This window comes from Priestia endophytica DSM 13796, from assembly GCF_900115845.1.
In the GTDB taxonomy this organism is placed as follows: domain Bacteria; phylum Bacillota; class Bacilli; order Bacillales; family Bacillaceae_H; genus Bacillus_I; species Bacillus_I endophytica.
Window position 1 is genome coordinate 1 of record NZ_FOXX01000022.1, and the last position, 47012, is coordinate 47012.

44 protein-coding genes and 3 pseudogenes are annotated in these 47012 nt (G+C 34.0%); 19 read left to right on the forward strand and 28 right to left on the reverse strand.

Annotated elements, in window-relative coordinates; genetic code table 11:
* Window positions 1-312 (forward strand): recombinase family protein (locus BM012_RS23500; RefSeq protein WP_167360161.1); only part of this gene is annotated, 312 nt, incomplete at its 5' end.
* Window positions 313-396: 84 nt separating this feature from the next.
* Window positions 397-726, forward strand: coding sequence for a monooxygenase (locus BM012_RS23505; protein WP_061803067.1), 330 nt, complete (start codon window positions 397-399; stop codon window positions 724-726).
* A 488-nt stretch (window positions 727-1214) separates the two neighbouring features.
* On the opposite strand, the gene BM012_RS23510 is transcribed toward BM012_RS23505, so the two are convergent.
* A complete protein-coding gene (locus BM012_RS23510) occupies window positions 1215-2255 on the reverse strand; it encodes a DUF3231 family protein (protein ID WP_061803068.1) in 1041 nt (346 codons plus the stop codon).
* Window positions 2256-2842: 587 nt separating this feature from the next.
* Between BM012_RS23510 and BM012_RS23515 the strand changes: the two genes are divergently transcribed.
* Window positions 2843-3070 carry an alpha/beta-type small acid-soluble spore protein gene (locus BM012_RS23515; protein ID WP_061803069.1) on the forward strand — a complete coding sequence of 76 codons (228 nt, stop codon included), beginning with the start codon at window positions 2843-2845 and terminating at the stop codon, window positions 3068-3070.
* Window positions 3071-3794: 724 nt separating this feature from the next.
* Here the strand turns inward: BM012_RS23515 and BM012_RS23520 are convergent.
* The 4 genes from BM012_RS23520 to BM012_RS23535 form a co-directional block, all read right to left on the reverse strand.
* Complete coding sequence (locus tag BM012_RS23520) at window positions 3795-3980, reverse strand: type Z 30S ribosomal protein S14 (protein WP_061803070.1); 186 nt, start codon at window positions 3978-3980, stop codon at window positions 3795-3797.
* Between the two features lie 299 nt (window positions 3981-4279).
* The gene (locus BM012_RS23525; protein ID WP_061803071.1) at window positions 4280-4708 is read right to left on the reverse strand and encodes a YndM family protein; all 429 of its coding nucleotides are present in this window, start codon (window positions 4706-4708) and stop codon (window positions 4280-4282) included.
* Between the two features lie 214 nt (window positions 4709-4922).
* Window positions 4923-5549, reverse strand: a complete 627-nt coding sequence (locus BM012_RS23530; protein WP_061803072.1) for a LysE family transporter — start codon at window positions 5547-5549, stop codon at window positions 4923-4925.
* Window positions 5550-6426: 877 nt separating this feature from the next.
* Complete coding sequence (locus BM012_RS23535; protein ID WP_061803073.1) at window positions 6427-7449, reverse strand: DUF3231 family protein; 1023 nt, start codon at window positions 7447-7449, stop codon at window positions 6427-6429.
* Between the two features lie 1046 nt (window positions 7450-8495).
* On the opposite strand from BM012_RS23535, the gene BM012_RS23540 reads away from it, so the two are divergent.
* On the forward strand, window positions 8496-8747 hold the full coding sequence (locus BM012_RS23540; protein ID WP_061803074.1) for a hypothetical protein: 252 nt from the start codon (window positions 8496-8498) through the stop codon (window positions 8745-8747).
* A gap of 599 nt (window positions 8748-9346) precedes the next feature.
* On the opposite strand, the gene BM012_RS23545 is transcribed toward BM012_RS23540, so the two are convergent.
* The 3 genes and pseudogenes from BM012_RS23545 to BM012_RS23555 all read right to left on the reverse strand — a co-directional run bounded on the left by BM012_RS23545 (window position 9347) and on the right by BM012_RS23555 (window position 12267).
* Window positions 9347-10171 carry an STAS domain-containing protein gene (locus tag BM012_RS23545; RefSeq protein ID WP_061803075.1) on the reverse strand — a complete coding sequence of 275 codons (825 nt, stop codon included), beginning with the start codon at window positions 10169-10171 and terminating at the stop codon, window positions 9347-9349.
* Between the two features lie 468 nt (window positions 10172-10639).
* Window positions 10640-11094, reverse strand: a pseudogene (locus tag BM012_RS27200) (CBO0543 family protein).
* Window positions 11095-11607: 513 nt separating this feature from the next.
* Window positions 11608-12267, reverse strand: coding sequence for a ParB N-terminal domain-containing protein (locus BM012_RS23555; protein WP_061803076.1), 660 nt, complete (start codon window positions 12265-12267; stop codon window positions 11608-11610).
* A gap of 182 nt (window positions 12268-12449) precedes the next feature.
* Here BM012_RS23555 and BM012_RS23560 point away from each other — a divergent pair, with 182 nt between their 5' ends.
* The 3 genes from BM012_RS23560 (at window position 12450) to BM012_RS23570 (ending at window position 14179) form a co-directional block, all read left to right on the forward strand.
* Window positions 12450-12731 (forward strand): AbrB/MazE/SpoVT family DNA-binding domain-containing protein, encoded by a 282-nt coding sequence (locus BM012_RS23560; RefSeq protein ID WP_061803077.1) that lies wholly within the window; start codon window positions 12450-12452, stop codon window positions 12729-12731.
* Between the two features lie 189 nt (window positions 12732-12920).
* Entirely contained in the window at window positions 12921-13508 is a 588-nt protein-coding gene (locus BM012_RS23565) for a CGNR zinc finger domain-containing protein (protein ID WP_061803078.1), read from the forward strand.
* A gap of 182 nt (window positions 13509-13690) precedes the next feature.
* Window positions 13691-14179 carry an HPP family protein gene (locus tag BM012_RS23570; RefSeq protein ID WP_407719614.1) on the forward strand — a complete coding sequence of 163 codons (489 nt, stop codon included), beginning with the start codon at window positions 13691-13693 and terminating at the stop codon, window positions 14177-14179.
* Between the two features lie 179 nt (window positions 14180-14358).
* Here the strand turns inward: BM012_RS23570 and BM012_RS23575 are convergent, their stop codons facing one another.
* Window positions 14359-14913, reverse strand: coding sequence for a L,D-transpeptidase (locus BM012_RS23575; RefSeq protein WP_061803079.1), 555 nt, complete (start codon window positions 14911-14913; stop codon window positions 14359-14361).
* 306 nt (window positions 14914-15219) lie between these two features.
* Between BM012_RS23575 and BM012_RS26980 the strand changes: the two are divergent.
* From BM012_RS26980 to BM012_RS23590, 3 genes and pseudogenes are all read left to right on the forward strand, one after another.
* Window positions 15220-15573: pseudogene (locus tag BM012_RS26980) on the forward strand (recombinase family protein); the annotation flags it as partial.
* Between the two features lie 203 nt (window positions 15574-15776).
* Window positions 15777-16655 (forward strand): aldose 1-epimerase family protein, encoded by an 879-nt coding sequence (locus tag BM012_RS23585; RefSeq protein WP_061803080.1) that lies wholly within the window; start codon window positions 15777-15779, stop codon window positions 16653-16655.
* Window positions 16656-17052: 397 nt separating this feature from the next.
* Window positions 17053-17466: a YbaN family protein gene (locus tag BM012_RS23590; protein ID WP_225985429.1), complete on the forward strand. Its 414-nt coding sequence runs from the start codon at window positions 17053-17055 to the stop codon at window positions 17464-17466.
* 65 nt (window positions 17467-17531) lie between these two features.
* Here BM012_RS23590 and BM012_RS23595 read toward each other — a convergent pair whose 3' ends face one another.
* The 5 genes and pseudogenes from BM012_RS23595 to BM012_RS23620 form a co-directional block, all read right to left on the reverse strand.
* The gene (locus BM012_RS23595; RefSeq protein ID WP_061803082.1) at window positions 17532-17771 is read right to left on the reverse strand and encodes a helix-turn-helix domain-containing protein; all 240 of its coding nucleotides are present in this window, start codon (window positions 17769-17771) and stop codon (window positions 17532-17534) included.
* A gap of 10 nt (window positions 17772-17781) precedes the next feature.
* Window positions 17782-18240, reverse strand: a complete 459-nt coding sequence (locus BM012_RS23600) for a DUF2975 domain-containing protein (protein ID WP_235606120.1) — start codon at window positions 18238-18240, stop codon at window positions 17782-17784.
* Between the two features lie 349 nt (window positions 18241-18589).
* A pseudogene (locus tag BM012_RS27320) lies at window positions 18590-19320 on the reverse strand (Rpn family recombination-promoting nuclease/putative transposase).
* 399 nt (window positions 19321-19719) lie between these two features.
* Complete coding sequence (locus BM012_RS23615; RefSeq protein ID WP_061803083.1) at window positions 19720-20952, reverse strand: MFS transporter; 1233 nt, start codon at window positions 20950-20952, stop codon at window positions 19720-19722.
* A 23-nt stretch (window positions 20953-20975) separates the two neighbouring features.
* On the reverse strand, window positions 20976-22085 hold the full coding sequence (locus BM012_RS23620; protein ID WP_206765102.1) for a HesA/MoeB/ThiF family protein: 1110 nt from the start codon (window positions 22083-22085) through the stop codon (window positions 20976-20978).
* Between the two features lie 550 nt (window positions 22086-22635).
* Here BM012_RS23620 and BM012_RS23625 point away from each other — a divergent pair.
* Window positions 22636-23106: a DinB family protein gene (locus BM012_RS23625; RefSeq protein WP_061803084.1), complete on the forward strand. Its 471-nt coding sequence runs from the start codon at window positions 22636-22638 to the stop codon at window positions 23104-23106.
* Between the two features lie 67 nt (window positions 23107-23173).
* Here the strand turns inward: BM012_RS23625 and BM012_RS23630 are convergent, their stop codons facing one another.
* The 6 genes from BM012_RS23630 to BM012_RS23655 form a co-directional block, all read right to left on the reverse strand.
* The gene (locus BM012_RS23630; RefSeq protein WP_061803085.1) at window positions 23174-24022 is read right to left on the reverse strand and encodes an isocitrate lyase/PEP mutase family protein; all 849 of its coding nucleotides are present in this window, start codon (window positions 24020-24022) and stop codon (window positions 23174-23176) included.
* 310 nt (window positions 24023-24332) lie between these two features.
* Window positions 24333-24488, reverse strand: a complete 156-nt coding sequence (locus BM012_RS23635; protein WP_064504954.1) for a DUF1540 domain-containing protein — start codon at window positions 24486-24488, stop codon at window positions 24333-24335.
* Between the two features lie 72 nt (window positions 24489-24560).
* Window positions 24561-24719, reverse strand: a complete 159-nt coding sequence (locus BM012_RS23640; protein WP_064504955.1) for a DUF1540 domain-containing protein — start codon at window positions 24717-24719, stop codon at window positions 24561-24563.
* 359 nt (window positions 24720-25078) lie between these two features.
* Window positions 25079-25741, reverse strand: coding sequence for a ParB N-terminal domain-containing protein (locus tag BM012_RS23645; protein WP_061803086.1), 663 nt, complete (start codon window positions 25739-25741; stop codon window positions 25079-25081).
* 1150 nt (window positions 25742-26891) lie between these two features.
* A complete protein-coding gene (locus BM012_RS23650) occupies window positions 26892-27296 on the reverse strand; it encodes a hypothetical protein (RefSeq protein WP_061803087.1) in 405 nt (134 codons plus the stop codon).
* Window positions 27297-27300: 4 nt separating this feature from the next.
* Complete coding sequence (locus BM012_RS23655; RefSeq protein WP_061803088.1) at window positions 27301-28485, reverse strand: ParM/StbA family protein; 1185 nt, start codon at window positions 28483-28485, stop codon at window positions 27301-27303.
* 2276 nt (window positions 28486-30761) lie between these two features.
* On the opposite strand from BM012_RS23655, the gene BM012_RS23660 reads away from it, so the two are divergent.
* The gene (locus BM012_RS23660; protein ID WP_061803089.1) at window positions 30762-31316 is read left to right on the forward strand and encodes a MerR family transcriptional regulator; all 555 of its coding nucleotides are present in this window, start codon (window positions 30762-30764) and stop codon (window positions 31314-31316) included.
* A gap of 258 nt (window positions 31317-31574) precedes the next feature.
* Here the strand turns inward: BM012_RS23660 and BM012_RS23665 are convergent, their stop codons facing one another.
* The 5 genes from BM012_RS23665 to BM012_RS26610 form a co-directional block, all read right to left on the reverse strand.
* Complete coding sequence (locus BM012_RS23665; RefSeq protein WP_139210447.1) at window positions 31575-31973, reverse strand: DUF5412 domain-containing protein; 399 nt, start codon at window positions 31971-31973, stop codon at window positions 31575-31577.
* A 56-nt stretch (window positions 31974-32029) separates the two neighbouring features.
* The gene (locus BM012_RS23670) at window positions 32030-33034 is read right to left on the reverse strand and encodes an HTH domain-containing protein (RefSeq protein WP_061803090.1); all 1005 of its coding nucleotides are present in this window, start codon (window positions 33032-33034) and stop codon (window positions 32030-32032) included.
* A gap of 462 nt (window positions 33035-33496) precedes the next feature.
* Entirely contained in the window at window positions 33497-34069 is a 573-nt protein-coding gene (locus BM012_RS23675; protein ID WP_061803091.1) for a replication-relaxation family protein, read from the reverse strand.
* Window positions 34053-35219 (reverse strand): FtsK/SpoIIIE domain-containing protein, encoded by a 1167-nt coding sequence (locus BM012_RS23680; RefSeq protein ID WP_061803092.1) that lies wholly within the window; start codon window positions 35217-35219, stop codon window positions 34053-34055. Before BM012_RS23680 ends, BM012_RS23675 begins: the two co-directional genes overlap by 17 nt.
* A 121-nt stretch (window positions 35220-35340) precedes the next feature.
* Window positions 35341-35517 carry a hypothetical protein gene (locus BM012_RS26610; protein WP_167360162.1) on the reverse strand — a complete coding sequence of 59 codons (177 nt, stop codon included), beginning with the start codon at window positions 35515-35517 and terminating at the stop codon, window positions 35341-35343.
* Window positions 35518-35680: 163 nt separating this feature from the next.
* Between BM012_RS26610 and BM012_RS23685 the strand changes: the two genes are divergently transcribed.
* Window positions 35681-35896, forward strand: coding sequence for a helix-turn-helix transcriptional regulator (locus BM012_RS23685; protein ID WP_061803093.1), 216 nt, complete (start codon window positions 35681-35683; stop codon window positions 35894-35896).
* 414 nt (window positions 35897-36310) lie between these two features.
* A complete protein-coding gene (poxB, locus tag BM012_RS23690) occupies window positions 36311-38035 on the forward strand; it encodes a ubiquinone-dependent pyruvate dehydrogenase (RefSeq protein ID WP_061803094.1) in 1725 nt (574 codons plus the stop codon).
* Window positions 38036-38174: 139 nt separating this feature from the next.
* Here poxB and ilvD read toward each other — a convergent pair whose 3' ends face one another.
* Window positions 38175-39851 carry a dihydroxy-acid dehydratase gene (gene ilvD, locus BM012_RS23695; RefSeq protein ID WP_019392552.1) on the reverse strand — a complete coding sequence of 559 codons (1677 nt, stop codon included), beginning with the start codon at window positions 39849-39851 and terminating at the stop codon, window positions 38175-38177.
* Between the two features lie 666 nt (window positions 39852-40517).
* Between ilvD and BM012_RS23700 the strand changes: the two genes are divergently transcribed.
* The 5 genes from BM012_RS23700 to BM012_RS23720 all read left to right on the forward strand — a co-directional run bounded on the left by BM012_RS23700 (window position 40518) and on the right by BM012_RS23720 (window position 45649).
* Window positions 40518-41612 carry a YsnF/AvaK domain-containing protein gene (locus BM012_RS23700; protein ID WP_061803095.1) on the forward strand — a complete coding sequence of 365 codons (1095 nt, stop codon included), beginning with the start codon at window positions 40518-40520 and terminating at the stop codon, window positions 41610-41612.
* A gap of 969 nt (window positions 41613-42581) precedes the next feature.
* Window positions 42582-43085, forward strand: coding sequence for a GNAT family N-acetyltransferase (locus tag BM012_RS23705; RefSeq protein ID WP_061803096.1), 504 nt, complete (start codon window positions 42582-42584; stop codon window positions 43083-43085).
* A gap of 530 nt (window positions 43086-43615) precedes the next feature.
* Entirely contained in the window at window positions 43616-43951 is a 336-nt protein-coding gene (locus BM012_RS23710) for a LysE family translocator (RefSeq protein WP_235606122.1), read from the forward strand.
* Between the two features lie 413 nt (window positions 43952-44364).
* Complete coding sequence (locus BM012_RS23715) at window positions 44365-44997, forward strand: MOSC domain-containing protein (protein ID WP_061803097.1); 633 nt, start codon at window positions 44365-44367, stop codon at window positions 44995-44997.
* A gap of 322 nt (window positions 44998-45319) precedes the next feature.
* On the forward strand, window positions 45320-45649 hold the full coding sequence (locus tag BM012_RS23720) for a DoxX family protein (protein ID WP_061803098.1): 330 nt from the start codon (window positions 45320-45322) through the stop codon (window positions 45647-45649).
* A gap of 261 nt (window positions 45650-45910) precedes the next feature.
* Here the strand turns inward: BM012_RS23720 and BM012_RS23725 are convergent, their stop codons facing one another.
* Both BM012_RS23725 and BM012_RS26615 read right to left on the reverse strand, forming a co-directional pair.
* Window positions 45911-46483 carry a DUF6036 family nucleotidyltransferase gene (locus BM012_RS23725; RefSeq protein WP_061803099.1) on the reverse strand — a complete coding sequence of 191 codons (573 nt, stop codon included), beginning with the start codon at window positions 46481-46483 and terminating at the stop codon, window positions 45911-45913.
* Between the two features lie 10 nt (window positions 46484-46493).
* Window positions 46494-46670 carry a hypothetical protein gene (locus BM012_RS26615; RefSeq protein WP_161939283.1) on the reverse strand — a complete coding sequence of 59 codons (177 nt, stop codon included), beginning with the start codon at window positions 46668-46670 and terminating at the stop codon, window positions 46494-46496.
* Window positions 46671-47012: the final 342 nt, after the last annotated feature.

Genomic DNA, 47012 nt, shown 5'->3' on the forward strand with positions numbered 1-47012 from the left:
ACTCAATACAAGGATAGTTTGGGAACCTTTATTGCAGATTTAGTTTTGCAGATTCTTTCGTGGATGGCAGAAGAGGAACGAGATCGTATTCGGAAGCGTCAGCGTGAAGGCATTGATGCTGCACTCAAAGGTGGTGTATCTTTTGGGCGGCCTAAAGCTCAGGTTAGTCAAGAATTCATTGAAGCTTATAACCGATGGAGAAATAAGGAGATTACAGCTGTACAAGCGATGAAAGAGGCTAATGTTAAAAAGACAACCTTTTATAAATTGGTGAAAAAACATGAAAGCACTTTTAACGAAGAACCTATATAATAGGAGGAAACTCGTCAAAAAAACTCTTGCTCATTCATGATTTTTTCTAGTTAATGAGATTATTAAATTTAAGGAGTGTATAAAATGACCTACCTACTACAAGTTGATTTTAAATTTGAGGGACCTTTTGGTAATGATCTGACAAATGCTTTTACGGACATAGCAAACAGTATTAATAAGGAAAAGGGGTTCATATGGAAGATATGGACAGAAAATAAAGAAGCTAAAGAAGCCGGGGGAATCTATCTGTTTGAAACAAAAGAAGATGCCGAAAAGTATTTAGATATGCATACGAAAAGATTAAAAGGATTTGGCATTATAGGTATTAAAGGAAAGATTTTTGAGACAAATGAACAGCTTACTACTCTTAATCGTGGACCTTTAAAGCTTACTAAAGAAAAAAGGGATTTTTAATCCACCTTTTTTTCAAGCACACTTGAATTTTATCTCATCACGATGTCTAAATAATACTTACGTTACTTGAACTGATATCTATACATATCCTAATATTTATCATGCTTTATATCTATTTCTTCTGTCTTTTCTTTAGTGACTTTCATTGATGATAAAGATGCTTCTTTTTATTTTTATTTATATAAATCAGACCCTGCTATGTATCAAAAACATTCCTTAATGATACATTGATTTTGAGACGTGTTTTAATATAGAAATAAGATGTAATTAAGAAAAAAAGTCACTTATTCGTGAACCGTCTCAAAAACCATGGTTTTCGAGGCGATAGGTTAATGACTTAAAATAAAGGTAGATACTAAACATAGGCTTTACGGAAACAAAATTCTCTTTTCATCCATTTTAATAATCATGCAAAGTAAAAAAAGAGAGGATCTTCCTCCCTCTCTTTTTTTACGTACATCAACAGTAAAGGCAATATTTTAATTTTGTCACTGATTTGGTTTCCCTTTTAAAGCTAAATTTTCTCTATCCACAGCTTCAGGTGGTACTTCCATCCATCCATTTTTCATCATAAGTTGGGAGGCATCATCTACAAACTTAAATATATTAGTTAATGACTTACCGTATAATAGGGCTAAATCATGTCTTCCATTGACAGCTACGGAATTTCCAAAAGCCCGTATTTTCATGGAAAACATATCTACTTTATGGAACAACATTAATTTATCCGAAAAAGGGGAAACCGTAGAGGTTGTAACTAAATGATCTAGAAAGGAAGGAGCAGGTAAGTGATCCTCATGAAGTTTTGTCATATAGCGTTCTACTGCTCTGGTAGTGAGGTCTTCCCCTTTCTTAAATACTTCGCGAACCTTCTCCATTTTAGCAACTTGACGAAAAGCCATAATCAACGCCTTACTTGTTACATTACTTTCAATATTATCGTATAAATGAGTAATTTCTAAAGCATGTAAGGGCCGAGCTTTTTCGATTAATCCCTTTAAATAATCAGAACGGGCGATTTTTACGCCTTCTGGTATAGGGATGATTGGTGGTTTAATAATCAGCCTTTTATCCATTAAAATGCTGTTGATTTGCTCCATTAATTTCATTGTGGCATCCATACAGTAAAGATAGAAATCCCGTACATCCTCCCTATACATTAAAGGGACTGCTACATTATAGATGCTCATTCCTGCTTTGGCAGCATATTTTAAATAGTGAACATAAAACTCATCTTCAAATAATTTTGGGGCTTTAAGGTTCACATCTTCTTTTGTAAAACCATGAGGAACAGGAATATGCTCTTTAATGAATATTTCTTTTATCATACTTTGGAATTCTTCACTCAAAAATGCAGCATTTTCTACCAATTTTTTAATTTCTGAGTCTTCAACATGTTGAAGAAAGTAACTAAGAATGCAAGTGGACATACTATTCCCCATATACGTTGCCCAAAGTTTTCCGAGCTCTGCAGATGTTAGTCTATCATTAAAAGTTTTTCCTATTTTAGTTGGTTTAATGGTATCCATATCTAATCTCCTTGAGCTGTTTTTTCTTAGAATTTCCTTTTACAGCTTATCTATTCTCTGAAGTTAACATAACCTTTGTTATCAGCAATCACCTGCATCACAATAGATACTGAAGAATAACATAGTGAGCAAATAAAAAGTGAAGTTTTCTTCTCTTTTTACTTTATCTATACATAATAACAGGGAAAAGTGACTTATTATTAAATTCTCTCAAAAACCACAGTTTTTGAGACATTACTCAGTTTAAAATAAAGGGAATAGTAGAAATTTTATTTTGAAAAAAATTTCTACTATTCCCTTACACATTTAAGTATGATCAATCATAATAAGAAACTTGGTGAAATAAAAAAAGGGTTGTGACTAAATGGTTCACATCCCTTTTTTTATTTCACACGGCAAACCTAATTTTGTTTATACAAGATTATCTATACAAGGAGATGAGGGGAAGGGTTCTATGCAACGTTCTTCTTCCCAACACATCTTATTATGTAGGACTTTCCCTTTTATATTCACCCAAAATCTACCTTGTATATGCTAATTATAGAAAGGGATTCTAAGAATATATAAGGTTAAGGAGGTGAAAAAACATGGCAAACAACAATAACAACAACAGCAATCAACTTCTTGTAGCTGGTGCTGAACAAGCACTTGAGCAAATGAAATATGAAATCGCAAGCGAGTTTGGTGTACAACTTGGTGCTGACACTACTTCTCGTGCTAACGGATCTGTAGGTGGAGAAATTACTAAGCGTTTAGTTGCTACAGCTCAATCACAATTAGCAGGTCAAGCAGGAACAACTAATGTATTTCGCTAATTCCTCAACAATTCAATAGCTGTCATAGCTTAGGCTACCTATTTTTATAGGTAGCCTTTCATATGCCATGCATGTTTACAATAGTAGATAGGAAAAACTTTTTCAATAATATTCCATAAGTCTAATTAACATAATCTTAATGATCAGAAACCTTTACTTAAGGTATGAAACAAGTAAAAATGAATAATAACCTTAGGAATATCATATATTCCGAAAGTATTCTCCATTTTATCTCTACATCACAACCGAGAGAGATGTAATAAGATTATAGGCTTAATGAAAAGCAGAGAGGCCCACGAATCGCCTCTCTGCTTTTTTTCCTCACATATCTTTTTACATCGTACTTCCATTACGGAGTACAAGGTTGGAGAATACTTTTGTAGTATGTATTGCTTTCCAGACTATCGTTCTCTTGTTTGTTGCAAAGCTAAAAGAGCACTTTCCCTGCAAGGAAAGTCCCCTATATAAAATAATAATAACAAAGAATACTTATTATAACATGGGTTGCTCTTAGCAGAAAGTTGCCCTACAACATTTAGTTATAAACAATTGTGAAAAGTCATTAGGCATATGTTATCAACTCTAGTCAATATAAAATACATTAGACGACGTAAAAAAAGCACAAACCTGTTTAGTAACTACAAGTTTGTGCTTTTTCTTACTCTATATGTTGCTATTTATATGTTCCTTTATAGATCAATAATTCAAATATGCTCTGCTCTAATTACCAGCTTGCTTTTTTCACGCCAGGAATCTGTCCTGCATAAGCAAGTTCCCGGAAACAAATGCGGCAAAGCTTAAATTTACGCAATACTGAATGAGGGCGTCCGCAACGCTCACAACGAGTATATTCTTGGACCTTAAATTTCGGCTCAACATTCTGTTTTATAATAAGTGCTTTTTTCGCCATATTGTAACCTCCCTTTAATTAAGTTAAAGGTAGAAGAGGTTAACTATTATACATCTATCTTTTTTAGAAGTAAACAGGTTCTATATGGTAATTATTATAAAGAGTAAAGAAATATAACAAGTGTTATATTTCTTTACTCTTTAATTTTAACTCTTACTGATAAGCTTCCATAAGTATAAGGATTCCTACTCATAAAAAAGCCACAAAGAAATTTTCACAAAACTAGAGAGGATTCTGATTTACAGATGTAATATCCTCATTTCCTTCTACTAAGAACTATTTTATTTCAAACCAAAATATCATTTCTTTGTTTTTTTAGGGTCCAGTTCCTCGGAGGCTTCCATTTGGTATTGTAACTGTCCATTAGAACGTTGGCTTGATTTGTCATTGGGAAGAACCCGGTTAGCCATATAACGATGAAAAAGGGCCTCAAAAATAGTCACACCTAGAGCAGAAGTGAATGTTCTCGCAAGGTAGTCATCGTAAGCTAGAGTACTGGTCATGATCCAGATAATGATAAAGGATAAAGCAAAATCAGCGATGGTGGCAAGGGTATTATTAGTTCTAGGAAGAATCAGCAAATCTCCCAAAATATACGATATTCCTCCCAAAATCATGGTCGTCCAAAAAACATCCCCAATAGAAAAACCATTAATTCCACTCAAAATCGCATATAAAAGAATAAAGCTTATAATAAATTTAAATAAAAAAGCTTTTACATGTTTCATAAACTCTACCTCCTTTTCAAGAGTAGATTACTCTTTAACGGGAAGTCTATACACGAAATTCTTTTACATAAATGGTGGTATTTTCAATGAAGTTGTTTTTTATAAGAAGGGGAAAAGAGTTGATCATATGATGTAGATCCTTGTTTTACAGGGAGGTTTTTTTACAGAGTTAACTTGGTAGACAGCTTCGTCTTGTATGAAAAGCATAAAAATTTTAAGTAAATAACAGCAAAAAGGCTTGATACCCAAAGTATAATCCAAATCCTATTAAAGAAAGCCCGGATAAGACTGAGATAATAATAAGTATTTTCGTGCTCAAAAAGTTCCGGAAGCTACTTGCTATAACGGCCATCGTAATATCCCACAAGAGAACACCCAAAATGATAGCTCCACTATATAGTAAAAGTTGACTAAACTCATAAGCTGTTGCAGCATTTGCTAATACTGATCCATAAATCCCTAACCAAAATAAAATGGTTAAGGGATTAGACAAGGACATAAAGAAGCCAGACATGAAGGACTTCGTAAGTGTTTCATTTCCCCGTTTTTGATTTAATTCAAGCTTACCAGCTCCAATCAGACTTTCAATCCCCGTATAGGTTAGTACAAAAAAGCCAAACAACCATAAGAAGGTTTTCATAAAAGGTGCTTCTAAAAACTGAACAACGCCTAAATAAACCAGCATCATATATAACACATCTACTACCATTGCACCTAAACCAACAAACCATGCATGGAGGAAACCACCTTTTATTCCTTTATCTAGTTGAGCTGCATTGACTGGACCGATTGGCGCGGCTAAAGACAAACCTAAAAATATATAACTAAAAAAAACACTCATTAACGAATCCCCCTACATACAATTTTCAGCCTATAGACTTTCCCATACATTCTATTCAGGGAACAACGCTTGTACAACTTAAAATTCAACATGAAAATTGTAATAAAACCGTGATAAAGGATGGCTACAACATCTGTTTTTGTTAGTAAAAGTCCTTTTCCTAAAAGTTTTTATAAAGTAAAAACATAAAATAAATAAAATCCTAACGAGCTTACAAAAGCTTGTACAGGAATTCAATTGTATTGCTATCCCTGACTACAGAAGATATGTAAATTAATTAAAGTTGAAATGAATCATCTCCCATATTTTGAGCAAACTATAAGAGATGTTATGGGTATTCTAGCCATGTAAACTTCACAAACCTATTCCTTAACGTTTTACAACCCAAAAACGACCTTTGCCATAAGAGGTCGTTTTTAAGGTGTAAATGTATATATTTTTAATACCTTGAACAAACTACTGAAGATGTGTAAAATATCGCTCTCAAAAGTTGATGTATAACAGAGAGAACTACTGAATCCAAGCAGTAGTTCTCTCTGTTTTTATGATGTATAAAATATTTATCTTTAGTTTATATACATAATGTATCGTATAAATAAAAATAACAATAATTTTGAGTATAGAGCATATACTAAAAGGAAAAGTCATAACAGACAGAAGTTGGATTGTCACAAAGAGAGAGCTAGAGGTCTCTCTTTTTTTAGTAGTAATGACACTACCTATGAGAAAACGGCGTCATGGCCAAACTATAATATGAATACTCTATAAAAAGTTAGTTAACATAATCTTTGTTATAAGAAGAAAAGCCGTTGGAACCTCATATCCAACGGCTTTTTACATAGGAATCATCATATAAACCATGTTTCTTTTAACCAAATTATTTCATCGTATCTTTTTTATTGGTTAGTTGGTCCTTATCCATTGTCGGAGGTGGTTGCTCCATCCATGCATGATCAATCATGAGCTCGCCTCCATCTTTAGCATATTGAGCAATCTCCATCGCTAATCGTTCATAATTTACAATAAGGTCGTTTCTTTGACTCGCAGCAGCTGCTGTAGCATAATTTCCTGATCCTGCGGCACTCATAAAACTCATATGGAACATGGTTAATTTATCCGAAAAAGGTGGTATTGTTGAATCGGTAATGCCAACATCTGATGAAACAGGAGGCTGTATATCATTTTCAAGCAGAACCTTTGTAAAGATATCCACGTGCTTTTTCGAAATATCCCGTCCTCTTAACATCCATTTTCGGATTTTTTCTCTTGGTGAGGTTTGAGCAAAACTAATGGCTAACTTTGTTCCCATGATGTTGGTTTGGATATTCATGAATAAATATGATATTTCAACAGCATTTAAAGGTCTCTGTTTACTAAAAATAGAAAACCCACTTAGGTATTTTCTAGCGTCTACATAATCGGTTTGAGTGGGATAAGGGATAGAAGGCGCTCGAACAAATAATCCTTTTGAAAGAGCCACTTTTGCACTGCGCTCGTATAATTCGGATGTTTCGTTTAAACCTTCTCTGTAATAAGCTCTCATATCCTCTCTAGCGCTCATAGAAATAAATCCGCCGTATCCGAGTAACCCAACTTTAGCCATATGGTTGATATACGTTAGCATAAAAGGGTCTGTATAGAGAGCAGGGGCATTCAAATTCACATCCTCATCACTAAACCCTGTTGGTATTGGGATTTGTTCCTCTTGAAAAATCGTTGTTAATTTTTCTAAATGGGTAGATGAACTATCATAAGAAAATTGGACAATTGACTTAATTTCTTCATCTTGTACATGTTTTAAGAAATAACCTAACACACATTTGGACATACTATCATTCATATAGCTCGTCCATATCGAAGCTATTTCAGATGAAGTTAATTTTGCTTGATATTCAGTCATAGTGGATGAACCTCCAAAGAATATTTTTTATGGGATGAATATATTCTTTGTTTAAAAACTGTATATTATGACAGAAGCCCGGGAAAGAATTTTCCCTGGCTTCTGTCATATTTTGATTTATAGATAGAAACGATGCTAATTCTAGGTAGAGAGCATATAGTAAAAGCAAATTCCATACAACACCGAAATGGAGTCGTTTTGAAGAGAAAGATACCTCCAAATCTCTCTTTTCTTAAATAGTAATAAAACAAGTCATAAGAAAATAGAAATAACGAACACTTAGTTATGTAACTTGACATAGCACTTATCATTACTTAATTCTCTTAAGATAAGTTGGTTTATCTGTTCTTAAGTTTCTTCTTTTAATTTCATCATAAATGATTTTCTTAAGTTCATCATCAAGTTCTTGTTCAACAACCAAAGCGTAAAATCTTATCAATACATCATTCGGGGTAAGAAACCAGGGGGACATAATTATTTTCCATCACCTTTATATACAGATACCAACTTTTTAATGATATGGTTTTCATTAGTTTTATCATTAAACACCTATTAAATTAATATACAACGCTTTTTATTAAATAAACCCTTTATTGAATAATACGTGATGAATATCATATACAAAGTTAGTTAACATAATGATTGTTATCGGAAACCGACAATAAAAAACGCTTAGATCATTAACTCTAAGCGTATCATTTTATCTTTTTAAAAAAGGTAATTATAGTTTAATTATCTCAAAAACCATGGTTCTTAGGACTTTATTAAACTTATTTCAGGGTAATAATACCAGCATCCCTAGATTGTTACTTCCGGTAAATAATATGAGGTAGTCCTCTTTGGAATCATTATGATGTAACACATTACATAGTTTTATTACCCTTTAAACGGGTAAACAACCTACAAACTAAAAATTATGAAATAAGCCTTTTATTGAGGGGTAAAATTTTCTTATGTGTTTTAATAGCAAATATAAAGTGGAATTATGATGGACTATGAGACTGTACTTAGTCAATTTCTCCATAACACATGAAAGGAGATAAAGGATGATTTCAGAAGATATAAAAACGTTACTAGAAACCTTGCAGGAGTATGGGCACAGTGAAATTACACATTCCGTTTTCCAAAATGGGAGAGCGATTCTATCAATCTGCTATTTAGAACAGGATAAATCCTATAAGATTACCTACTTTAAAAATAAAAATATTGAATTTTTCCAGGGCAAAGAAGTTGAAACGGTAGCCTTAGCTATACATAAAGCTATATATAATAATCAAAAAAACTACTTATCTAAATAAGTAGGTTCTTTTATTGTTCAATTTGCTATTTTTATCCCTTGCACTTGTACCTCCCTTTTTACAATCCAAAGAATGAATCGCTTTTCCTGATTATTTAAAGGCCTTTTAAGTTTCTGACTACATTCTTCTCGCAATGTTACATATCTTTCTAACATATTTGATTTATTAATAGCCTTCTCCCCTTCCTTTAATTCCTGATTTTACATTTTATGATTCGACTCTTTGTTTACAATCACCTGCTTTAAAACCGCCCTATTCATATTATAGGAAACAAACATAACTCCAAAGTATATCAGTTACAACGACCTTGTTTAAGCCTTTTCTCTATATATTTGAATAAAATTCTTGCTCTCCTCAGAAACAGTGATCATGCATGGTATAGCCTGCTCAACCTTTTATTTTAATAGTGGATGAAATTTAAGTTAACATAATCTTTATCCGCCAGAGTGATAAAAGCGCAAACCTGTTAAGCGATAACAAGTTTGCGCTTTTTCTTATGAAATTCATTTGAGGTAAATCATCATAATACATTTTCAAAAGACACAATTTTTTATAAACACCGTGACTTTTATTCAAACTCCACAGTAAATGATTACATGTTATAGCAAATAGTCTTTTAAAGATTGCTGTAGTGTTCCTTTTGTGATGGCCTTTTGATTGAAATTAATGCCAAGGTGAATCATTTCTCTCACTAGTTCTGGTCTCAACCCGGTAATAACCGTTTCACATCCCATCATACTAATCCCCTCTAGTACTTTATGGAAATGATCGATAACAACCTCATCCATATCGGTAATACCTGATAAATCCATAATTAAGGTATGAATACGGGTCCTTGCAATATCCATTAGTACCTTTTCTTCAATGATGTCCATTCGATATGAATCAATATTTCCTATCAAAGGAAGAATGGCAACAGTAGGACTAATAGGGATAATCGGTACAGATAGATGTTCTACGTCTTTTCTTTGTCTATAGATTAATTGGTCTTTAAAATCCGAATAGCTTAGGAAAAAGGTATTGAGAAACTGATCAATGTTATTATTAATTTGTTTCTCTAACTCAAAAAAATCTTCCCTAATGCTAGGTAAGTTGAATTCAGATTGGTATTCATAAATGGTTTTCCATAAGGATCTTCTGATTGCCTGAACCCACTCCAACTTAAAAGCTAAAGTAAGCGAATGCTGAGCCCAAGCAACCCCTTCCTGTTTAGCGAATTCAACAATATCTTGATCATTGTTTTCTAAGATATAAACCACTAATTTTTCAGCATTCTTTAAAAGATCAATATTACCTTGCTTTAGAATATCATGAATAACCTCTGCCACATTTACGGCTTCTGATAACAACTTCTCTTGAAAATCTTCTCTTTTATCCTCAACATAATGAATCATATCGCGAATATCATAACTGCTATTCCCCATCTAACGTGCTCCTTTCAACATAAATCAACCAACTTATGAACTATAATATAAGACTTTATTTTTATAATATAATTAAGGTAGACCATATGACAACTATTTTGAGGAAGTTAGAATAACCTACCATAATTCTCTAATTCGGTATTATAACTCAAATATATAAGATACTCTTAATTCTAATATGCTCCTATTGGAGAAAGGGTCCTGACAAACGAGATTTTCAACCAAACATGATGACAAATTACCCTTACTTTAAATCATCGAACTTTGTTTTAGATAATCAATATTTTTATAGGTCTACAAAAAAATTGTTATACTACTAATATATTACTCCTATGCAAAAGATCTTTGCTGCAGATAAGCAAAGACCTCTTTTTACATAGGAAGTTTAATATTAATTAGCTAACTAACATAATCCATGTTATCGGCTTTGAAGAGGGATCTTCGAAATGAAGATTTTTTATGGAAAACTTAACTCATTATCTTCAATTTTTTCAAGTAAAGATAGTACCAATACACATCCATATATGGGGTAAGGTAGGAGAAGAATATCCAGAGTGTATTCCAACCATTACTATATATAACCTTTCCACTTAAGACTAATGTCATTTCTAGAAGAGTAGTAAGTACGGATATAAGAAAGATCATCAGATAGGGTTTTTTGGTTTTCTTTACAAAGAATATCAAATAACTTGTGCCAAAAGTGGATAAAGTCCCAAATTAAAAGGCAAAACAGATAAGGTTTTTTGACTATAGAAAGGAGCAACCCTCCAAAATCCATAGTAGGATCCGAATTCATTTACAACAAATGCAATAATACAAAAGAATGATCCAATTAAAGGTATAATGTTCTTATCTTTCTTATAAAGATGAAAAACTCCAACAATCCAAGGTAATATGAATGCAATTAAGATATTAAGGATCAATTTTTCCTATTCCTTTTTTGTATTTATCTTCTCCTTATTTCAAGTGGTCTAATCGTTAAAAGAAAGCGTTATGGCAGGATTCTAGTGTACAGGTCATTTAGTTCCTTTATAGAATGTGGTCGTCTTTTGACTTTTGTTTTTTATTTTTCTTATTTCTGAATAATGATCAATACTTCCGAGCAAACTATTCAAGGTATGCAAAACATAGCTCTAAAAGTTGATGATGTGTAGTAGAAAAAGCTACTGACTCCGGGGACTGACCCCATGTACAGTAGTTTTTTCTGTTTTTGTATACTGTCTACACTATACAAAACTAGTTTATATAACCCATCTTAGAAGAAGTTAAAAAAGTCCAGAACCTTTATCTTACAAGGCATCTGGACTTTTCCTTTTTTCTTATTCATACAGTTTTTTATGCATCCTTGAGTTAGCAATCTTTCACGACTTCCCATACACAAACAGGATACATACAAACCAATGAGTTTACGCGCTCCATAAATATAGAAATTCCCTTTAATAATGCACAGGCACACGCTTTAAATTCTTTTTCTTGGCCACAAAATAACGACTATAACTGTCTAGGAGCTCATGGGTTTCCGGATCGATAATAATGGGTTTATCCACCGTTCCATTCTGCTCAATACTTTCTTCTACGGCCTTTTGTTTCGCTATTCCTAGTGTAAATTGAAGAAAGGTTTCTGGAACCTTAATTTCCTCTAAAGACATCCAGTCCCTCGTCCCTTTTGGAACAAGAATCTGCTTTTTCTCTTTCCCTTGTTTATTTTCTTCTTGAGGGTTAGTTTCCTCTTGTTTCCTAGCTCTTGCACCCTTTTTAGGTGTTTGTTTTGATTGTTTCTTCTCTTTTTCTTTTTCCTCAATTTCTTGTATCTGCATGCAAATAACGCCGATCTCACCTGTACATTGCTCAAACGGAATATCCAAACAAGGCCCTTGAACCACGAAACGTCGTTGAGAAAACTCCTCTTGGACTATATTTAATTTGTTAAATTGTTTGAGACTCAGTACAACCGTATAGGTAATTGCATTACTTTTAAACGGGATCCCTTTTGGTGCATTGGGACTTCCCTTCCCCTCCATATTAAAAGCCAGGTACTTACCATAGTCTTGAATTGGGCTAGCCGGACAGCCATTTACAGTGATTTTATGAGCCATCGTTCTCCCTCCTTCTCTCTGTATTCCTAGTATATATACCTTCCTATATGATTGAACAGTGGGCAAGCCCAAAAAACAACGGAAAATCTTTATTATTCCATTATTCCATTAATTAACTATATTACTAATATTGTCTATGTTTGCTACAATAAAGATATTAACGGTAAAGAGGTGTTGATAACGTGAAAAATACAGGGATTGTAAAGAAAGTTGATCAAGTGGGACGTGTAGTCTTACCAAAGGAGCTAAGAGAAAACCTTGCTATTGAAAAGAATGATCCGTTAGAGATTTTTATAGATAAGAATCAAATTATCTTAAGAAAATATCAATACCATAAAGCATGTATGATTACAGGAAAGGTATCCGAAGACAATAAGGTACTAGCAAATGGAAAAGTAGTACTTAGTCGGGAGGGCATGGAGATTCTCTCTAAAGAGGTTGGAAAAATCAACGTTTACATCTAAAGGATGAATCACAAGTATAAATGAATAAGTATAGATGTGACGACAGGCCTAAATTTTGCATGTATCTTTTATTTTGTGAATATTCCCCCATTACATGCAAAATTCAGACTGTCTATATAAGGTTTTAATAATATATAATCTATATGTTATTATTCTTTGTATTAATCCTAGTATGAGGAGGAGAAAATGATGTCTACTAGGAGAATGTTCCCCCTAATTTCTGGTTCTCTCTCCCTCGATTTAGTGAATACAGAAGTTGTAAGTTATGGCCATCGACGTGAGTTATTGATTTCTGAACAAGATTTTCTAGATTGGCTTTATACGATGTGCGAAGCCATTCCTTCTCTTGATAAAAGTATTCTAAACGTTTCTAAAAGCGAACTCACTGATGGTCTAGAAACCATTTATAGGTTTCGACTCCAATTAAGAGAAAACTTCGAATGTATTGCAGATGGAAATAATGTAAATAACAAGTGGATTTCTGTTTTAGAAGAAAACATTGAAAACGCACCTTATATGTATAAAATAGTATCTGGAGAAATAAAACAGATCCCACGGGGCAATTGGTTAAATAAAGTTTTATCACTCGTATCACTAGATGCTTTAAAGCTAATTTCAGAAGGAAAACTAAACAAAATTAGAAGGTGTAGTAATCCGGAATGCGTATTATTATTTATAGATATGACGGGAAGAAGAAAATGGTGTTCAATGAAAATTTGTGGAAATAGAAAGAAAGTAACTCGTTTTCAGAGTAAAGAAGAAATAAAAAAGCCTTAAATCTTTAAAAAGGATTCAAGGCTTTTTTGTTGACCGAATAAACTAACCTCCTAAATTTAATTTGACAGGTTAATTTAACAAATGTAGAATAAATGGTAAATAAAGGAGGAAAGAAAATAAATGAGACCAGTTCTGCTAATATTACGAAGAAACCTTTTAATCCACCACATTTCTTTTCAAAAATGAAGACTTGCGCGAGGAGTCCCTTGAAGATTAATATTAAGGATGTTGCTACGGGATTTATTGGTGGTTTTTTAAGTATCCTAGCTTTAAGCCTGTTAACTACAATGACATCAAATTTATGGTTAATGGCACCATTTGGGGCGAGTTGCGTATTAGCATTTGGAATATGGAATGCACCTTTATCTCAACCAAGAAATATCATAGGAGGACACTCAGTAGCCACATTTGTAGGGTTAGTTATGTACCATTCTTTTGGTAATAACGCTTGGACTTTGGGGATAGGTGTAGGTTTAGCAATAGCTGCCATGATGTTAACCAAAACTACCCATCCACCAGCAGGAGCAGACCCAATAGTCGTTATCTTAGGTGCTTCACCATGGAGTTATATTTTCACTCCTGTGTTAATAGGATCAATACTTATTGTCATCGTAGCTCTTATTGTAAATAACCTAAGAAGCAATAGATCTTATCCGACTTTCTGGCTATAGAAACAGGGAAAGCAAAGCTTGAATTTTTGTATTTTTAGTACATATTCTGTTTACATAATATATTTTTTAGTCTCCCTTTAATTTCCACCTAACAAAGGATAAAGGGAGTCTTTTTTAGTTCCCTATACCTCCTGTATAAACAAAAAAAATCCACTCTTGAAGAGTGGATTTTTTGAACATTACTTCGTATTATATCCTTTAAAGTCATAACCATAGATTTTGGTTAAATCTTGAAAACTTTTATAAGAGTAAGTGATATTAACGGGTGTTCCCACTTGAACTTTATCATAAAGCTTTTCAACATCTGCATTATGCATGCGAACGCATCCTAGACTTACATATTTTCCAATACTGCTTTCATTGTTATTTCCATGGATTCCATACGTATCACCATAGGTTCCATTAGCATTAATTCCCAACCAACGTTTTCCTAATGGATTGCGAGGATCCCCACCTGGAATCTTTCCTGTGTAATATGGTCGATTCTTAATTTTATTCACGACTTTAAAAAATCCAACCGGTGTTTTATCCCATGTCTTCCCTGTTGCTACGGGCGCCACCATTTCAAGGTATCCATTATGATAATAAGCTAATTTATTATAATACTTGTTAATAATGATGAGATCCTGATTCGCCGTGTTACTCGCTGCTTCTGTTTTACCGGTCGCCATTCCACCGATTAGAAATACGAGTAAAGCTAAAACTGTCATGGTTTTAATGAGTATACTTTTCATAGCAACTGTTCCCCTTTTGTATCTATTTTTAAAATAGTCTATAAATTCTAACTATATTATATACCATTACAGGAAATAATTACATTCATTTCACAAATTATACAAATTATCTATAATGTTCTGTAACAATAAAGCACCTTTTATAAAGAGAAGATATTTTCTCATCACCCTTATTTATTTTTTTGCAGCCATTTTCACTTTAATATTGGCTAAATGCAAAAACTTTGCTCCTTCTTTTTATAAAGATTGAGTAGAGATTTTTTTTACCTAGATTTCTTCATCCCATACCCCTAGCTGTTATTAGAAAAGGTGGACATTATAGTTTTAGATATGCGGTTGTTAGATACCACTCAATATAAGGATAGTTTGGGAACCTTTATTGCAGACTTAGTTCTCCAAAGCCTTTCTTGGGTGGCCAAAGAGGAACGAGGTCGTATTTGGAAACTTCAGCGAGAGGGGATGGATGCTGCACTAAAGAGTGGTATATATTTTGGACGTCCTAAGGCACAAGTTAATTGAGAATTTATTGAAGCTTATAATTGATGGAGAAATAAGGAGATTACAGCTATCTAAGCCATTAAAGAGGCAAATGTAAAAAAGACAATCCTTTATAAATTGGTAAAGGAACATGAGGATACTTTTAGCAAAAATCATATATAATAGGAAAAAACTCGTCAGAGAGGCCTTTGTTCCATAATTTCTTGTATAGTTTGCTAATAAGCATCTGCGAAATCTGTTAATATGTAGACATTTAAGGTTAATACGATTTAAGATAAATTATGGACTCTTATCTATTACAGAGGAGTCTTTCAGTGTAATGAGAATAAGACATTCCAGACTAGAGAGATGAGGGGTATAAGACGATGATTGTAATTGAAAATGATTGGTTGAAGGTAGGTATAGAAAGTAAAGGGGCCGAAGTACGTAAAGTTGAACATAAGAAAAATGAGTTAGACTATATGTGGACAGGGGACAGTGCCTACTGGGGACGCGTCTCTCCAGTCTTATTTCCAATAGTAGGACGTTTAAAGGGAGATCAGTATCAAATCGATGGTCAGACTTACGAGATGTCACAGCATGGCTTCCTGCGTGACGTTGAATTCAATATAGATGATCATACAACAGAACAGGTTTCTTTTGTATTTGAGCCTGCTGGACGTTTCCTAGATGTTTATCCTTACGAATTCAAAGCCACTATTTATTATATACTTAACAAGGATTCCCTTATTGTTCGCTGGAAAATAGAAAATGATAGTAAGGAAGAGATGTATTTTTCTATTGGTGCACATCCTGCGTTTAGAATTCCATTGTTGGAGAATGAAACGATTGAGGACTACAGATTAGAGCTCACTCCTGCTACAAATAAGACTGTACTTAATTATGAGTTAAAAGAGTCTCTTATCCATGAGAAGGGAACTGCTAATGATATTGCACCAATTTCGCTTACTGCTTCTCTATTTAAAAATGACGCTGTTATTTATAGTAATATTGATAGCATCATACTGTCATCTAATAAATCGAGTCATGGAGTAGAAGTAGCATTTAATGGTTTCCCATTTGTGGGGATATGGTCAAAATATAACGAGACAGATGGTACTATGGCTCCATTTGTTTGCATTGAGCCTTGGTACGGCATTGCCGACACACATGATACATCGGGAAACATGAAGGATAAATTTGGAGTAAATAGGCTTGAGGTTGGAAAAACATTTCAGGCTGAGTATGAGATGAAGTTTAAATAGGCTTACTGTCACACAGCCATCAAGTTATGATAACAGTTAATAAAATAATCTTAGGTTGATAATGTTTCCATTTGAGTAAGTTTTCTTCTTTCATACTAGTCATGCATGTCCTTTTGAGATTACTTATAGATATGTTGAAGTTTTTATGCCAAAACCAAATACTTGCCCAAAAGGCTATGTTCCGAAAATCACCACTTTCTGAACATGGCTTTTTGGTTAATTTAGTCGCTACTTATATATTAATAACTGTTTGGAACTGCTTCGTAAATTAGTCATTTAAATAAAACTAAACTTCTCTATTTCTCAACTATAATACTTGCATTAGAACCTGTGTCGATACTAATATGAAATTAAGTGTATTTTTATCGGCGAGACCTATAGATTAATAAAAAGTAAGGTGATTATCATCAAAAATATAAAAAGTATCCTATTTTTTCTTCTCGGCTTCATAGCCTTAGGAATCGGGATTGCAGGGATTATTCTTCCTGTTCTACCAGGTGGGCCATTCTTGCTATTCGCTTCTTTTTGTTTTGCTAAAAGTTCCAAACGAATTGAAAATTGGTTTCAAGGAACCTCATTCTATAAAAAATATGTTGAAAGATTTTATAAGAAAACAGGTATGACACGTAAAGAGAAAATTCGTATTAACTTAATTGCCGATGCTTTTATCATATTTTCCGTATTTTATGTGGACATCCTACCGATTCAAATTCTTCTAGTGGTACTTGCCCTCTACAAACATTACTATTTTATCAAGAAAATCAAGACTATTAAATTAAAACAAGATGAAATTGTAAAGGAGTTTGTGTAAGAAGTACAGGAGAGTTTTATAATGCTCTCCTTTTTATTTTAATAAAATAATCTAGTTTCTGAAATTTAAATCATAACGATTTTTATTCTTGGGTGTCCTTCATCACTTTTGTATTCTAAAATATCACCAGGCTGACATTCTAAAGCCTTACAAACCACCTCTAAAGTGGATAATCGAACTGCTTTTGCCTTTCCATTTTTCAATATAGAAAGATTAGCCATCGTGATCCCAATCCTCTCCGAAAGTTCTGTTACGCTCATTTTCCTTTTCGCCAACATCACATCTATATTTATTATAATTGCCATGTTAGCCACCTCAGACTATTAAGTCATTCTCGGATTTTATATCGATAACTCTTTGTAAAAGCCTTTGAAGAACAGCAGCAAAGACGGCAATCACCATTGAAGCAAAAGTGAGCATTAATCCCAAGCTTATAAAACCTGTTATGTCTTCACCTTTACCTGCAATCAATATAAATCCGGAGATTATCCCTACTACAATTAAGGTACTGATAGTGATTGCACAGTATTTTATATACTTCAAAGCTCTAACAGATAATTCTGAGAAGACTTTATTCTGATCAATATAGCTTAAAAGTTTTAAGGACTGATACAAGGCAATAAAAAACGGTGTTACCATTATATACGCACCTATAAAAAAGGGATACTGCAAGTAGGCAGTCTCTGGATGTGCTGCTGCATCTTTAGTGGCTATCCAAGGCAACCAAAATATACACAAAGCAAGAACTGGAATTCCGATAATAAAAACAGCTATCTTTAAAAAGAGGGTTGAACTTTATTTCATAAAAACTCCTCATTCATTTTATTTCTAGTGTGATTCTAACATTTTTTACTGCTTCACAATAAATAGTTATTGCTTATTATTTAATTTTTATTGTTAATGATTATTTATATTAATTTTTCATAAAGATAAAAAGCATCTCTCCTTAAAAAGAAATGCTCTATAATTTGTTCAACTAACCTCCTTGGTTAGCTCAATAAGCCTTCCTCTCTAAGTGGCTCTATACAAAAAGGCAGCGTCTTCAAGACGCTGCCTTTTTGTATTTAAACTTATTGATGACGGAAATTATTAATTTCCTCTTGGGTGAGACCTGTAAGGTCACTTATCGTTTCAGTGCAGATTTTTCATCCAATAAAGCCTTTCTTCTTGCTTCATAAGCTAGTAAAACTTCCGGATCTTGACTAACACGTTCCCATTCATCTATTGCTTTCTTTAATACTTGATCTTCTTGCATCGCAATCTCCTCCAGTACTTGAGTGATTTCTTCATCCTCCGATGCTTCAAGTAATAATAACCATCTTACTAATTGATCTTCTCGTGGATCGACTTCTTTTCTACGTCACTTAATCAAAAGTTTGGGAAGTTCCATAAAATGAATTTCTAACATGTCCGTTAGTAACAATCTTTCTTCACGCTCATATAACTGAAAGATTGAATGATAATGATTGATATGAGACAAATAACGGAAGTTTACAATGTTAATGGTAATGGTTTGGCACAGCTCACCATAGTCCATTCCTTCATCTGACTGCTATACATCTTGGACCAATAGTAAAGCGTTCTTTTTTCCATATCATGTTTATTATTAAGCTGAATTTCAATGTTTATACGAGTTCCATCTTCTAGTTGAGCATGAACATCAAGAATGGATCGTTTATCTTCCTGGTTTTCTTTATTAAAATGTGGATCTAATAAGTGAACGGTCGTAATTTTCTTTTCTTCTTGTAAACGTAGAGCTGCATTTAAAAAAGCAGCCAAAATGGATTCATTTCCATGAGTCCCAAAAAGAGGTTTAAAGGCAAAATCGACACGTAAATCTAATCGCTTTGTCATTATATCCTCCGTGATTTCTTCTTTTCTTTTAGTATAACATGAGTTTTACTTTTTCCTCTTAAGTATACTTTTACGGATGGTTTATTCCACAAACAGGCATTTAAGATATATAGATTTCAAAAATGGTGGTTATTGAGAAATGTCGAGACCAATATAATTGCTTATAAACATCCTTTAATATTTCTGACTTCATGACAACAACTACATGACTATGAAAATTCCTCTATACACATTTCCCTTTTTTGCTTCACCAAAAAGACAAACAGCCAATCATGTTATAGATGACATGACTGGCTGTTTGCTTACTTAATATTCAAACTTCAAGAATTGATACTAATTAATAATATAACAAGTTGGACTAAGTATCAATAAGTGAAAATTCTGCATTAAATATTATAGTCAATCTGTTTTACTAGTTACCTCTCGAGGGACATGTTGTTGCCGTTGAAATAATGCCGTTTTAAGTCCTATTAGCGATAAAATAAAGGTAAGGACCCCAGCGAAAGTAAATATCAAAGCTACATCCATGTATTCAGCAATTATACCTGATACCATTCCTCCGAAAGGAAGGGCTAAGAAAGCCAACATGCGAGTAGAACTAATAACGCGCCCAAGTAGAGATGGTGGGACTACCTCTTGTCGCAAAGTAAACCAATTAATAGATAAAATGGTTACGGAACCAATTATAACTATTCGGCACGTAATAAGGAGAATTACGATTCCTTGAGACATAGTTAAAGCTACCTGTCCTATTCCTATTATCAGCCCTGCTATAATAATAATATTGCCTCTAGGCATCTTATTTAATTTATTAGCTAGATAAATTGCTAAAAATGAGCCTAGTGTCTGTAATGAGAATATTAACCCAACATATTGCGATGATAATTTTAAAGAATCCTTTAAATAAAACATGAATAAAGACTCCATTGCACCATAGCCAAGGTTGACCATAAAAATAAAAATGGTACCTATTAATATCTTCTTCGTTTTAAGGACATAGTTAATTCCTTCTTTAATAGAAGAAATGATCGAAGAATTTGAAGAACTACTTTTATACTTCTCATTTATAAAGCCGATAAATATGGCGGAAAGAAGATAGGTAACAAAATTTAAATATAATAAATTATGTATTCCAATTACAGCTATTAAGACACCAGCTATAGAAGGGCCTATAAACGTGGTGATAGTTTCGGATAGTTTAAATAGTGAATTACCTTGAATTAAGTTTTCCCCTTTTAAAATCTCTGGTACTACAGATTCAAAACTTGGATGATAAAAGGCACTAACTGATGATAAACAAAAAGCTACAACATAAACTATCCATACTTCTAAAGAATTTGCCAGTGATGCAAGTGGTATGATTACTATTAAAACACTAGATATAATCTCCCCTAGAAGTAAAATGTTTCTCTTACTTATTCGATCAGCAAAAGCTCCCCCCATCAAACTAAAGAGAACTTGAGGGGTTATTTCGAGAACAAATGTTAAGGCCATTAAACTAGGAGATCTAGTTAATTCATAAACTAATAAGGGCAAAGCTACTTGAAAAACGGAAGTGCCCAACTTACTAGTTGTGGCACTTAAAAATAACCATAAGAAATTTCTATTCTTTAACACTTGATAAGATTTCATACGTACTCCCTTCTCACACCAGATTACGAAGTGGCTGTTACTGATGTTGAGTTGCAAACTGAACACTCTTCTTGTTTTTCCCATTCAGAAATAGAATAGGTTTGATAAGTGAGGAAATTCAGTTCCATCATCTTTCCTAGAGAAGTAGGATGTTTAATTCCTGTGACAAGTCCTAAAAATTCATTGACCATAGCACCAGCTAACATAGCTACATTAGGACTAATAGCTGCATTATTTCTTTGGAAGTTTACTTGATTCATATTATTAAGCTGATCATTAACTTTCTCGTCACTAGCTATAACTGTGTGTTTATGACATTCTACACAACCTGTTTTCCCTGGAATAATTGAATAAAATCTCCCTCTAGTATTTAGTACTCCCCCAGAAACTAAAGGTTTGCCTAACTTAACTACAGCCTCATTTACCCAATCCTGAATATATAGAGTAGGTTTGTCAGCTACACAAATAACATATTCGCTATCTTGAATATGATTCATAACATCCTCAGCACACTCTATACGCTTGTTTACAATATCTAATTTCACATTAGGATTAAATTTAGATATTCTTTTCTTTGCCATCTCAATTTTCAATTCGTCGATGTTTTCTTCAGAATATAATAACTGACGATTAAAATTACTTAATTCCAAAGTATCAAAATCTAGGGCCGTTATATTATGGAACCCTAATGCTGCTAAGTGATAAAGAATTTGGCTTCCTAATCCACCTACACCTAGTAAAGCAATTTTAGTATTCATAACCTTTTCTTGAATATCAAATTTGCTGTCTTCTAGAGATGTAAACAATGAGAAGAAATTAAGATTTGCTTTATATCGCTCTTTTTCATATTCACCCATTAGAGTTGGAGTGATAGCATTGTCTTCTAAATACTTTTCTTCATTTAATGATTGAATAGCACCCTGTACTTCCTCAGCCGTGATATCAGGGTACTTTAAAATAACTTTTTCAATAATAGTTTCAATAGTATTTTCTCCATCAATTAATGAGATAAGATATTGAATACTGCCATTTGGATCCTCAATGACACCTGCTACTCCGTCTTCTTCACCAATATGTATTTCATTGTTTACAAAAAAGACTGGAATTGTTTCTTTAAACTTAGGTTTAATCATCTTATTGGTATCCTCCATTCTATTATAAACTTAATAAATAAGGAACTATCTGATGATAGTTCCCCATTCTTGAAGTTTGAGTATTAAGTAATTATTAGCCTGGGAAGCTGTAAAGGACAGCAGCTTTTTTGCTAGTTTTTTTAACTTTAACCGACATATGGAACACCTCCGAATTAAGAAGATACATAAAGGTTAAAATTCTAATTATTCTGTAAATTTAGACTAAAAATGACATTAGCCTAGGAAGCTATAAAGGACAGCAGCTTTTTTGCTAGTTTTTTTAACTTTAACTGACATATGTAACACCTCCATATATTTGAAATTAAGTACATTTTATTATGATAAGAAGAAAATTACAATAACTTTTTTTAAAAAACACAAAACTAAAGTGTTAAAATTTGTAATTAACCACTCTGCTATTATAGTATAAATAAATAATTACTCATTTTTTATATAAAGAGTGTCTTCGTAATAATCCACTCCTGTAATTAATTTAAAATTTCTAGTAATATTAATTATGAACATATTATCTAGGAAAGGGAGAAGTATAGTGAATACAATTGATTTTCTAGAGTTTAATCTCAAAGAAACGAGAAGAAGAAGTGAAATTGTGTGGAACTCAATTCCTGAAGACAAACTTAATTGGAAGCCTGATGAAGATGCTATGACATGTATAGAAATGGTACGTCATGTGCTAGAAGCAGAGCATTATTATTGTTTAGCTATTAAAAATAGAGCTAGCATTGAAAACTTTGATTCCCCTTTTGATAAACGTCCTTTTATTTCGATTAAAGACGAATTAGATTTTGCAGAACCTTATCATAGACAATTTATAAATAGTCTTCAATTTTTCTCTAGTGAAGATTTAGAGAATATTAAGATTGACCGTTCTGATGAGGGATACATACGTTCATTAGGCGATATGTTAATGCGTATTGCTTATCATGAAGCTGTTCATACTGGTCAACTACTAGATTACCTCAGAACAATGGGTGTTCCTAGACCTAAAATTTGGGATTGACCAAGAAAATCTCTATAACCTTAGTTATAGAGATTTTCCTATGTCATAACCATTAGATAACTTATATTTAATTTCGGTTAAATTCCATTCTACTAGCTAATTCTTTGTATGATATTGTACCTTTATTCATATATTCAAGGTTACTGTCCTTCATAATGTGTCGACTAATCTTTTTTAACAGGGTTACTGTTGCCCTAAAGGGAGCAGAACCACAGCTTACTCTCTCAATACCAATATTAGATAACTCTTCTAATGATGGAGAACCTGATTCAGCTAGTAAATTAATAGGACATGAGATCTCCTGTCTAAGTGTTCTAATAGAATCTATACATCTCAATCCCGGGATAAATACGCAATCAGCCCCTGCTTCTTGATAAGCTCTTGTCCTATTAATAGTGGTTTTTAATCGTTCATTAAGATTACCAATATTTAGCCAATATAAATCTGTTCGGGCATTAATAAATAATGGCATATCCATAGATTGAGAGATTTCCCTAATTATCGCTATTTTCTCTAACTGTAGGGAAAGATCAGTTATAGGGTGGTGAGGATCTCCCGTTCCATCCTCAATATTAATTGCTACTACCCCTGTTAGAATGATCTGTTTAATTTTCTCCGTTAATTCTTCACCAATTATGCCATATCCTCCTTCTATATCTGCACTTACAGGTAAACTTACGGAGTTAACAATTATCTTGAGAGCACTTAACATCATTTCAAAAGGTAGATTTTCTCCATCCGGATAGCCTAACGAGATTGAAATTCCTGCACTAGTCGTACCGACTGCTTGAAAACCTTCCTCCTGATAAGTTCTCGCACTCATAGCGTCCCATGCGTTGGGTAATACAAAAGTAGAAGATTGCTGATGGAGTTCTTTAAACTTCTGAAACTTTTTAAATCGATTTTGAGTATCCATGAAAAATTTCTCTCCCTTGTTATTGGATGTAGTACCTATTGTTATATTAAGAATTACAAGATGAAATGAAACAATATTAGATTTTTAACATATTGAGTTAAAAATCTGGATTTTATTATAACATTAAAATAAAAAATCACTCTTAGCACAGTTTATTCAAAATAAAACCAGCTAACACAGGGGATAGTTATAGTGACTGTTTCCATCATTCAAAAGGAGATAATATAGAAAGTTAGGAAGCCGAGGATTTAATTTTAAAAATGAAATAATCAATAAGAGCAACCATATGGAAGATAGTTACCCTTATTGATTAAGCTTCTGGTACAAATGTTTTGCAATCCGTTTCTCCACTGTTAGATGCTTGTTTGCCTTTATGACTAACTACATAAATAGCTTCAGCCTGACATTTATTCCCCTGTCCCCAGTACTTACAGTTGTTTACTTCACAAAGAACATCTTGAGCCATAATATCACACCTCCTATTTTGTTATGATTAACAAATTATGGGTTGTTGATACTGATCTTTTATATCGTTTTTTTATGAAGTAGAAGGTTCAAAAGTTTTACAGCCTGTTTCTTCGGCTTCAGATGTTTGTTTTCCATCAAAATTGACAACATAAATGAAATCAGCAGTACATTTGTTTCCATTCTTCCAATTCTTACAGGTATTTACCTCGCACAATACACCAGTTTCCATAGTATTCACCCCCCTTCAAATCTCATATAATTTGTCTATTAAAAATTATTTCTACTCACCTAACAAAAAACCTCTTTAATATAAGAACTTGATTTATATAAATGGAAACTCTGTGGCCTTCTAAGCGAACTACTCAAGATACATAATAGAAAAACTCTCTACCCTCACAGAAAGTTTTTCTGTTTTTTTACTGTACCCTATATAGAAACTTAGTTAACATGATGTTCGTTAGGAGAAGTTGAACATTTCCTAACTTCTTGTTCCCCAAAAAATCTCGTAATCTTTCCTTCATTCTCCAACACAAAAAGAGCGCATAAAAACCAAATGTTTTATGCACTCAATAAATATAAAAACTTCTTCTAATAATGTACAGGAACACGATCTAATTTCTTCTGTTTTGCGACATAATAACGACTATAACTATCGACGAGTTCATGTGTTTCTGGATTAATCATAATCGGTTTATCCACCGTTCCATTCTTCTCAATACTTTCTTCTACTGCCTTTTGTTTCGCAATTCCTGGGGTAAATTGAAGAAAGGTTTCTGGGACCTTAATATCATCTAAAGACATCCAATCCTTCGTCCCCTTTGGAACAAGAAGAGGCTTTTCCTCTTGCTCTTGTTTACTTTCTTCTAGAGGTTTACTTTCCTCTTGTTTTTTAGCCCTTGAACCCTTTTTGGGTATTTGTTTTGTTTGTTTTTTCTCTTTCCCTTTGTCCTCAATTTCTTGTATCTGCATACAGATGACACCGATCTCGCCTGTACATTGCTCAAAAGGAATATCCAAACAAGGCTCTCCTTGGACAAGGAAACGTCGTTGCGAAAATTCCTCTTGGTTTATATTTAATTTATTAAATTGTTTTAGACTAAGCACAATGGTGTATGTAATTGCATTACTCTGAAAAGGAATGCCTTTGGGCGCATTAGGACTTCCCTTCTCCTCCATATCAAAAGCTAGGTACTTACCATAGTCTTGAATTGAGCTAGTCGGACGGCCAGTTAAACTAATTTTTTGAGCCATCGTTCTCCCTCCTTCTCTCTCTATATTTCTAGTATATATACCCTTATGTATACTTGGGTAGGGGTAAAGTCCAAAAAACAACAGAAAAAAGTGATTATCCCATGTTTTTATTAAATTTCTACATTATTAATTTTTTTCACTGTATGTTCTTATCAATGAGCTTTTCTAGATGATGTTTTCGAGTCGTTTGTTTACGAAAAAAAGTCAGAGTTTCAATCTGTATTTTCAAAAATTCTTGTCATTGTATTCCTTTTTCTCTTGCCATTTTCTCAATCTTTTTCACCACAACTGGATTTATATTTCTTACTTTAATCCCCACTTCATTCATCTTCTCTCAAAATTTAGTGCTCTACATTCAAAAAGATAGCAGAGCATAAGGGGTTTTTGCTATCACATAGGGTGATAGACTAGGCAAAGCCTAGTAAAACAGTGATATCAAGGAAAAGCCCGAAGTGCCGACCTACTGTTGATACAATATCGATATCAAAAATCCTTAGTGTCGATATACGGTCGACCTGACTTTTTTCAATTTTAGTGAAAATCTTGCTCTTTTTCTTTAAATTTTTTGAGCATTTCATTCAACATTTTCTTATCTTCTTTTAGCAAAATTTGAGCTTCTGTTTCAGCTTTTTCTGTATCACTTTGATCCTCCCTATCGGCTTTTAACTCCCCTATTTCTTTTCGTAAAGCTCTCTAATTTTTCATCTCAACTATAATGATATTTTCATAGGATTTCATTTTCTTTTGGCTGAATGTCGATCACTAATACTCTGTAAGTTGCCTATTCTAGGATGAATTTTCCGTACTTGTAGGCATTTTTGTTTGACCGGAAGAGGTCGTCTGAACGAGTTTATCTTGTGGCTCTTCCTCCTCTGTTTTCACTTCCCTTCCCGCAACATCCACGCTTTCTTCTTCCATCAGTTTTTGATATAAAACAAGCGCTAAGGCTTCCTAATTTAAAAATAATTGTTTCGCCCTTACCACGTATCTAATATAAGACTTTAATCCGTAAGTCTACCCTTGAATGGACTTTTTCTAGACTTAAAAGTCAATTCTTCTTCATTTTATTCATTCAACTTTTTCATCTTATCTCCTTACAAAAAATAGCCCTCACCTGATGTGAGGGCTGTACTATATTCCTTAAAAGTCATCAAAAAATTGATTTCGGGTTAACCTTTTGATAATTAACTTTACTTTTAGCTTCTGGTTTATTCGGTTCTTCACTTACACGACGTTCATCTTGTACAGAGGCAGACGGCTTCTCAGGCATAAATGAATTTTCACCTGGAGATCCTCCTGAAAGGATACTCTCTTTTACCACTAAGGCCTCTTTTCCTCTAAGGGCTTCTAAAATGAACATATCTCGACTCATTTCTTTATCGACATGATGATTTAAGACGCTCTCCGTCCCATATAGTTCAATCATATGGTACACAATTTTACGTAAAGACAGTGCAATGTTATCTTGATTTTCAAACCATTCATAAAACTCATCGGTTTCGTTGCTTTTAAACTTCCAGTTGTACTGTGTTTTTCTCTTTTTTTCGTTCGTCATACCTTTACATCACCACAGTTTCTTCATATTCTTCTGTAAATAGCATGTTGCGATTTAAAATATCTAATCCTTTCACGTTCATATCTACCGCATATTGTGCTGGGATCCAAAGGACTTTTGCATCCACAGAATCCGCCAATTCTTTCAGGTACTTATACATATCTTCTTTAAACTCAATAGATCCTCCACCATAGCAAGCTAGATATTCCGGTTCACTAGAAAGTGTTGTCGTATATTTACGTTCTACATCTTCTAGGATGAAATCCACTTGATTGATACGAGCCTCACGCAAGTAATGAACAGCTAAGTCATGATCTTTTGGATACTCATCTGGTCGTTCAATGTATTTCGCAAATTGCTGACGATTAATATTAAGGCCTTTACGTTCTTCTTTCATCAATTGAATCGCTTCTTCGACCGCATGCCCTACTCCTCGTCTTTCGCCTGTACATTGTTCTGGTTGTGGATTCACGCCTACAGAATAAATATACTCGGTTGTGCCACTTCCGATATCAATATGCATAATCTTCGAGTTCATAAAATAAGAACCATCAATACCCTTCATTCCATATTCTTTACAAAACTCTTGAAACATATCATTTGGTGCTTCAAAGATAGCGTATAACGCTGGAATCCCTTCTTTCGTCACCTTTACTTGTGAGAAGTTTAGCTCTACCGTTACTTGCTCTTGACCAACATACACAATAACCACATGAGAAGTACCCATGAAACGTTCTTCTAATTGTTTCGCTGTCTCCACATTATGTTGACTCGCTGGAATCGCACTACTCATGCCGACTTCGACTTTTAATGATTGAGGAAGTTCTCCTTCTTCTTCATATTGTTTCTGTACGGCTCTTGCTGCAGCATAACCTAACGTATTAATTAAAGGTAAATCACTACTATGCTTTTCATGAACGGCGATATCCATGTTACTTACGCCTTCTGTGGTTTGAATTGCTCGTTCTCCAATCATATATAGGCCATCACGACGAATGGATGAGCTTGAAATATGTACAAGTAATTGATCGATAAGATTAACTATATTTTTCTTTACATCATTTTCATGAACGGAAGGTTTTCGGTTAATTCGTTTATAAGCACTTGGAATCTTGACGACTTTTTCCATGCCTGGTTCAAGAATCTTCATTTTGTCGTTTCCAATATCATTCGCAAGGATTATTTTCATTATTAAATCCACTCCTTTTTGTTATCCTATATCGATTTTATCACGAATTATATAATAAGTTAATAATAATTATATAATTTGATAACCAAAAAGAAATCTAAAACTAACGATAAAATAAATCAAACTCATTTTATATACGTTTTATATAATAAAGTATGTTTTTATTATATAAATTTAATTAAAATGCGTTATATCTATACATCAAACACTTCTTTTTACATAAAAATAAATCTTCAATATATAATAATTATATAAATTAACTAAAAGAGAAATTAAAATACTAACTTATTATCTAAATAATGCAAAATATGTTATACAAAACTACATAACGTGTATTTTTCCAGAAGCCTATATGAAATAACTATTTTAATCAATTTTAAGTAGCGTTATATCTCTCATAACGCTATAAGAGCTTATAAACATTGATACTAAAGGGTTTTTCATAACACAAAATCTTTTATGACGCTACCCGTTATAGTCTGCCTTACTTGTTTATAACGTTTCCTACAGCGTTATATATAAGCAAGTAAAGTATATCCTAGCTTATAAAATTTAATTATCTTTTATCTATCCATACATTGTGTTTATATTCAAATTTAATTAAAACATTTACAAAAATAACCTTTGATATATTATTTTTATAAATATAGTTCCAAACTTAGACAAAGGTGCTATTTAGATCATCCAGAATTAAAATTGGTAGAAAGTCTTGTTGCATCACAAAACACGTTATACAAAACTATACAACCCATATTTTTCAAAACCCTCTATGAAATAGCTATTTTAAGTGGCGTTATATCTCCCGTAACGCCATAAAAGCTTATAAACATTGATACTAAAGGGTTTCTCATAATACAAAAATCTTTTGTGACGCCACCCGTTATAGTCTGCCTTACTTGTTTATAACGTTTCCTACAGCGTTATAAACAAGTAAGTAAAGTATATCCTAATTTATATAAATTTAATTATCTTCTTCTATTCATACATTGTATCTATGTTCAAGTTTAATTAAAACATTTATAAAAACGAGCTCTGATATATCATTTTTGTAATTATAGCTACAAACTTAGACAAAGGTGTTATTCAGATCGTCCAGAATTAAAATTAATAGAAAGTCTTGTTACATCACAAAACACGTTATACAAAACTATACAACCCATATTTTTCAAAACCCTCTATGAAATAGCTATTTTAATCAATTTTAAATAGCATTATATTTCTCATAACGTTATAAAAGCTTATACACGTTGATACTAAAGAGTTTTCTACAATATATTTTCTTTTGTGACGCTACCCGTTATAACCTTAACCACTTATTTATAACGTTTTCTACAACGTTATAAATAAGTGAAGTATATACTAACTCATATAAATTTAATTATTTTCCATCTATCCATACATTGTGTTTATGTTCAAGTTTAATTAAAACATTTATAAAAATAATCTCTGATCTATTATTTTTATAAGTATAGCTACAAACTTAAACAAAGGTGTTATTTATTTAAAACTTCCATAATTAAAACTGATAAAAAGTATTGTTGCACCATAAAACGCGTTATGCAAAACTACATAACGCGTTTTTTAAAAAAGCCTATATGAAATAACTATTTTAATCAATTTTAAGTAGCGTTATATCTCTCATGACGCCATAAAAGTTTATACACGTTGATACTAAAGGTTTTTTTACAACACAAAATCTTTTATGACGCTACCCGTTCTAGTCTTAACCACTTATTTATAGCGTTTCCTACAGCGTTATACATAAACAAGTAAAGTATGTTTAGGCTTATATAAATTTAATTATCTTTTATCTATCCATACATTGTATTTATGTTCAAATTTAATTAAAACGTTTATAATTATAATCTCTGATCTATTATTTTTGTAAGCATAGTTCCAAACTTAGACAAAGGTGTTATTTAGAGCGTCCATAATTAAAACTGATAGAAAGTATTGTTGTATCATAAAACACGTTATGTAAAAATATATAACGTGTATTTTTCAAAAAGCATCTATAAAATAGTCATTTTGATCATTTTTAAGTAGCGTTATATTTCTTATGACGCTACAAGAGCTTATAAACATTGATATTAAAGGGTTTCTAACAACACAAAAATCCCTTGTGACGCTACACGTTACAACCTTCATCACTTATTTATAACGTTTCCTACAGCGTTATAAATAGAATCATTGAACACATTTCAAACATTAAAAAACTAAGAAAAATAAACTATTTTTGATAATTGAATTACATTATAAAAATGGAGGAATATACTATGGAAAACAGTACACTTGATCAAGAAAAAGCTTACTGGACAAGAGAAGTAGCCGAATTATTAGATATAAAAGAGGGAACAGTACGTAAGTACGCTCGTCTTATGGAGGAAAACGGGTATAATTTTCATAGAAACGAGCATGATCAGCGTGGTTTTTTCGAAAGAGATATTTTGCTTATGAAACGCATCAAAGCTCTTAGCAAAACAAAAGGTGTGACGCTAGAAGATGCTGTAAATACTGTTACAAAAGGAGTTATGGTAGCAGAAAGAGATTCTATTACGCCTGCCGTCATGAATCTTCAAGAGGAATTAGAGCGTTCTATAGAACGTCATAAACAAACTATGGAAGCTTTTATTCAACTAAAAAATGAAAATACAGAGATGAAGGAATTATTAATGAACTTATCAGAACAGATGAAACAGCAACAAACATATATTGAGAATAGTTTAGAGAAACGGGATCAAGTTTTGTTAGAATCTATCCAGAAGACTTTAGAACAGAGAAGAGAAGAAGAGAATACTGGATGGTTTAAAAAATTATTCAAGTCTAAATAAGGATTTACTTTTTCCTTATGGAAACTTATAAAGTATGAGGAGGCTATTTTCGCACTTACATATAATAGTTTAGTCTTTCCTCGATATCTAAATAATATGATTGCTTACTTTAATAGTTTATATAAAAGGCATAGAATTCTTAAAGAAACAATTAAGATTTTTTATGCCTTTTCGCTGCTTTATTAGTATGAGACAAAAAAGGGAATAGGTAGCTAAGCATCCTTATAACTCACTTTTTCATCTTCAACCCAAAGTAAATTATTGATTTATAAAATCAAATTTATCATCAGGAACATTAAGTATATGTCCATTAATGGCTACTATGTTGTTATCTATCCATTTAATATCCGCAGTTTCCTCGCGATAATTCCAGTAAATATTTTTTGTCTTTTTGCCTTTATTGTTAAATACTAATTCACCACGTACAGCAAATGAAGTTGTGGCGCCCCCATTTGTTACATATGCTTTTAAAGTATACACTCCATCAGGAGACTTTTCCTCTGTGAGATAATCTCCTGTGGGCAATCTATCCATATCAAAAAATGCCCAGTATACTCCATATCCTATAAAGCCAATAAACAATAGGAAACCAAAGAAAAATACTTTCAATCTCTTTTTACAGACTTTTCTCTTACTATTTATTAAATCAGTACTCACAGAATCCTCCTTAGGTAAAGCAGGTATGTAGTAGAGGGGATAACCTATTGCTTTAGTTAAGTATAGAACGCTAAAATGGCTTTCATTTGTGCTATTTCATCTTCTGATGACATTTCATACATGTCTTGCGCTTGTGATTCTTTTTCTGCTAAAGCTTCTTTCTTTTGTTGCTCCTGGAACCAATCAGGTAACATTTCTTTACGAACAATCTTACGTGGTAATGTTACAGGATCTAGGTTTTTATTTTGATCTTCTGTTTGTGCTAAATCATTAAACTTATTTAAAGCGATACTATACACTAATTTACATTGTTCCTCAAAACTCATAGAACGCGTTTTTATGTATGTAAAAAGAATTTGAATAGATTCATAAGCTACGGAATGAATATCCTTCTTTGAAAGAGTTATAGATAAAGATTGACATACTTTTTTAGAAGCCAAACGAATGCGTAAATAAAGCTCTCTTAAAGAGTCTTTAAAAATATCTTTAAAAGTTTGATTAATTAATTTTGGAACTCCTTTGATAAAAGGAATCGTTTTATACATAAAATGATCTTTAATATAATTATTAGGTAAATAATAGGTAGAAACATTTTTGGCCTCTTCATTCTTACTCTCACAAGGGTTTTCAGCATTTTCTGCTTGGACATCTGTTTGGACATTAAAGTCAAAATATTGTTGCCAGTGTGCAAAATAAGGGTGATTTACAAAGAAATAAACGGCAGCACCTCGACCATTATGTTTAGAAGAAGAACGATGAGCCTTTACAATCTTCCCAGCTTCTTCTAAGGCTTTCATGACACGACGAATTGTACGAGTAGAAACATTGTGTTTCTCAGCGAAATAGGTATCTTTGGCATACACAAATCCTTTATCCGTTGCTAAAAAGCAAATCATATCGATAGCATTACGTGTTTCTAATTTCAAACGAGCAAAAGCATCCCCAAAGACAGACTCTACAATTTCTAATAATTTGTATTTCATTTGTTTCTGTTGATCTTTTGTTTTTATGTAAGATTCATAGTTTTGCATACGGGCAAAATCATTACTAAAGATTAACATATTTTTCTCTCCTCTTTTCCTGCGGAAAAAGAAAAAGGACATGTTTACCGTTTAAAAATTCGGTAAACACACCCTTTAAAAAAGAGAGTACAATAAACCCTTGCAATAATTAAAGTTTTACTGTAAAATGCAGATAGAAACTTTAATTATGTGAACAAGGTTTGAGGTAAGTGTTTACCGTGGGTGAGACACGGTGAGCCGTCGCAGGATGCTTCCAACATCACTGCGATTGCCTTGAACCTTTTTTCTGTTCCGAACTGTCTAATTGCTGTTATTATAGCAAACTATCCCAATGAACACAATGTCAATTCGACCTAATTTTGGTCAAATCCCTTTAAAACGCAATTATTTTTTTAATTAATATTATCTTTTAGAACATAGTTCTAAAAGATAAACTGCGTGTTTTCTGGGCTAGTTGGACTTGCTTTTTGTCTATGATTAGCAATATGTTTTTTAGAAGGTTTATAGAAAATAATTTTCAAGGTCTTCAATTGTGAGAATTTCCGCATTAACTTTATACTCTTTGCACCAGCTTAATATCCTTTCTTTCCTCACTTGAGTAATCGTATAGAAGATGAGTAAAGCTTGCTGTTCTCCTAGAGCTTGAAAGAGGGAACGATATAACCTAATTTTCTTCTTGTTTTCGAGCATCTTCTGTTTGAGATCCACTTCGACAAAACAAACGATACCATGAAGGGAAAATCGAGCATCGCAAATTAATTTGTGTGTTTCTCCCTGGATCCTCCACTCATTTGGTCTTTCTATCTTCCAATCTTTTGGACATCCATAATACAAGTAAATGTCATTCCGTCTCACCTTATGTTCAAGCTGGGTCAATGAAGGTTTGTTTTTCTCTGACCCAATGTGTTGGCGTCCTTTCTTCGATAAATAGTAGACATTTTCATGGAGACGTTTGTGGTTTAAGAAAGGACTCATATTATAGAGAACTCGATTGGCATTGCGGACACTTTTCAACTGAAATAGGGATTGCAATTGAGACCGACTCATGCATTCCAACTTATCCAAGGTGTACATAATCTTCTCCTGTCTCGTTTGGCATAACTGTTTGTTTTGCAATTTCATACCCTCCAATCCGTTTCCAGATTTCCTCATGATTCAAGTAAGGGACTTGCACTTCTTTCACTTCATGCGTTTTAATCAAGGCACGCCCTTTAATGTCCGAAGGTAACGTTTCAGCTCCATAAGCATCAATAGCCACCTTAGACGCATAATCACTTCCTAAGCGAAAACTAATCTTTAAATCCGCATTTTGCTTGATAGAGCCATTCAAAACATTCGAGGTAGGATATTGTGTTCCATAGACCAATCGAACACCTAAGGCGCCGCCTATGCGTGCAATTTCACTGAGTATCGATTGACAGTGTGCTAAATGTTTCTTTTCTTCTTTTTCCATAAACTTTTCAGGCATGAGTTGTGCGGCTTCATCAATCAAAATAAAAAGACGTTGAGAGAGGGGAGTGTCTACAATATTAGACCATCCTTGATGCTTAAAACGCTCCATTCGTTCCTTCATATCCTTCTGTACTTGTTCTAAGACGTATAAGGCCTCCTTTGGATTACTGGCAACCCATTTCACTTGTTGGAGATTCTTATATCGATCAAACTCTAATCCGCCCTTTAAGTCGATAATGATGAATTGAGCATTCCAAGGATGATGTTCAATGAGATACGTCATCATAACTTTCATCATGACTGTTTTTCCAAAGCGAGTCGTTCCCGAAATGGTGGTATGTGGTGTATGGTCAAAATGATGAAATTGCCATCCCTGATGGTTTTTTCCTAAAGGAACCATCCATCCTTTTCGATAGGGAACGTCTTGATAAGACACATAGGAAGGCATTTTATGTTTGGAAATCTCAATGATGAGCCATTTCTTGAACGATACGTTCACCTCTTGATTTAAGGTGACGGATAAAACCTGTTGTAAGGTTCGTAAGGTTTTTTCTTCTAAAGCTAAAGGTGTGTGATAAATGAGCTTGATCCTTTTCGTACTTTTGCATTCCCGTACAAGCTTGGGATACCGATGTTCTTTTCCGTCTTTTACGCTGATATGGTATTGCTCAAAAAGCTGTTGGACGATCCGATGCTCCTCACTGAATGTAGTCTTTCCAAAACACAAAGCAGCAGCCCCCGTTAAAAGAGGAATCGTAATAAGCTCCCACATCGTTCTCACTCCTTCTTTCTTATCTTCTAGAGATAGTTCCTTGGAAAAGGAAGCTTCCAAATCCCGTCCTTATCGTGATTAGCCTATTCCTTTTTTCCTTCTAGCCTAGTCAGAATCCTGGTCATAAGAAAGGAAGGAAAGAAGACAAGGTATACAAAAAATAAAGCAAGCTCCCCAAGATACCAGCGTTCATTCCAACCTGCATGACCACTCTTACTTTTTCTTTGTCGACCCATCCTTTTTTCTCTGCGTAAATCACCGTAAATAACACCATGCTTGTTCCCAAGACTGTAACCATATGGATCTCCTCCTAAGTAGGTATAGTTGATTGTATGTTGCATGGCTTGTTCAACTTATCTTGTCCCTATAATTTCTTCCACTAGAGTTGCGAATTCCATGTATAAGAGTGGAAAAAAACGTACATAATGCTTGATAACCAAGAATAAAATGGAGTGAACGAAATGAGTAGCAAACAGAGAGGAAAGTTAGGGAAATGGCTTGATAACAGAGGGATTAAGCAGGAATGGTTAGTGAAGGAGACCAATCTAGCTCGTAATACCATTAGTGATATCTGCAAAGGAAGAAGAACTCCTACAACTCCTACACTAAAGAAACTTATGAAAGCACTTAGAAAAGTGGATCGTAATGCTAAAGTGGATGACTTTTTTGATATTTAACATGACAAACTGGAATATTGTCGTGAAAAAGCGAATAGTTATATGTCATAAATATACTTAAGACCGCTTTATACACTAATGGATATTGGGCGGTCTTTGCTATGGGCATGACTATTTTTTAAGAAACCTATTTATATAGAGTAATAACACTTAGCTTATATGCTAACATCCTACCTTAAAGAGAACTAAAAGTACGGCAAAGACGTTTGTGGAAGATGTGAGAAATACTCCAGCAAAATTAATTGCTCAAAGAAGATAATTAGAAAAAGGAAGAATAATGTGGAAAAGATATCAATTTTTCATTTTACCTCTAAAAGCAATCGAGAATTTTTCTAATGATCTAGGTCATACTAAAAAGAAAAGAGTGATGGATAGATTGTAAATAACATTTCTAGCAAAATACAGGAGGAAAAGATGAAGCAAACCATTGCAGACTTATTGATTGAATCATTATTACAAGCTGGGGTTAAAAGAATTTACGGTATCGTAGGGGATTCACTAAATGCTGTTTTGGATTCTATAAGGCGTTCTGAAAAAATTGAATGGATTGGCGTTCGTCATGAAGAGGTGGCAGCCTTTGCTGCTGGTTCTGATTCTCTGCTCGGTGAAAGCATTGCCGTTTGTGCAGGAAGTAGTGGTCCTGGGAACCTTCATCTGATCAACGGATTATACGATTGTCATCGCAGCCGGATTCCTGTTCTAGCTATTGCTGCACATATCCCAAGTAACGAAATTGGAAGTGAATATTTTCAACAGACACATCCAGAGCAGCTTTTTAAGGAATGTAGTCATTTCAGTGAAATTATAACAAGACCGGAACAGATGCCTCGTTTAGTAACAATTGCATTGCAGCATGCTATTTCTAAACAAGGGGTTTCAGTTCTCGTTCTCCCTGGTGACGTTGCGGCATTACCCGATGAAGAATCTGTTCCAGAACAGGTGATTCATGTGACCCAACCAGTCATTCGACCATCTGATACTGAACTAAAGAAGCTTGCTGAATACCTTAATAATGGAAAGAAAATTACACTGTTATGTGGAGCTGGTTGTGAAGGTGCACATGAACAGTTGATGCAGCTGTGTGATAAACTAAAGTCTCCTATGGTTATTGCCCTTAGGGGGAAAGAATACCTTGAGTACGATAATCCTTACTCCGTTGGATTGACTGGTCTCATCGGTTATTCATCAGGATTTCATGCTATGATGGACTGCGATGTATTGCTAATGCTTGGTACTGACTTTCCGTACAGACAATTTTTCCCTAAGAAAGCTGCTATTCTTCAGGTAGATATTCGGCCCGAGCATCTTGGACGCCGAGCTGCTTTAACCTTAGGTCTTTGTGGTGATGTTAAGTATACAGTTGAAGCATTACTTCCTTATCTAACTGAGCAGCATGACTCCCATCATCTAGATAAATTCGTATCACATTATCAAGACGTTCGTAAGGACCTTGATAAACTGGCAATTGGAAAACCAGGACACACACCAATCCACCCTCAATACCTCACAAAAATTGTAAGTGACCTTGCTGATGAGGATGCTGTATTTACATGTGATGTTGGAACGCCGACTCTATGGGCTGCCCGTTACCTTGAAATGAATGGGAAAAGGAGGCTACTGGGTTCATTCAACCATGGAACAATGGCAAATGCGATGCCGCAAGCTATTGGAGCACAATGTGCAAGTCTAGAAAGACAAGTGATTGCTCTATCAGGTGATGGTGGTCTCTCCATGTTAATGGGAGACTTGTTGACACTGCGTCAACACAAATTACCGGTTAAGATTATTGTATTTAATAATAGCTCTTTAAGTTTTGTTGAACTTGAAATGAAAGCTGCTGGTTATTTGGAGACTGGAACTGGGTTAGAAAACCCTAATTTAGCATCTGTAGCACAAGCTATGGGAATTGAAGGAATCCGTGTAGAGGATCCAGCTGATCTTGAAGATTCCATAAGACAAGCATTTCAACATAAGGGACCAGTTCTATTAGATGTTCTTGTAAACCGTCAGGAGTTGGCCCTTCCTCCTAAAATTAAATTTGAGCAAGCTAATGGATTTACACTGTGGATGCTTAAAGCAGTTCTTAATGGCAACGGCAATAAGCTGGTGGAACTTGCCAAAACTAATTTATTCCGGTAGATGTTTCCTATTCCAAGAAGAAGGGCATTGGTTCATCTCTAACGCTAGTTGAACGATTAACAAAGCTTTAAATAAAAAAGACCCGTTAAAAAGTCTCTAATTTTACTAGAGTTTTTAACGGGTCTCTTAATGGATTAATTTAGATTTTCATAATACCACCAGTGCTAGCAGATGTAACAAGCTTAGAGTAACGAGCTAAATAGCCTGTTTTAACTTTTGGTTCAAAGCCTTTCCAGTTTGCTTTTCGTTGCTCCCATTCTTCCTCAGGAACTTGAACATCCATTGTACGCTTTTCAATGTCAATGACAATATGGTCACCGTTTTGAACAAATGCAAGTGGTCCGCCTTCTGCTGCTTCTGGTGAAGCGTGGCCGATAGATAGACCACGGGAAGCACCTGAAAAACGTCCGTCTGTTACAAGGGCCACTTTTGCTCCTAAGCCCATACCCATAATTTGAGAAGTAGGTGCTAACATTTCCGGCATACCCGGTCCGCCTTTTGGACCCTCATAACGAATGATAACCACATGTCCTTCTTTGACTTGTCCCCCGGCAATACCTGCTAAAGCTTCATCTTGGGAGTCAAAGACAATCGCTGGTCCCTCATGGGAAGTAATTCCGCCTTGGACACCACCTGTTTTGATAATTGCGCCATCTGGAGCAAGGTTACCAAATAACACCGCAAGTCCACCCTTTTCTGAGAACGGATTATCAATTGAATGAATAACATTGTTATCTTTCACATCACAACCAGCGATGTTTTCCCCAAGTGTTTTTCCTGTTACTGTCATAACGTCAAGGTGAAGTGTACCTTCTTTTTTGGATAATTCATTTAATGCAGCAGATACTCCACCTGCTTCATGCAAATCTTCAATATGAACGTCTGATGCTGGCGCAAGTTTTGAAAGATGCGGCACACGCGCTGCTACTTCATTGATTCGTTCAAGCGGATAATCTATACCTGCTTCGTTTGCAAGGGCAAGCGTATGTAAAACCGTATTCGTTGATCCACCAAGTGCCATATCAAGGGCAAATGCGTTATCAATTGCTTTCTCTGTCACAATATCACGCGGCTTTAAATCTAAATCAATTAAATTCATTAACTGAGTAGCTGAGCGTTTAACAAATTCTTTACGCTCTGGTGCTACTGCTAAAATCGTTCCGTTTCCTGGTAAAGCTAGTCCAAGTGCCTCTGCCAAGCAGTTCATAGAGTTAGCAGTGAACATTCCAGAACAAGAGCCACATGTTGGGCAGCCAAACTGCTCAAGCTCTAGAAGACCTTTTTCATCAAGGTTCCCTGACTGATAAGCACCCACTCCTTCAAATACGGAAGAAAGGGAAATTTTCCGGCCATCACTTGTACGACCGGCTGCCATTGGACCACCACTAACAAAAACCGTCGGAATATTTAAGCGCATAGCAGCCATCATCATACCCGGTGTGATTTTGTCACAGTTTGGAATACAGACCATGCCATCAAACCAGTGTGCTGATACAACCGTTTCTACGGAATCCGCGATAATTTCACGACTTGGTAGTGAGTAGCGCATCCCAATATGTCCCATTGCAATACCATCATCTACACCGATTGTGTTCATTTCAAAGGGAACACCACCAGCTTCACGAATTGCTTCTTTAACAATTTTCCCAAACTCTTGTAAATGTACATGTCCAGGAACAATATCAATATATGAATTGACAACAGCAATGAACGGTTTGTTAAAATCCTCTTCTTTTACGCCAGCAGCGCGAAGCAAGCTTCTATGCGGTGCTCGGTCAAATCCTTTTTTAATCATATTACTGCGTAGTTCTGCCAAAATAAATCCCTCCATCTAAGTCTCACTATGATGATTATAAATTTAAACTTTTCAATATTGTAACACTATTCTTAATATAATTGTATCCTTAATGATACTGTTATGTAATTTATAATTTGCGTTTAAATAGATATTACGATTCCGATAGATTAAAAATACTACGGAAATAAGCCTATATAAGTCAGTTTATGGATTTCTTAAGATATAGTTATTGACAATCTGTGTATGTTCGAAAGGAATGCAGTTAGATTTTAAAACCCGTGCGTAAAAGTATAACTATGTGAAAAGAAAAAGCACAAACTCGTTGGCAATTAACAGATTTGTGCTTTTTTACTATCTCTAACCTGTTTTATATAAACTAATTTAATTCATGATCATTTTGCAAAAGTTATAATTTATTGAAAGTAAATCATTAGTTTTTGAATCTTATATGTAATATCAAAAACTTATTTATTTAAAAATAAATATGCGATAAAGATATTTCCGTAATCTAAAACATTTTCAAAAACCCTCATTTTTCTACATTTTAGAATTTAGGTATCATTTACTCATTCACTTGTACCACGTTTTAAATAGAAAACTGTTGGGTACATATTATACATAACGAAGGTGGAATTAAATGTAAGTAGAAGTTTGCGTTTAATTAAATTTTAAGGGGATGGAAAAATGGGCATAAGAAAACGAGTTGTAGGAACTTTTTATTCGGAGCAAGAAGCGATACATGCAATTAAGGGGTTAAAACGTCAGGGGTATCGTGAGACAGATATAATAGTAGTAGCAAAGGATAGAAGTAATACTCTGCGGTTAGGAGCCGAGACTGATGTAATGATAGAGGCCGGCACACCAGCTATAAGTTCGTTGGCAGGTGTCATGATGGACAGCTTTCTTACCATGATGACAGGTGGAATGACTACTACTACACAAGCTGGTAGTCTAACTTCAAAACTTGTTAGACTGGGCATTCAAGGTTTTACTGCGAAACAGTGTGAAACGGATGTAAATCAAGGGAAAATCCTTGTCCTAATTGATGTGGATGAAACTCAAACAATTCCTTTATATACTACGGTTAGAGAGGCTCCATATGAGACAGAGGAGCATAAGGCAGTGCAACTTCGCGAAGAACAACTCGATGTAAGGAAAGAACTTATTCAGACTGGGGGAGTACAACTTCGTAAGGAAATTGTAGAAGAAGAACGAACTATCCAGGTCCCGGTTGTCCGTGAGGAAGCCTATGTAGAACGTCGCCCAGTCATAGACGGTCAGTATGATGGCAGCCCATTAACAGAGAATGAGATCATTCGTATTCCTATTATGGAGGAACGAATTGAAGTAACCAAGAGACCTGTAGTTGTGGAAGAAGTGATCATCGGCAAGCGTAAAATTCAAGAGATTAAAGAGATGAAGGATACTATCAGAAAGGAAGAAGCACGAGTTGAACAATCAGAACCTCCCGCGGTTCCCAAACTTGCTGATTCTGAAATCTATAAAAACATGGCTAATTCCGTAGACCAAAGTCATCAAGAAGTTGCTGCTGCACTTGCTCCTAAGGCTCCAAGAGAGGAAAAGGTTACACTTTCAACCAACAACAAGAAACGAGAAGCCCAACTTAAAGTGAAAACTTCCCCTGTTATCGAAGAGCTTGAAGAGGTTGCAGACTCAGTAAACAATCAGAAACCAGAAAGTCAAGTTAAAGATAAAGATATTACTACTTCTGAGAAAGAGAAAAATAATGAGAATTCAACAAACAAGAAAAAGAAATAAGTAAAGCTCCTCTACAGTTATAATAAAGGGAATAGTTGAGAAGGTTTAAGGAAGGGCTGCCCAGCTTTGTTGGCAGCTTTTTTTTGTTTTTCTTCACCATTCAAATCGTAAGCCTCATTTGTTCAACAAATAAAAAACCTCGATTTTCACTACAGAACTTAGCTAAAGAAGGTGATTATTAATGAAACGTTATGTAGCTAATTTCTTATATTGTGAGGGATTTTTAAATTTTCAGTAAGCTTCCATGTGCGGATCACACGAGAGCATGGGCTGTTCCAGCTCATGTCCAATTCCCTGCTAAACAGGCAGTTGATAGGAATCCATCAACAAGATAGAATTCACTTGCTCTTTCTGCAAAGATTCATTTGACATTTGAAGATGGACCAGAAATTATCGATCCTATTAAAATTTGGGCATTTACTAGCTGACCTGGAACGCAATGGTATACGATTTATGGTTTATCTGCTGTCCCGGGTCGATAGGAATTAATTTGTACATCAACACAACGTAATGTATCGGCAGGGACTAGAGTGGAAATTCCACCACTTACGCTTATAGGAGACAGAAGCTATAAAGAACTTAAAATTTATATTAATAGCCAAGCAACAGAAGTTGCAATAACAGAAATTTATCTTGTAGAGAATTAGAGATTAAATTACATTTATATATGCGTTTTTAATTTCAAGAATTGAATATTTTAACAATCAGTTATTTAAGGATATGAATTGATTACTGTACAAGAGAACTTTTCTATTTTTACAATACGCATGTTAAAAAAGACCAGTCCGTAAAAGTATATATAAATGAAAATAAAAAACGCAAACTCCTTGTTATCGAACGAGTTTGCGTCTTTTTACTTCCTCGAACAAAAATTATGTTAACTAATAATGTATATTTCATACAATCTGTTTATTATCAAATATAGGGAATTTTGATATTATGCATCTATTACAAAGAGTAGGTGATTAAATGGGACCTATAGTAGTAATTGATAAGATGAAATCAAGTGATTGGGAGCAAGTACGTCAAATTTATCTCGAGGGAATTGAGACTGGAAATGCTACATTTCAAACAGAGGCACCTTCTTGGGAATCATGGGATCAAGATCATTTATCAGAATGCCGAATTGTAGCAAGGGCAGAAGGACAAATTCTAGGATGGGCAGCTTTAACACCTACTTCAGGTCGGCGTGTTTATGCTGGGGTGGCAGAAGTAAGCGTCTATGTTGGAAAAAGTAATATAGGAAAAGGTATTGGAAGCAAACTTATGAAAGATTTAATTGAGTTAAGTGAGGAAAAAGGGTATTGGTTACTACAATCAGGTATCTTTCCAGAAAATAAAACAAGTCTTAAATTACATAATAAGTTTGGATTCCGTGAAGTAGGCAGACGAGAACGCATTGGAAAAATGAATAACATATGGCGTGACGTTATATTAGTGGAACGAAGAAGCAGTGTGGTTGGAGTAGATTAGCCCTTTAAGAGGGCTTTTTTATTTCTACCTATAATCAATATTATGGTGCGACAAGAAGTCGCTTTTATATAGTGTGGCTCACGCCACTAGTTTAGACGCAAAAACTATCCCTGTCCAAAACTGCGTGTCTGGCAACGGATTCGTGGGTTGCATGCGGAAATGCGGAAACAGAGAGCCAGTGCACGGCTCGGAACACTGCTAGGGGAAGATGAAGTATGGTGAACGAAAGTGAAGGTTTGTAAGCTTCGTAATGATTAGCTCAAGATAGTGCGCAGGTTTGCTTGGGTATTGGCAAGAGGAAAAGTAGATTCATAATGCTACTGTGCCGCGTCCCGCATCTTGCCCGGAGTAAAGAACCCACCTAACCTCGTCGTATCTATAAGATGCGAAACTTGGTAAGCCCTATGTCATCTGCGTAAGCAGTAGGATGACTGTAAAGTCAAACGATGTGACAGAGGGTAAAGGATACGAGAGAAAGAGTATATTTAATATACATTGGAATCAAGTCTCTTCTTAAGAAGAGCAAAGGAATAGATTTAAAAAGAACTTCTGATGTACCTTTAAGAAAGCACTATATCCAAGGCGTTATAACAAATGTTGCTAACCCTAAAAATATTCTGTTTTACTTATCATTCTTACCTCAATTTGCATCCACAAATGGTGAGAACGGATCATTAGCATTACTATTATTAGGTTCGACATTTGCTTTAATCGTGCTACTATGGTGCTCATTGGTAACATACTTTTCAACTTTGGCAACCAAAACGCTTAAAGACAACAAAACGTTCAATATCATTCTGGACAAAGTTTCAGGGATTGTATTTATAGCTCTTGGGTTGAAATTATTAGTTACCAAACCTAATTGAGCTTTTAGAAAATGATATAGCTTGGCGATAATAAAATTATATTAGCTGCAGTCTCTAATAAGATAATAAAATGCTACTCCAGTCTTATTACCTTACTAGGTTATTTAAATTTCTTTATTTAGGTGCCCTATGGGCATCTTTTTATCTTTCTTTAACTATCATAGGATGGTTGAGATATTGTAATCATTGTTGGAACAGAGCAAGGAGATGTTCTCTTGACCGGTTATGTTAGTAAAAACTTGAAATAGAACCTATTATTAATTAACTTAAATGATCTAATAAAAACAAGTTCCTCCATCAAGGGATCATCCTAATGTCAGTACATAAAAGATTTGATTCTAAAATTTAATTATAAAGTTAAGGATAAACACAATGCTTGATTATGAAATTAAAAGAAATGAGGAGAATTCATCTTGAATCGAAAAATTATTCATTTAGCCGTAGGAAAACCAAAGGAATATACCTGGGGTAATAAAAAAGAGGTTTCTGCAATAGGAAAGTCATATGTAGAAGCTGTTGAGTTAAAAAAATCTGGTTTCATCGGTGATGATGTTGCAAACCATAAGTTTCACGGTGGTGTTGATCGTGCAGTATGTTTATACCCATTCGAGCATTACTCCTATTGGGAAGAAATGTTCAATAAAAAACTCAATCCACCAGCTTTTGGAGAAAATATCACAGCAACAGGAATGTTAGAAGAACAGGTTTACATAGGAGATATATATAAAATAGACGATGCAGTTATTCAGGTAACACAAGGAAGGGGCCCTTGTGCTACTATTTCTAATTATAATGAAGAGAAATCTTTTTTAAAGAAAGTGGTTGAAACATCTCTAACAGGTTACTTTTTTAGGATGTTAAGAGAGGGGACCATTAAATTTAATTCAGAAATAGAGCTTGTGGAGAGAGATGAAAACGAGATATCTGTGTTTTTTGCTACAAAAGTTCTTTTTCATCAAAAAAAGGATAAAGCATCCATTGAAAAAATATTAAAAGTGGAAGCTCTTGCAGAGGACTGGAGAAAAAGGTTTTTAAAATTATTATAAAACCTTATTGCAACACAATTCTTTTAAGAACCCTTGTCAAAACCCTGTCTTAGAATTATGGTTCCTAAGATAATCAAATAGAAGAGATAATGCATAGAAGTATAAATAAGCGAAAAGAAAAAGCGTAAGCCTTTTGTCGTTCAATGGGTTTACGCTTTTTTACTTCTAATAAAGTATTTTATGTAAACTGAAATTGTATATATTATACCTAATATTAACCTAATACTCCTTCATTAAGGATAAAATATAACAAGGAATATATATCCATTCAATCCTACTTAAAAATATCTCTAAACACGATCTTTAAAAGGAGTAAGGCTAAATGATAACTTTTATGCAAGTAATTTTAGCAGTTTTTATTTTAATAGGAGGATTTATAAAACTTTTTCGTATACCGTTTCAAGTTGAACACTGGCGGCAATATCAATATCCATTATGGTTCATGTCGGTAATTGGACTTATTGAGCTCATTGGAGCAATAGGAATGATTGCTGGTATTTGGAATCAATACTTGGTTTTAGGATCCGGCATATTATTTATAATTCTCATGATAGGGGCCATACATGCTCATATATTTCGAGCCCATCAAAATATCATAACGGTTATTCCTGCAACAATCTGCTTGCTTTTATCTTTAGTGATAATTCTTTGAAACTTAGAGGGATTTTCCTAAATCTACTGCAATTATCTTTTGAAGAGTCTTAAATTTTACTGAATTTAAGGATTGATTTATGTAGGTTCCGTTAAGCAACATTACGTAAACTTGAAGTCAATATTATATACAGATAAAAAATAAAGGCATCCTTCTTGATTAGGGATGCTTCTGTTTTGAGCTAGTATGTGACTTTGAACTTTTAATACAATGAATGGTAAGAATATAGAAAAACAAAAAAACACCTTGATTATAAGGTGCTTAATTAATATCTCGTTTAATATTATCTATCCAATCACTTAACTCATCTTTTTCCTTTTTGGTCTCAGCTCTTGACAATAGATACTCCATATTTACTTCATTATAGTTCTTTGCCAATAACTTAAAACCCCAATAAGTATCTTGTTCAGACTTCCAATGCACTGCGGCTCTGAGTCTATCGATTATAATGTCTTCCAGAGAAATGAGATACACGTACTTATCTTCTTCAATTTCTACTTTCGATACCCTATTATAATCCCCTTCTAAATCACTTGAAGGAATTTCTACAGCAATTTCTATTTGATCATGTACAAAATGTCTGCCTTCCTTACTAAAACCTAACCTTAAGAGAATTTCTGAGATTTTTTCATACCCATCTGATACAAAGTCAATATCACGAGTTGCATAATCATTTTGGGTATAAATCTCAACAGAAAGACCACCTACAATAATAGGTTTAATGTTCTCAGCATCTAATAATTTTGTAATAATAGCAGCTGTCTGTAACATAGCATGGTATTTGTTGTTTGGATCAAGGGAGTTAATTTCCTCACGAGCTATTTCAATATTCATCTTGTTATTCTTACTTCCTTTTAAATGAAGATAAAATACGCGCCTCTGTAGGATGCTTAGGACGTACTCGTCCTTGAATACGATTTCTTGTGCTTAGCTTGCTTTCAAACTTTCGTATTATAGCATCTTTCTTTTGACTGTCACTATTAACTCTTCGTTCAATTTCTTTTAAAGTGATAGTTGTCATTTGTTTATCACCCTTATTATTGGTTTTCATACAATCACCCCAATACCTTGTTGAGGTTAATGTATGCTATTAAAGGTGATTATATCATGAATTTTTTATAAATAACAAAAAACTAACATTTAGTATAAGCATTTTGTCAATCAACAATTATAAGTTTAATGCATGTATAACTAAAAACTTACTGCTGACTGCATAATGGATTTATATTCTGATACAAGAGATCATCCTTAAATAAGAAAACTACTTATAATCAACATTATGGTGCGACAAGAAGTCGCTTTTATATAGTGTGGCTCACGCCACTAGTTTAGACGCAAAAACTATCCCTGTCCAAAACTGCGT

Excerpts from the sequence above, each read along its gene's own strand:
- BM012_RS23505 (WP_061803067.1), top strand. The coding sequence starts at position 397 with ATGACCTACCTACTACAAGTTGATTTTAAATTTGAGGGACCTTTTGGT.
- BM012_RS23510 (WP_061803068.1), bottom strand. The coding sequence starts at position 2,255 with ATGGATACCATTAAACCAACTAAAATAGGAAAAACTTTTAATGATAGA.
- BM012_RS23515 (WP_061803069.1), top strand. The coding sequence starts at position 2,843 with ATGGCAAACAACAATAACAACAACAGCAATCAACTTCTTGTAGCTGGT.
- BM012_RS23520 (WP_061803070.1), bottom strand. The coding sequence starts at position 3,980 with ATGGCGAAAAAAGCACTTATTATAAAACAGAATGTTGAGCCGAAATTT.
- BM012_RS23525 (WP_061803071.1), bottom strand. The coding sequence starts at position 4,708 with ATGAAACATGTAAAAGCTTTTTTATTTAAATTTATTATAAGCTTTATT.
- BM012_RS23530 (WP_061803072.1), bottom strand. The coding sequence starts at position 5,549 with ATGAGTGTTTTTTTTAGTTATATATTTTTAGGTTTGTCTTTAGCCGCG.
- BM012_RS23535 (WP_061803073.1), bottom strand. The coding sequence starts at position 7,449 with ATGACTGAATATCAAGCAAAATTAACTTCATCTGAAATAGCTTCGATA.
- BM012_RS23540 (WP_061803074.1), top strand. The coding sequence starts at position 8,496 with ATGATTTCAGAAGATATAAAAACGTTACTAGAAACCTTGCAGGAGTAT.
- BM012_RS23545 (WP_061803075.1), bottom strand. The coding sequence starts at position 10,171 with ATGGGGAATAGCAGTTATGATATTCGCGATATGATTCATTATGTTGAG.
- BM012_RS23555 (WP_061803076.1), bottom strand. The coding sequence starts at position 12,267 with ATGGCTCATAAAATCACTGTAAATGGCTGTCCGGCTAGCCCAATTCAA.
- BM012_RS23565 (WP_061803078.1), top strand. The coding sequence starts at position 12,921 with ATGTCTACTAGGAGAATGTTCCCCCTAATTTCTGGTTCTCTCTCCCTC.
- BM012_RS23570 (WP_407719614.1), top strand. The coding sequence starts at position 13,691 with ATGAAGACTTGCGCGAGGAGTCCCTTGAAGATTAATATTAAGGATGTT.
- BM012_RS23575 (WP_061803079.1), bottom strand. The coding sequence starts at position 14,913 with ATGAAAAGTATACTCATTAAAACCATGACAGTTTTAGCTTTACTCGTA.
- BM012_RS23585 (WP_061803080.1), top strand. The coding sequence starts at position 15,777 with ATGATTGTAATTGAAAATGATTGGTTGAAGGTAGGTATAGAAAGTAAA.
- BM012_RS23595 (WP_061803082.1), bottom strand. The coding sequence starts at position 17,771 with ATGGCAATTATAATAAATATAGATGTGATGTTGGCGAAAAGGAAAATG.
- BM012_RS23615 (WP_061803083.1), bottom strand. The coding sequence starts at position 20,952 with ATGAAATCTTATCAAGTGTTAAAGAATAGAAATTTCTTATGGTTATTT.
- BM012_RS23620 (WP_206765102.1), bottom strand. The coding sequence starts at position 22,085 with ATGATTAAACCTAAGTTTAAAGAAACAATTCCAGTCTTTTTTGTAAAC.
- BM012_RS23630 (WP_061803085.1), bottom strand. The coding sequence starts at position 24,022 with ATGGATACTCAAAATCGATTTAAAAAGTTTCAGAAGTTTAAAGAACTC.
- BM012_RS23635 (WP_064504954.1), bottom strand. The coding sequence starts at position 24,488 with ATGGCTCAAGATGTTCTTTGTGAAGTAAACAACTGTAAGTACTGGGGA.
- BM012_RS23640 (WP_064504955.1), bottom strand. The coding sequence starts at position 24,719 with ATGGAAACTGGTGTATTGTGCGAGGTAAATACCTGTAAGAATTGGAAG.
- BM012_RS23645 (WP_061803086.1), bottom strand. The coding sequence starts at position 25,741 with ATGGCTCAAAAAATTAGTTTAACTGGCCGTCCGACTAGCTCAATTCAA.
- BM012_RS23650 (WP_061803087.1), bottom strand. The coding sequence starts at position 27,296 with ATGACGAACGAAAAAAAGAGAAAAACACAGTACAACTGGAAGTTTAAA.
- BM012_RS23655 (WP_061803088.1), bottom strand. The coding sequence starts at position 28,485 with ATGAAAATAATCCTTGCGAATGATATTGGAAACGACAAAATGAAGATT.
- BM012_RS23660 (WP_061803089.1), top strand. The coding sequence starts at position 30,762 with ATGGAAAACAGTACACTTGATCAAGAAAAAGCTTACTGGACAAGAGAA.
- BM012_RS23670 (WP_061803090.1), bottom strand. The coding sequence starts at position 33,034 with ATGTTAATCTTTAGTAATGATTTTGCCCGTATGCAAAACTATGAATCT.
- BM012_RS23675 (WP_061803091.1), bottom strand. The coding sequence starts at position 34,069 with ATGTACACCTTGGATAAGTTGGAATGCATGAGTCGGTCTCAATTGCAA.
- BM012_RS23680 (WP_061803092.1), bottom strand. The coding sequence starts at position 35,219 with ATGTGGGAGCTTATTACGATTCCTCTTTTAACGGGGGCTGCTGCTTTG.
- BM012_RS26610 (WP_167360162.1), bottom strand. The coding sequence starts at position 35,517 with ATGGTTACAGTCTTGGGAACAAGCATGGTGTTATTTACGGTGATTTAC.
- BM012_RS23685 (WP_061803093.1), top strand. The coding sequence starts at position 35,681 with ATGAGTAGCAAACAGAGAGGAAAGTTAGGGAAATGGCTTGATAACAGA.
- poxB (WP_061803094.1), top strand. The coding sequence starts at position 36,311 with ATGAAGCAAACCATTGCAGACTTATTGATTGAATCATTATTACAAGCT.
- BM012_RS23700 (WP_061803095.1), top strand. The coding sequence starts at position 40,518 with ATGGGCATAAGAAAACGAGTTGTAGGAACTTTTTATTCGGAGCAAGAA.
- BM012_RS23705 (WP_061803096.1), top strand. The coding sequence starts at position 42,582 with ATGGGACCTATAGTAGTAATTGATAAGATGAAATCAAGTGATTGGGAG.
- BM012_RS23720 (WP_061803098.1), top strand. The coding sequence starts at position 45,320 with ATGATAACTTTTATGCAAGTAATTTTAGCAGTTTTTATTTTAATAGGA.
- BM012_RS23725 (WP_061803099.1), bottom strand. The coding sequence starts at position 46,483 with ATGAATATTGAAATAGCTCGTGAGGAAATTAACTCCCTTGATCCAAAC.
- BM012_RS26615 (WP_161939283.1), bottom strand. The coding sequence starts at position 46,670 with ATGACAACTATCACTTTAAAAGAAATTGAACGAAGAGTTAATAGTGAC.